General features: G+C 35.2%; 36 protein-coding genes, 1 tRNA gene and 2 pseudogenes. 19 read left to right on the top strand and 20 right to left on the bottom strand.

The window, feature by feature from the left end; all coding sequences use genetic code 11:
• Positions 1-363: 363 nt before the first annotated feature.
• The 7 genes from kdpA to H6F32_RS20915 all read left to right on the top strand — a co-directional run bounded on the left by kdpA (position 364) and on the right by H6F32_RS20915 (position 8,317).
• Positions 364-2,043, top strand: coding sequence for a potassium-transporting ATPase subunit KdpA (kdpA, locus tag H6F32_RS09745; protein WP_190369132.1), 1,680 nt, complete (start codon positions 364-366; stop codon positions 2,041-2,043).
• Positions 2,044-2,162: 119 nt separating this feature from the next.
• Entirely contained in the window at positions 2,163-4,268 is a 2,106-nt protein-coding gene (gene kdpB / locus H6F32_RS09740) for a potassium-transporting ATPase subunit KdpB (RefSeq protein WP_190369131.1), read from the top strand.
• Between the two features lie 390 nt (positions 4,269-4,658).
• Positions 4,659-4,814: a potassium-transporting ATPase subunit F gene (locus H6F32_RS09735; RefSeq protein WP_190369130.1), complete on the top strand. Its 156-nt coding sequence runs from the start codon at positions 4,659-4,661 to the stop codon at positions 4,812-4,814.
• Between the two features lie 294 nt (positions 4,815-5,108).
• Positions 5,109-5,702, top strand: coding sequence for a K(+)-transporting ATPase subunit C (kdpC, locus tag H6F32_RS09730; protein WP_190369129.1), 594 nt, complete (start codon positions 5,109-5,111; stop codon positions 5,700-5,702).
• Between the two features lie 41 nt (positions 5,703-5,743).
• A complete protein-coding gene (locus H6F32_RS09725; protein WP_190369128.1) occupies positions 5,744-6,847 on the top strand; it encodes a universal stress protein in 1,104 nt (367 codons plus the stop codon).
• Positions 6,848-6,981: 134 nt separating this feature from the next.
• Entirely contained in the window at positions 6,982-8,160 is a 1,179-nt protein-coding gene (locus H6F32_RS09720; RefSeq protein WP_190369127.1) for an anhydro-N-acetylmuramic acid kinase, read from the top strand.
• Positions 8,161-8,194: 34 nt separating this feature from the next.
• Complete coding sequence (locus tag H6F32_RS20915) at positions 8,195-8,317, top strand: hypothetical protein (RefSeq protein WP_277875062.1); 123 nt, start codon at positions 8,195-8,197, stop codon at positions 8,315-8,317.
• On the opposite strand, the gene H6F32_RS09715 is transcribed toward H6F32_RS20915, so the two are convergent.
• Positions 8,314-9,621 (bottom strand): hemolysin family protein, encoded by a 1,308-nt coding sequence (locus tag H6F32_RS09715; RefSeq protein WP_190369126.1) that lies wholly within the window; start codon positions 9,619-9,621, stop codon positions 8,314-8,316. The genes H6F32_RS20915 and H6F32_RS09715 overlap by 4 nt on opposite strands.
• Positions 9,622-9,776: 155 nt before the next feature.
• Here H6F32_RS09715 and mfd point away from each other — a divergent pair, with 155 nt between their 5' ends.
• Entirely contained in the window at positions 9,777-13,244 is a 3,468-nt protein-coding gene (gene mfd, locus H6F32_RS09710; protein ID WP_190369125.1) for a transcription-repair coupling factor, read from the top strand.
• A gap of 406 nt (positions 13,245-13,650) precedes the next feature.
• On the opposite strand, the gene H6F32_RS09705 is transcribed toward mfd, so the two are convergent.
• Together H6F32_RS09705 and glpX are read right to left on the bottom strand one after the other, a co-directional pair.
• Complete coding sequence (locus tag H6F32_RS09705; RefSeq protein ID WP_190369124.1) at positions 13,651-14,937, bottom strand: glutamyl-tRNA reductase; 1,287 nt, start codon at positions 14,935-14,937, stop codon at positions 13,651-13,653.
• A 243-nt stretch (positions 14,938-15,180) separates the two neighbouring features.
• Positions 15,181-16,218, bottom strand: coding sequence for a class II fructose-bisphosphatase (gene glpX, locus H6F32_RS09700; RefSeq protein WP_190369123.1), 1,038 nt, complete (start codon positions 16,216-16,218; stop codon positions 15,181-15,183).
• Positions 16,219-16,530: 312 nt separating this feature from the next.
• Here glpX and H6F32_RS09695 point away from each other — a divergent pair, with 312 nt between their 5' ends.
• Positions 16,531-17,115 (top strand): DUF924 family protein, encoded by a 585-nt coding sequence (locus tag H6F32_RS09695; RefSeq protein ID WP_190369122.1) that lies wholly within the window; start codon positions 16,531-16,533, stop codon positions 17,113-17,115.
• Positions 17,116-17,187: 72 nt separating this feature from the next.
• Here H6F32_RS09695 and H6F32_RS09690 read toward each other — a convergent pair whose 3' ends face one another.
• Positions 17,188-19,650, bottom strand: a complete 2,463-nt coding sequence (locus H6F32_RS09690; protein ID WP_190369121.1) for a substrate-binding domain-containing protein — start codon at positions 19,648-19,650, stop codon at positions 17,188-17,190.
• 591 nt (positions 19,651-20,241) lie between these two features.
• The gene (gene trmFO / locus H6F32_RS09685; protein WP_190369120.1) at positions 20,242-21,600 is read right to left on the bottom strand and encodes an FADH(2)-oxidizing methylenetetrahydrofolate--tRNA-(uracil(54)-C(5))-methyltransferase TrmFO; all 1,359 of its coding nucleotides are present in this window, start codon (positions 21,598-21,600) and stop codon (positions 20,242-20,244) included.
• Between the two features lie 210 nt (positions 21,601-21,810).
• Between trmFO and H6F32_RS09680 the strand changes: the two genes are divergently transcribed.
• The gene (locus H6F32_RS09680; protein WP_190369119.1) at positions 21,811-21,969 is read left to right on the top strand and encodes a type II toxin-antitoxin system RelE/ParE family toxin; all 159 of its coding nucleotides are present in this window, start codon (positions 21,811-21,813) and stop codon (positions 21,967-21,969) included.
• A gap of 158 nt (positions 21,970-22,127) precedes the next feature.
• On the opposite strand, the gene H6F32_RS09675 is transcribed toward H6F32_RS09680, so the two are convergent.
• The 5 genes and pseudogenes from H6F32_RS09675 to H6F32_RS09655 all read right to left on the bottom strand — a co-directional run bounded on the left by H6F32_RS09675 (position 22,128) and on the right by H6F32_RS09655 (position 26,377).
• Positions 22,128-22,823, bottom strand: coding sequence for a retron system putative HNH endonuclease (locus tag H6F32_RS09675; protein WP_190369118.1), 696 nt, complete (start codon positions 22,821-22,823; stop codon positions 22,128-22,130).
• A complete protein-coding gene (locus H6F32_RS09670) occupies positions 22,820-24,076 on the bottom strand; it encodes an AAA family ATPase (RefSeq protein WP_190369117.1) in 1,257 nt (418 codons plus the stop codon). Before H6F32_RS09670 ends, H6F32_RS09675 begins: the two co-directional genes overlap by 4 nt.
• Positions 24,077-24,174: 98 nt before the next feature.
• A pseudogene (locus tag H6F32_RS09665) lies at positions 24,175-24,264 on the bottom strand (Uma2 family endonuclease); the annotation flags it as partial.
• A 46-nt stretch (positions 24,265-24,310) separates the two neighbouring features.
• The gene (locus H6F32_RS09660; protein ID WP_190369116.1) at positions 24,311-24,802 is read right to left on the bottom strand and encodes an SH3 domain-containing protein; all 492 of its coding nucleotides are present in this window, start codon (positions 24,800-24,802) and stop codon (positions 24,311-24,313) included.
• A 60-nt stretch (positions 24,803-24,862) separates the two neighbouring features.
• Complete coding sequence (locus H6F32_RS09655) at positions 24,863-26,377, bottom strand: AAA family ATPase (protein WP_190369115.1); 1,515 nt, start codon at positions 26,375-26,377, stop codon at positions 24,863-24,865.
• Between the two features lie 262 nt (positions 26,378-26,639).
• On the opposite strand from H6F32_RS09655, the pseudogene tnpA reads away from it, so the two are divergent.
• The 3 genes and pseudogenes from tnpA to H6F32_RS20910 all read left to right on the top strand — a co-directional run bounded on the left by tnpA (position 26,640) and on the right by H6F32_RS20910 (position 27,408).
• Positions 26,640-26,985: pseudogene (gene tnpA / locus H6F32_RS09650) on the top strand (IS200/IS605 family transposase).
• Between the two features lie 59 nt (positions 26,986-27,044).
• Entirely contained in the window at positions 27,045-27,197 is a 153-nt protein-coding gene (locus tag H6F32_RS09645; RefSeq protein ID WP_190369114.1) for a hypothetical protein, read from the top strand.
• Positions 27,198-27,276: 79 nt separating this feature from the next.
• Entirely contained in the window at positions 27,277-27,408 is a 132-nt protein-coding gene (locus H6F32_RS20910; protein ID WP_277875061.1) for a hypothetical protein, read from the top strand.
• 82 nt (positions 27,409-27,490) lie between these two features.
• On the opposite strand, the gene H6F32_RS09640 is transcribed toward H6F32_RS20910, so the two are convergent.
• Positions 27,491-27,736 carry a UPF0175 family protein gene (locus H6F32_RS09640; protein WP_190369113.1) on the bottom strand — a complete coding sequence of 82 codons (246 nt, stop codon included), beginning with the start codon at positions 27,734-27,736 and terminating at the stop codon, positions 27,491-27,493.
• 268 nt (positions 27,737-28,004) lie between these two features.
• Between H6F32_RS09640 and H6F32_RS09635 the strand changes: the two genes are divergently transcribed.
• The 3 genes from H6F32_RS09635 (at position 28,005) to H6F32_RS09625 (ending at position 30,848) form a co-directional block, all read left to right on the top strand.
• The gene (locus H6F32_RS09635; RefSeq protein ID WP_190369112.1) at positions 28,005-28,313 is read left to right on the top strand and encodes a hypothetical protein; all 309 of its coding nucleotides are present in this window, start codon (positions 28,005-28,007) and stop codon (positions 28,311-28,313) included.
• A gap of 149 nt (positions 28,314-28,462) precedes the next feature.
• The gene (gene glcD, locus H6F32_RS09630) at positions 28,463-29,941 is read left to right on the top strand and encodes a glycolate oxidase subunit GlcD (RefSeq protein WP_190369111.1); all 1,479 of its coding nucleotides are present in this window, start codon (positions 28,463-28,465) and stop codon (positions 29,939-29,941) included.
• A gap of 202 nt (positions 29,942-30,143) precedes the next feature.
• A complete protein-coding gene (locus H6F32_RS09625; protein WP_190369110.1) occupies positions 30,144-30,848 on the top strand; it encodes a CAP domain-containing protein in 705 nt (234 codons plus the stop codon).
• A gap of 316 nt (positions 30,849-31,164) precedes the next feature.
• Here the strand turns inward: H6F32_RS09625 and H6F32_RS09620 are convergent.
• From H6F32_RS09620 to H6F32_RS09590, 7 genes are all read right to left on the bottom strand, one after another.
• Positions 31,165-31,241: transfer RNA gene (locus H6F32_RS09620), tRNA-Met, on the bottom strand.
• Between the two features lie 52 nt (positions 31,242-31,293).
• The gene (locus H6F32_RS09615; protein ID WP_190369109.1) at positions 31,294-32,247 is read right to left on the bottom strand and encodes an asparaginase; all 954 of its coding nucleotides are present in this window, start codon (positions 32,245-32,247) and stop codon (positions 31,294-31,296) included.
• 70 nt (positions 32,248-32,317) lie between these two features.
• Entirely contained in the window at positions 32,318-32,818 is a 501-nt protein-coding gene (locus H6F32_RS09610; protein WP_190369108.1) for a CGLD27 family protein, read from the bottom strand.
• Between the two features lie 8 nt (positions 32,819-32,826).
• Positions 32,827-33,234, bottom strand: coding sequence for a ribosome silencing factor (gene rsfS / locus H6F32_RS09605; protein WP_190369107.1), 408 nt, complete (start codon positions 33,232-33,234; stop codon positions 32,827-32,829).
• 144 nt (positions 33,235-33,378) lie between these two features.
• A complete protein-coding gene (locus H6F32_RS09600; protein ID WP_190369106.1) occupies positions 33,379-33,849 on the bottom strand; it encodes an ArsC/Spx/MgsR family protein in 471 nt (156 codons plus the stop codon).
• Between the two features lie 131 nt (positions 33,850-33,980).
• Positions 33,981-34,592, bottom strand: coding sequence for a cupin (locus H6F32_RS09595; RefSeq protein ID WP_190369105.1), 612 nt, complete (start codon positions 34,590-34,592; stop codon positions 33,981-33,983).
• A gap of 12 nt (positions 34,593-34,604) precedes the next feature.
• Positions 34,605-35,111: a hypothetical protein gene (locus H6F32_RS09590; RefSeq protein ID WP_190369104.1), complete on the bottom strand. Its 507-nt coding sequence runs from the start codon at positions 35,109-35,111 to the stop codon at positions 34,605-34,607.
• A gap of 500 nt (positions 35,112-35,611) precedes the next feature.
• Between H6F32_RS09590 and H6F32_RS09585 the strand changes: the two genes are divergently transcribed.
• The 3 genes from H6F32_RS09585 (at position 35,612) to H6F32_RS09575 (ending at position 39,213) form a co-directional block, all read left to right on the top strand.
• Positions 35,612-35,929: a DUF2605 domain-containing protein gene (locus H6F32_RS09585; RefSeq protein ID WP_190369138.1), complete on the top strand. Its 318-nt coding sequence runs from the start codon at positions 35,612-35,614 to the stop codon at positions 35,927-35,929.
• 207 nt (positions 35,930-36,136) lie between these two features.
• A complete protein-coding gene (locus H6F32_RS09580; protein WP_190369103.1) occupies positions 36,137-36,463 on the top strand; it encodes a DUF2973 domain-containing protein in 327 nt (108 codons plus the stop codon).
• Positions 36,464-37,500: 1,037 nt separating this feature from the next.
• Positions 37,501-39,213, top strand: coding sequence for a TrkA family potassium uptake protein (locus tag H6F32_RS09575; RefSeq protein WP_190369102.1), 1,713 nt, complete (start codon positions 37,501-37,503; stop codon positions 39,211-39,213).
• 129 nt (positions 39,214-39,342) lie between these two features.
• Here H6F32_RS09575 and H6F32_RS09570 read toward each other — a convergent pair whose 3' ends face one another.
• Complete coding sequence (locus tag H6F32_RS09570) at positions 39,343-40,839, bottom strand: DNA cytosine methyltransferase (protein ID WP_190369101.1); 1,497 nt, start codon at positions 40,837-40,839, stop codon at positions 39,343-39,345.
• Positions 40,840-41,304: 465 nt separating this feature from the next.
• Positions 41,305-42,273 (bottom strand): ROK family protein, encoded by a 969-nt coding sequence (locus H6F32_RS09565; RefSeq protein WP_190369100.1) that lies wholly within the window; start codon positions 42,271-42,273, stop codon positions 41,305-41,307.
• Positions 42,274-42,550: the final 277 nt, after the last annotated feature.

Here is a 42,550-nt window from a genome sequence, read left to right as displayed (position 1 = left end):
GTTTCCTCTCATTTTTAATGCTATTTATTCTCATTAAGCCTCTTAATTTTTGAGTGACCTTTAGTTATTATGTACTACTTCAATGGCTTTTTTGATCTGTGACAGTTGAGGGTGCGGAATGTGGGTTACATCGCAAATAAATTTATAGACATTTCCCTTAATAAATAGGCATTTTCAATCAAATTAAATGATTCTTAAAAGCAATAAAATAAAACTTACTACACATAAACATAAACAATCTTCCTCAATTCGCGTTAATCCGCATTTAATAAAACTATCATTGATCTAGCAGATAAAGAAAATTTGCCAATTAGCAATCATCAACTACAATAAATTAATTTAAAAGCAAGAGTCAGAAAATATATGGGATTTGGTTTTATAGAAATTATACTAACACTATGTATTGTTATAATTATCGCTCCAAGACTAGGAAAATACATAGCTAACATCTTTCTACAAGAAAACACAATTCTTGATCCTATTCTCAACCCTGTAGAAAAGATTATTTATGCCCTAATTGGTGTAGGTAAACATACTGAAATGACAGGAGGGCAATATCTCAGGGCTTTATTATCTACAAATCTGGTCATGGGTATAACAGTTTATAGCATACTTTATTACCAGACATCCTTACCCTGGAATCCAAACAGATTAAGTAGTAACAACTGGGACTTAGTATTACACACAACCATCTCATTTTTAACCAATACAGATCAACAACATTACAACCCAGAAAATACCTTTAGTTACTTTAGTCAAACCACAGCATTAGGATTTTTAATGTTTACATCTGCTGCTACAGGTTTAGTAGTAGGAATAGCATTTATTCGCGGTTTAAGTGGTCGAAAACTAGGCAACTTTTATGTAGACTTTACTCGCAGTATCACCAGAATATTATTACCTATATCCATAATTGGAGCGATCGCTCTTGTAATATTAGGCGTACCCCAAACCCTACAAGGAACATTACTAGTAGAAACTCTAGAAGGAAGAAGTCAATATCTAGCCAGAGGACCAGTAGCATCCTGGGAAATGATCAAAGTATTGGGAGAAAACGGAGGTGGATTTTTTACAGCCAATTCCGCCCATCCTTATGAAAACCCCAACCCAGCATCAAACCTGCTAGAAATTATTGCTATGTTAGCCATACCCACATCCTTAATTCATACCTACGGCATATTTATTAACAATCGCAAACAAACATGGTTACTATTTAGTATGGTGTTGATCATTTTTGTAACGCTGATTAGCATTACATCTATAGCTGAACTACAAGGAAACCCCTTAGTCAATAACATCCTAGAACTACAAATACCCAATTTAGAAGGAAAAGAATTAAGATTTGGTTGGGCTGAAACCGTATTATGGTCTGTTACTACCACATCAACCATGACAGGTGCAGTTAATGGCTCACAAGATTCTCTCATGCCCCAAAGTATATTTACCAGTCTATTTGGCCTATTTTTGCAAATAATTTGGGGAGGACAAGGAACAGGTACAGCATATCTCTTTATTTATCTTATTCTCACCATTTTTATCACTGGTTTAATGGTAGGTAGAACTCCCGAAATATTTGGCCGTAAAATTGAAAAAAGAGAAATAGTTTTAGCCAGTGTCATCTTGCTTATCCATCCCATGATGGTTTTAATACCCACAGCTTTAACTTTAGCTTATCCCATCAGTCTTTCAGGAATTAGTAACCCCGGTTTTCATGGTATATCTCAAGTTGTGTATGAATACGCATCTGCCGCAGCTAACAACGGATCCGGTTTAGAAGGATTAAACGATCATACATTATGGTGGAATTTAACCACTAGTTTGAGCATATTACTAGGACGATATATACCCATAATGTGTATTATCCTTCTAGCTGATAGTATGTCAAAAAAATTAGTCAGTCCAGAAAATAGAGGAACCTTGAAAACCGACACCTTGGTATTTACCACTATTACCGCCGGAATCACTATTATTTTAGGAGTATTAACATTTTTCCCTGTTCTGGCTTTAGGTCCTATTGCTGAAAGTTTTAAACTGGGAGGGTAATTGGTAATTGACAATTGACAATTGATAACTAGTAATTGGTAATTGGTGATTGGATAAAATGTAATTCTCGTGACTCCCAACTCCCAACTCCCCCACTCCGCACCTCGCACCCTATTAATATGATAGACTCAACCGCAACTGCCACAAATACAAAAAGTTATCCTCCTCGCTATAGTCGTCGTAAACGAAAGAAAACTATATTAAGAAATCAAAGTCTTTATATTCGAGCGATCGCTGATGCTTTCATCAAGTTTAATCCTAAATATGCGGTAAAAAACCCCGTCATGTTTATAGTTTGGCTAGGGACAATAATTACCTTTATCCTTACCATTGATCCGGAATTATTTGGAACTGTCACCCAGAAAAACCCGCAAATTTTCAACGGTTTCCTCACATTAATCTTATTTTTCACCGTTTTCTTCAGTAACCTAGCCGAAGCAATAGCCGAAGGTAGAGGAAAAGCCAAAGCTAACAGTTTACGTTCTACCCAAACAGCCACCACAGCCAAAATTATCACCTCCAACGGTACAACCACAGAAGTTCCCGCCTCTAGCCTTAAACGTGGTGATAATATCCATGTAATTGCAGGTGATATCATTCCCGCCGATGGAGAAGTCATTATGGGTATTGCCTCCGTTGATGAATCAGCTATTACAGGCGAATCTGCACCAGTTTTAAAAGAATCAGTATCAGATGTATCCAGTTCCGTAACAGGTGGTACACGCATTATTTCCGATGAATTAATTATTAGAATTACCGCAGATCCAGGTAAAGGCTTTATTGATCGTATGATTGCCTTAGTAGAAGGTGCAGAACGTACTAAAACACCTAACGAAATCGCCTTAACCGTATTATTAGCAGTTCTGAGTTTAATCTTCCTCTTTGTCGTGGCTACCCTTCCCGCCCTAGCTTACTACATCAATAGCCCCGTCAGCGTTTCCATACTCATCGCCCTGTTAGTCGCCCTCATTCCCACCACCATCGGCGCTTTATTAAGTACAATAGCGATCGCTGGTATGGATAGAGTAGCTCAATTTAACGTCATAGCCACCTCTGGAAGAGCCGTAGAAGCCTGTGGAGATGTTAATACCCTCATTTTAGACAAAACTGGCACAATCACCCTGGGAAACCGTTTAGCCGAGGAATTTATTCCCATTAACGGACACTCCATGATAGAAATTGCCAATGTAGCCTTAGCAGCCAGTATTTTTGACGACACACCAGAAGGTAAATCTATAGCTAGATTAGCAGAACAACTGGGGGCAGATTTTGACCTAGACAAAAAACAAACCCAAGCCGTAGAATTTTCTGCCAAAACCCGCATGAGTGGAACTAACCTCCCTGGAGGGCGAGAAGTGCGAAAAGGTTCAGTAGGGGCTATTAAAGGTTTTGTACTTTCTCGTAATGGTAAAGACAGTCCACAACTAGATGAAGCATATCAAAATGTTTCTCGACTTGGTGGTACACCTTTAGCCGTATGTTTAGATAATGAAATCTATGGTGTAATTTATCTGAAAGATATTGTTAAACCAGGTATCCGTGAGCGTTTTGACCAACTAAGACGCATAGGAGTACACACCATCATGCTCACAGGTGATAATCATATTACAGCTTCAGTAATTGCCACAGAAGCAGGAGTAGATGAATTTATCGCCGAAGCCACACCAGAAGATAAAATTAGTGTGATTAAAAGGGAACAGGCACAGGGTAAAATTGTCGCCATGACAGGAGATGGTACTAATGACGCTCCCGCCTTAGCCCAAGCTAATGTAGGTGTAGCCATGAATACAGGGACACAGGCGGCCAAAGAAGCGGCTAATATGGTAGATTTAGATTCTGATCCCACTAAATTAATTGATCTGATTGGTATTGGTAAACAACTGTTAATTACTCGTGGAGCATTAACAACATTTTCCATTGCCAATGATATCGCTAAATATTTTGCCATACTACCGATTTTATTCACTTCTGCTAATTTAGGAAGTTTGAATATTATGGGTTTAACTAGTCCTAACTCTGCTATAATTTCGGCATTAATTTACAATGCTTTAATTATTCCGGCTTTAATTCCTTTAGCATTAAAAGGGGTGAAATTTCGGCCGATGAATGCTAATCAACTACTACAAAGGAACATTTTAATGTATGGTGTAGGAGGTATAATATCTCCATTTATTGCCATTAGAATCATAGATATGATGATTACTTTTGTAGTGCGCTTATCCTAACTTACGGCAGTTTCCGTTATTATGAGGTACAGATATTAATAATAAAACCCTTGTAACACGGGCATCTTGCTGTGTTCCTAGTGGACCTCATGTAGATGGAATGTGCTGTATTTCTAGGAAAATTGATTTAATAAAAAAATCATTCCATAATGACGGTATGAATTTTGTTTCGCGCATCAGCAAAGCACTTTGCGTTAGACGCAAAGTTTCAAATTTTGAATTTCTCAATTTCATACCTGAGTTCAGCAATACCATAAAAAAATATCAGTTGTAGGGTGCGTCAAATACCAAGAGTATGTTTATTTACCAAATTAAATTTATGCACTATGACGCACCTTACCAATGTACTAGGATTAATTACACCATTACCAATTACCCATAACATAAATTATGGTTTTCAAAGTCTCGATTTTTCCGTTAATTTATGGTAATACTACTAACAATTTAGATAGTGTTTCACGCTGGGCTGTGGGTTTATTAGTTTTTACTGCTTTAATGTTAGTAGTTTACTTATTGACAGTAATTTTTACGCCAGAACGTTTTTAAGGCTACAAACATTAATAATTGAACGCAAAAAATGCCTATTTGTTTAGCTGATAAACCCCCTGGAAATAAATTTCCACAGCTAATAACCAAAGTTTGCTTTAGTAAACTAAAAAACTTACAGCAGTTTGCGTTATTATGAGGTACAGATGTTAATGATAAAACCCTTGTAACACATGCATCTTGCTGTGTTCATAGTGTACCTCATGTAGATGGAATGCGCTGTAAAAAAACCTCCTGGTTATTCAGTCATCTTTAGATGACTTTCGCACTACCAATTCCCAACTCCCGACTCCTATGAAAGAATTTATTAAAGCAATTAGACTAACTTTAGTTTTTTGGTTATTAACAGGTATCCTTTATCCTCTGTTAATATTGGGCATTGCTCAATCAATATTTCCAATTACAGCTAATGGTAGCATTATGTTAAATATTAATGATCAACCTATTGGTTCTACTTTAATAGGCCAAGGTTTTACCACAGAACGTTATTTTCAGAGCCGCCCTAGCGCTGTAAAATATAGTCAAGGACAAAAAGCTCAACCTTATGGTATATCTGGAGCTACTAATCTTGCTCCTGGTAATTTGCAACTTATTAATCGTGTTAAAGAAGATTTTGAAAAGCTAAAGGAAGATAATAAAAAACCTTTAGCTGAGTTAATTTATGCTTCTGGTTCTGGGTTGGATCCGCATATTTCTTTAAAAGCGATTAGAGAACAATTACCAAGAGTCCTACAAGCAAGAGGTATTAAAGAAGACGATGTTATCCCCTTAATTAAACAATATACTGATGGCAGGTTTTTAGGCATTTTCGGTGAACCAGGTGTAAATATTCTCCGCTTAAATTATGCTTTAGATTTACAAGATATTAACCGTCGTGCTAATAATTGATAATTGACAATTGATATTTAATTATAAATTACTAACGAGGAATGAATAATAAAAGAGGAAAGCATAAAATATTTATTGGTATGGCTCCTGGTGTGGGTAAAACCTACAAAATGCTAGAAGAAGGCCATGCTTTAAAACAAGAAGGTTTAGATGTTTTTATTGGTTTATTGGAAACTCATGACCGCAAGGAAACATCCGAAAAAGCTGAAGGTTTAGAAATTATTCCTCCTCTACAAATTAAACGAGGAGATTTAATTTTACCAGAAATGGATACAGATGCGATTATTGGCCGTTGTCTAGGTTCTGATGATATTATTTCTACTCCTCATTTGGTTTTAATTGATGAATTGGCACATACTAATGTCCCCGGTTCTGCCAGAGAAAAACGTTATGAAGATGTGGAAGTAATTTTATCAGCAGGTATTGATGTTTTTTCGACAATGAATGTTCAACATTTGGAAAGTTTAAATGATGTGGTGGCTAGAATTACAGGAATAGTAGTTAGAGAAAGAGTACCCGATCGCATTTTAGAAGCTGCTGATGAAGTGGTAGTCATTGATGTCACTCCAGAAACTTTACAAGAAAGGTTATTAGAGGGAAAAATTTACGCACCAGAAAAAATTCAACAGTCTTTAAAGAATTTCTTTCAACGTCGTAATTTAATTGCTTTACGAGAGTTGGCTTTAAGAGAAGTTGCTGATAATGTGGAAGATGAAGCCTTTGCTACTACTCCTAATGATCTCTTATGTAGTATTCATGAACGGGTTTTAGTTTGTGTTTCTACTTATCCTAATTCTGTACAACTTTTACGCCGAGGTGCAAGGTTAGCTAGTTATATGAGTGCTCCTTTGTATGTTCTTTTTGTGGCAGATACGGATCGGTTTTTAAATAAAGAGGAAAGTTTACATTTACATAATTGTGAAAAATTATGTCAGGAATTTATGGGGACTTTTATTAGAATTAATAATAGTAATATTGCCCAAGGAATTGCGGAAATTGCGGCTAAATATCGCATTACACAAATAGTTATTGGTGAAAGTCAACGTTCTCGTTGGCAAATTCTTTTTAAGGGTTCTTTAACTCAAAAGTTAGTGAGATTATTAAAAAATGTAGATATACATATTATTGCTACTACTAAATCTTAATATAAGGAGTCAGCACATTAGTAAGGTGCCTCAGATAGCATAAGTAATGTAAATAAACAAATTTTTGATATCTGACGCACCCTACACTTTATTATCAATTATCAATTATCAATTATCAATTATCAATTATTTCTATGCAACCAACTCGCGTTATTGGCTTAATGAGTGGTACTTCTGTAGATGGAATAGATACTGCTTTAGTGGAAATTTCTGGTCAAGATGTGAACCTTCAAGTTAAATTAATAGCTGGAGAAACCTATCCCTATCCAGCAAAATTACAAGAGCGTATTTTGTCTATCTGTGCTGGTGCTAGTATTTCTATGGCAGAATTAGCTACCATAGATGATGCGATCGCTGTCTCTTTTGCTACCGCAGCAAAACATATTCAACAATATATTTCCCCTGGTGATCCTCCTGTATCTTTAATTGGTTCCCATGGACAAACTGTATATCATCGTCCTATAGGCGATCGTGAACTAGGTACAGATCATCAAGCAATAGGTTATAGTCTACAATTAGGACGTGGTGCTTTAATTGCCCATATCACTGGTATTACCACTGTCAGTAATTTCCGAGTTGGCGATATTGCGGTAGGTGGTCATGGAGCACCTCTTGTGCCTAGAGTTGACGCTTTTTTACTCAGTCACGCTCAGGAAAGTAGATGTATTCAAAATATTGGTGGTATTGGTAATGTTACTTTTATTCCTCCTCGTGGTGATGACTGGTTAAGTAAAATTCGCGGCTGGGATACAGGTCCTGGTAATAGTCTTTTAGATTTGACGGTACAGTATTTTACTAATGGTACTAAAAAATATGATGAAAATGGTAATTGGGCTGCCAGTGGTACACCCTGTTATAGCTTAGTGGAAAAATGGCTTAATCAAGACTATTTTCATTTACCACCACCTAAATCTACAGGACGTGAACTATTTGGTGTAAATTATTTACAGGATTGTTTACAAGATGCGGAAGTGTATAATCTTTCTCAAGCAGATTTTTTGGCAACTATGACAGAACTTACAGCCGCTAGTATTGTCCATAGTTACCAGAACTTCTTACCAAAAATGCCAGAAAAAGTCTTGTTATGTGGTGGGGGTAGTCGAAATATTTACTTAAGAAATCGCTTAGAGTTATTATTAGGAGGAGTGTCAGTTGCTAACACTGATACGGTGGGCTTGAGTGCGGCATTTAAAGAAGCGATCGCTTTTGCTATCCTAGCATATTGGCGGACTATCTCCCTACCTGGTAACTTACCCGCAGCCACGGGAGCATCCCAAGAAGTGTTGTTAGGTGAAGTCTACAGCAAGTCCTGAGGATAGATAGGCAACTAAGTAGGGTGCAGGGTGTATGAAGCTTAACGAAAGAATTTTTCAGCAAACCTTAGCTAATTTACAATGTATTGGGTTAAGCGAAAGCGAAACCCAACCTACAATGACAGATTTTAAGTTATTATCAATTATCCATTGTTAATTATTTATTGCCTTAGGTACAACTAAAACTTTATCTACGCGATGTCCATCCATATCCATAACTTCAATTCGCATCCCTTCCCATTCAAAATGGTCTGCTGCGGTAGGAATACGTCCTAAATGGGTAATGACTAAACCTCCTAAAGTTTGATAATTTCCTTTTTGTTCATTGTGCAATTCTTCAATATTAAATAATTCCAAAAACTCTTCTACCGGTAACATCCCATCCACTAACCAAGAACCATCTTCTCGCTGTATAGCTTGTGGTTCTTCTTGTCCAGGTCCGGCGGGAACATCTCCAACTATTTCACTCATGATATCATTGAGAGTGACTAATCCCTGAATTACTCCATATTCATCTACTACTAAGGCAGTATGAGTAACATTTTGTTTAAATAGCTCTAAAACTTTTAAACCTTTGGTGCTTTCTGGTACAAATACTGGTTGTCTTAATCCCAATGTTAAATCAAAGGGTTCATTTGCTAAACTTCTAACTAGTAAATCAGTGACGGGAATAATCCCTAAAACATTATCTAATCCTTCTTGACATACGGGATAACGAGAATAAACATTATTGGCCATTTTTTGGCGATTTTCTTCTGGAGAGTCTTCCAAGTCTAACCAGACTATATCAGGTCTGGGTGTCATCAAAGAACTAACTGGGCGATCGCCTAATCTAAAGACTCTTTCTACCATATCCTGTTCTGCTTCTTCAAATGTCCCCGCTTCTGTACCTTGTTCTATTAGTATTTTAATTTCCTCCTCTGTCACTTGTGGTTCTTCCGATGCTTCTATTCCTAAAATTCTCATTACTCCTTCTGTAGAAGCACTCAAAAGATATACAATGGGTAAAGCTAATCTGGCTAAAGTTCCCATAGGTATAGCTACATTAGATGCTATTTGTTCAGGATTGTTTAATGCTAAACGTTTGGGTACAAGTTCACCAACTATCAAAGAAAGATAGGTAATGACTAAAACCACTACTCCAAAAGATATGGGTTGACTATAATTAGCTAATGCTGGTATAAGTTTGACATATTCTTCTAATCTTTGGGCTATGGTAGCACCCCCAAAGACACCATTGAGAATATTAATTAGGGTAATCCCTACTTGCACAATGGACAAGAAATGATTAGGAGAATCTGCTAATTTTAATGCAGCCCTAGCATTGATGTTACCCTGATTAGCTAACTGTTGCAGTCGTGTTTTTCGTGCCGAAACTATTGCCATCTCGGACATAGAAAATACACCGTTGGCAAAAATTAGCAAGAGGATGATGAAAATTTCAAACGTGATGGAAGACATTTTCGATAATTGCCGCTATCAAGAGCAAACTTGGCTTAATATTTAATATCTAATGTACAGGTGATTGGTGATTGCGAATAAATACGCTATCAAAACTTTTCTTTCCTGTGACTTTTTCCTGACATATTGTAGCTTTTGGATCTTTTTTCATTATTATGCCTTTTTCTGCCATTGTTCGCGCTTTAATGCGATCGCCTTTGAATTCAGAATTAATTACTAAACTCCATAAATATCAGGAGTTAACTTTAACTGGTATTTCCCGACTACCTAAAGGTTTAATTGCTTCTGCTTTAGCTAACTCCGAGGATCGAGATTTATGTGTGATCTGTGCTACTCTGGAGGAAGCTGGTCGCGTTTATGCCCAAATGGAGGCTATGGGTTGGAAAAATGTCTATTTTTACCCTACTTCAGAAGCCGCACCTTATCAACCCTTTGACCCAGAAAATGAGTTAAGCTGGGGTCAAATGCAAGTTTTGGCTGATTTAGTCAATGGTCAAGTTGATCAGCCTAAAATGGCTATTGTGGCCACTGTAACGGCCTTACAACCCCATCTCCCTCCCCAGAAAATATTCCAATCTTTTTGTTTAACTTTAACTAAGGGGATGGTATGTGATTTAGAAGAATTTAGTCACAAAGTAACTAGTCTAGGTTATGAGCGTGTATCCTTAGTAGAAACAGAAGCCCAATGGAGTAGAAGAGGGGATATAGTGGATATATTTCCTGTATCTTCTGAGTTGCCAGTGCGTTTAGAATGGTTTGGAGATGAGATTACGCAAATTAGAGAATTTGATCCGAGTACGCAACGTTCAGCATTAGATAAAGTTAATCAAATTATATTAACTCCTACAAGTTTTTCTCCCATAGTTTTGGCAGCTTTAAAAGATAAGAATTATCTGGAAATATTGAGTCAAGAATTAAATACAGATGCTGAAAATTTAGAAAATTCAGGAATAGAAGGAAGTCGGAGATTTTTAGGTGTAGCATTTGATAAACCTGCCTGTATTTTAGACTATTTACCCCATAATACTATTATTGCTATTGATGAAATAGAACAATGTCAAGCCCATGGCGATCGCTGGGTAGAAAATGCCGCAGAACAATGGCAATTAGTAGATCAACAATTATCAATAAATTTACCAAAAATTCATCATTCTTTAGATCAATGTTTAGAAAAAACTAATAATTTTGAAAAACTGTATCTTTCGGAAATTGCTGAAGAAAATAAGGGAATAAATTTAGGAAGTCGGCCAGTTCCTGTAACTCCCCATCAATTTGCCAAATTAGCAGAAAATATTCGCCAAGAAAGAGAAAGGAAATTTTCAGTATGGTTAGTTTCTGCTCAACCTTCGCGATCTGTGTCATTATTACAAGAACATGATTGTCCTGCCCAGTTTATCCCCAATCCTAAAGATTATCAAGCCATTGATAAATTACAAATAAATCGTACTCCTGTAGCTTTAAAATATTCCGGTTTAGCCGAATTAGAAGGTTTCATTTTACCGTCTTTTCGCTTAGTTGTCATCACAGATAAAGAATTTTATGGACAACATTCCTTAGCTAATTTTGGTTATGTCCGTAAACGTCGTCAAGCAGTTTCTAAACAAGTAGATCCCAATAAATTACGTCCAGGAGATTTTGTAGTTCATCGTAGTCATGGTATTGGTAAATTTATCAAATTAGAAAGTTTGACAATTAATGAAGAAACCCGTGATTATTTAGTAGTACAATATGCCGATGGTTTATTAAGAGTTGCCGTAGATAGACTCAGTTCTTTATCTAGGTTTAGAACTAGTGCAGATAAACCTCCAGAGTTACATAAAATGTCTGGTAAAGCCTGGGAAAATACTAAAAATAAAGTCCAGAAATCTATTAAAAAATTAGCTGTAGATTTGTTAAAATTATATGCAGCAAGAAATCAACAGGAAGGGTTTTCTTATCCTGAAGATATGCCTTGGCAACAGGAAATGGAAGATTCTTTTCCCTATCAACCTACTACTGATCAATTGAAAGCAGTACAAGATGTAAAACGAGATATGGAAAGTTCCAGACCGATGGATAGGTTAGTATGTGGAGATGTGGGTTTTGGCAAAACAGAAGTGGCAATTAGGGCAATTTTTAAGGCTGTTACTGCAGGAAAGCAAGTGGCACTTTTAGCCCCAACTACAATTTTAACGCAACAACATTATCACACAATTAAAGAGCGTTTTGCACCTTATCCCATTAATGTGGGTTTATTAAATCGTTTTCGCAGTTCTGAAGAAAAACGTGCGATTCAAAAACGTTTAGAAACGGGAGAATTGGATATAGTGGTGGGAACACATCAATTATTAGGGAAAACTGTACAATTTAAAGATTTAGGACTATTAGTAATTGATGAAGAACAGAGATTTGGAGTGAACCAAAAGGAGAAAATTAAGAGTTTAAAAACTCAAGTAGATGTGTTAACTTTATCTGCTACTCCTATTCCCAGAACCTTATATATGTCCTTATCTGGTATTAGAGAAATGAGTTTAATTACCACTCCTCCTCCTACAAGAAGACCAATACAAACCCATCTTGCACCATTAAAACCGGAAATTGTCAGAAGTGCTATTAGACAAGAATTAGATCGGGGAGGACAGGTTTTTTATGTAGTTCCCAGAGTGGAAGGAATTGAAGAAATAACTACTAATTTAAGACAGATGATCCCAGGGGCAAGATTTGCGATCGCTCATGGACAAATGGCAGAAAATGAGTTAGAATCAACCATGCTAACTTTCAGTAATCATGATGCAGATATTTTAGTTTGTACTACAATTATTGAATCTGGTTTAGATATTCCGCGAGTGAATACTATTTTAATAGAAGATGCCCACAAGTTTGGATTATCACAATTATATCAATTACGAGGACGAGTAGGAAGAGCAGGAATACAAGCACACGCTTGGTTATTTTATCCTAAACAAAGCATATTATCTGATGCAGCTAGACAAAGATTAAGGGCAATTCAAGAATTTACACAACTGGGTTCAGGATATCAATTAGCAATGCGAGATATGGAAATTAGAGGAGTGGGAAATTTATTAGGTGCGGAACAATCTGGACAAATGGATGTGATAGGATTTGATTTGTATATGGAGATGTTAGAATCAGCAATTAAGGAAATTAGAGGACAAGAAATACCCCAAGTTGATGATACCCAAATTGATTTAAATTTAACAGCATTTATTCCATCGGATTATATTACAGATATAGATCAAAAGATGAGTGCTTATCGTGCAGTGGCCACGGCAAAATCAAAAGTAGAATTAAAATTAATAGTAGGAGAATGGAGCGATCGCTATGGTAATATACCTACTGCTGCTAATCAATTATTAAAGGTGATGGAATTAAAGCTACTAGCCAAAAATATAGGATTTAGTAGGATTAAACCAGAGAATAAACAGCATATAGTATTAGAAACACCAATGGCTGAACCTGCATGGAATTTATTAGCGGAAAAGTTGCCCAGTAATTTAAAATCTCGGTTTGTATATTCTCCAGGAAAAGTCACTGTCAGAGGTTTAGGAGTGTTGAAAGCTGAACAGCAATTGAAAACATTAATTGATGCTTTTGACAAAATGCAAGGAGCTATTTCTGATTAATATATAGTAGGACAGGCATCTTGCCTGTTGTATACAAAACACAACGAAAGTAGGAGTAATTCATGAATTACCCCCACACAAAAAACAGGGTTTTACTCAAATCTTGCCTAAGTTCTAATATAGGGCTTGCTGAAAAAGTCAAACTTATATGAACTAAAAATTAAAAATATATAACCTTTTACTGGTGTGTCTTGTTGTTTCTCTTTTCTATACATCTTTCTGTGCCTTTTTGCACGGGTTTTTACTTATTTTACCGTTTCTTTTTACTTGCACTTTTTTCCCTTTTCTAACTCTCAAACTGTTTATTTATCTGGCTTTTGACTTTACTCAGCAAGCCCTAATTAATTTAAGATACCGCTCAAATACTAGGTTGGGTTAAGCATAAAAGCACAACCCAAACTACATATTAAATAACCTGTTTCTCCCCATGCAAATTAAACAACATTTCCAATGTGTGCATACATCGTCTTCTAGCTTCCACATCCTGTTGAGAGCGTAATTGTACCATAGGATCATGTAATATTTTATTCACAATTCCTCTAGTTAAAGCCTCAATAATTTCTTGATGTTTTTCGCCAAATTCTGAACCTAAGCGAGATAGAGCTTTTTCTAGTTCTTGTTCCCTGATGGTTTCAATTTTATTCCGCAGCGAACTAATGGTAGAAACTGTTTCTAAAGAACGCCACCAAACGTCAAAAGACTCCACCTCTTCGTCTAAGATTTTTTCAGCCTCTTGTGCCATTTTACGACGACTTTCGTAATTTTGGGCAACTACGGCTTTTAAGTCATCAACATTAAAAGCGTGAACATTAGCTAATTCATTGACATTTGCATCCACGTTGCGGGGAACAGAAATATCAAATAACATTAATTGATGATGAGGAGGTAATATTGGTTCTAAATTATGGCGATCTAGAATAGGTTCAGTGGCGGATGTACTGGTAAAGACAATATCGCTATTAGCCACTACTTTCATCATTTCAGGAACTAGATAAATCTGTAAAGGTTGATCTGGAAAGAGTTTAGCTAATTCTTCCGCACTACCACGAGAACGGTTAACAATATTAATCTGGCTTGCACCCTTAGAAATGAGATGTTGTACTAATAAACGAGACATTTTACCTGCACCAATAATAGTGATGCGATATGGTGCAAGATTTTCTACTTTTATCTGTGCTAATTCTACCGCAGCAGAACTAATAGACACTGCACCAGTACCAATACTAGTTTCTGTGCGGACTCGTTTACCAGTGGTTAATGCTTGTTTAAATAGACGGTTTAAAATGGTTTTAATACCATTAAATTGTTGTCCTAGTCTGTGGGTATTTTTCACTTGGGCAAGAATTTGTCCTTCACCCAGTACTAAACTATCTAATCCAGCAGCTACACGCATGATATGGTTAATAGCATCATGATGTAATAAAATAAACAGGTGTTGACGAAGAGAGATCACGGGTAGTTTACTATGTTCTGAAAGAAACTGAGTAACTTCGTGAATACCCTGAGTAGTTTCATTGCTAACGATATAAATTTCCAGACGGTTACAAGTACTGAGAACTGCAACTTCATGAATGTGAGGATAGTTCATGAGGTGAGCGATCGCACTTTCGGTTTGGGGTTCTGGAATACTGAGCTTTTCTCTAACTTCAACGGGGGCTGTTTTGTGGCTTAACCCCACCACTGCAATATTCATTTCTTAAATTAATTGGTAATGGATCATAGATCACAATTGACAATTGACAATTGACAATTGACAATTATCAATTGTCAACTATCAATTCTTCAGGACTTACGCAACTGGCACATTGGGAGGGTGTGGTTCGACAAGCTCACCAACCACGTCAGACAGTATAAATCATGTAAATAACCAAATTGTTCATATCTGACGCACCCACTCAACAGATTTTTTAGTGTGACACTTGCTTAAGTCGTATTCTTAGTGAAGTTGTACAACCTTGGGTTGATCTTTCATGTGGATAGTATCCACGAAACGAGCGGTTTGAGACTGGCTAGAAATAACCAAACTTTGAGTTCTGCAACCACCATGGAAGAAACGTACACCTTGTATTAAGTTACCACTAGTAATACCACAAGCTGCAAAAAGAACTGTTTCCCCTGATGCCAGTTCATGAGCATCATACACCTTATCTATGTCAGTGATACCCATAGAATTCAGACGCTCAATATTAGCTTCTTTACTTTCACCAATTAAACCAGTTTTCACGATCGCTGGATCATAAATAAGTTGTCCTTGGAAGTGACCACCTAAAGCCCGCATAGCCGCAGCAGAAATTACACCTTCGGGAGCAGCGCCAATACCCATCAGTGCATGAACATTAGTACCAGCAAAACCGCAGGATAAAGCAGCGCCCACATCACCATCAGAAATTAATTGTACTCTCGCGCCAGCTTCACGAATTTCTTTAATTAAATCATTGTGGCGCTCACGCTTCATGACAATAATTACTAATTCATCAATAGAGCGATCTAAACACTCAGCCAAAATTTTCAGGTTTTCTGTAGCTGACTTGTTAATATCTACTTTACCCTTAGCAGCTGGAGGAGCAGCTAATTTCTTCATATAGAAGTCAGGAGCCGCAAATAAACCACCTTTTTCAGAAATTGCTAAAACAGCCATAGAACCAGGTTGTCCATAGGCCACCAGGTTTGTACCTTCACAGGGGTCAACCGCGATATCAATTTCTATTAATTCATCTGGATGGCAGGATATTTCAGCGTTTCCACTAGCACAGATACCCACTTCTTCACCAATGTATAGCATGGGTGCGTCATCGCGTTCACCTTCACCAATAACAATGCGTCCACGCATATAAATCTTATTCATACGTTCGCGCATAGCTTCTACTGCTACTTGGTCAGCAATATTTTTTTCGCCTTTACCCATCCATTTTGCAGAAGCGATCGCCGCTTGTTCTACAACTTCAATGATCTCTAAACCAATAGTATTTTCCACAGATTCTACCCTCTAACCTAGTTAGGTTGCTCTTATTGTATAGTTGGTTTCAGTCTCTAAGTCTACCAAAGTGCGGTACGTTCCACACCAAAGACTTTGCCAATTAGATAATTAATTATTTAATAATTATCCAATTAGATTTTTTCCAGAGCTTATCACACATCTTGATTGAGCTAGTATAAGTTGTAAATATTACTTTCATGTTATCCAAGTATCTTATGATAAATAGTATAAATACTTAAAAGGTACTTTACATAATAAGTAATACTCCATACAATACCTCAAATGCTTTGTAATCATTCAGTAATAGAAATGCCTCAGTCCACCGCTATTTTACATTTTTGGTTTGGTTCACCTGATCAGCCAGACTATGGTAAACCTCAATTATATTGGTTTGATCAAAAACCAGATTTTGATGATAAAGTTAATACTTTATTTCTAGAATACTACGAAAAAGCTGCGGGAGGATTTTTAGACCATTGGAGAAATCAACCACATAGCTGTCTAGCTTTAATTTTATTACTGGATCAATTTCCTCGGTATATGTTTCGTGGTACACCTCAAGCCTTTGCTACAGACTGGGAAGCATTATCTATAGCCCAAGAAGCGATTTCTAAAGGTTTTGATCGTCAGTTAATTACCGTACAACGTTGGTTTCTGTATATACCTTTTAAACACAGTGAAAATCTAGCACATCAGCGTAAGTGTGTCAAATTATTTCAACAATTGAGTCATGATCCTGAAAGTAGTCAAGCTATAGAGGCCGCATTTAAGGATAAAGAAATAATTGCTCGTTTTGGGCGGTTTCCCCATAGAAATGAGATATTAGGGCGGGTATCTACTCCTGAAGAGGAGGAGTTTTTAGAAGAAATGAAAACAGCATGTTATAGCAGGTGACAGCGAGCCGGGAGCCGGGAGCCGGGAGAAAATTGTTTATTCTCATCCGGTAACTCCTGGAACTCCTAACTCCTAACTTTCCTTCTGTTCTTGTAAAAACTTCTTCTGGATCCTTTTACTTTTATCTCCTGTGACTGTAGTGGCAGTGATCTGATAGTCTACTAGATTATCTACGAAAGGTACTGTTAACTTAAATGTACCATCATCATTCAGTATTACTTCCTGTCCATCTACAGTCACATTTGCACCTTTTTCAGTAGCGCCATGTATAACTAGTTCTGTATCCACAAATAACCAAAAATCTGTATCAGGACGATTAAAAAAACGCACTATTCCAGAACGCGCTAAACATAACCAATCTTTATTATTTACTACATAACCTAGTTCTGTTACATAGTCTTTTTCGCCTTGGGGAATGAATACATAACAGTTATAAACCGCATCTTCACAATTATATTGTTGCACTAACGGAGCTTTTTGATAACTCAAATCTAAATCAGTCACATCATACAGTCGAATAGCTAGGTTTTTAATTCCCTTATTCAATAATGCTTGTTGATGATCTTTGTCTATGTACCATGATACATAAGCCCATTTGGGAGTGCGTGGTGTGAAAATGATTTTACTATTACTACTAAAATTAAACTCTGTCACATCTGTAAAGTCTGTCTGAATTTGATTTTCTGGTTGACTTTTTGGCTGTTCTGTGCTGAGGATAGTTTCTGTTTGTACTAATGTACTAAAATCATTACTAGCATCATTATTTACATCTGTTGGATTTACATTAATTGGTAAATCTATAATTTCTGTATTTTCTGTAGTTATTGGTGGTTCAACGATGTTCTTGAATGCTGTATTTAGGGGTTGAGGACAGTCGGATGCTGATGTTGGTTTAATTCCCAATAATTGTGAGAAGGAAAGATGTCCATTTTGGTTAACTACTATGGGTTTAATATTCAGTAATTCTGCAAGATTATTAACTCTTTGTTCTTCTTTATACTCTTGTTTATTTTCTGGTTGGGAAGATGTTTCTGGAGTGATTAATTCATCTTGAGAAATATTGAGGTGATCACCATTTTTTCCTATATTAGTAAATTGGGAATAATGATTATTAACTACGACAACTGGTGCTTCTATATCCCATAGCTCTGAGGTATTTTCCTCTACAACAGGCTGATGATCAGATAGAGTAGTTGCCGGATCAATTAGTGCTATATTACTATTATTGTGGTTTTGATTAAATGATATTTTTTCCTCTAAAATATCAACGGTAATTTTGGTGTTATCTTGATGATTTGTGTCATTAATATTGGTATGATTATCAGTCAGATTAAGTTCTAATTCGGAATTTGATTCCAGACTAGTTATGTTTTCTATCGCTGGTGTTTCACTTTTAGCTTCTGTAGCAGCTTTTTTCTTTTTTGTTAACCATAAATATGTTAAACTTCCCAGTCCAGGAACTAAAATCATCAGTAGCAAAAACACTAATTTAGCGTTTTCTTTTTGTAGTATGCCAGGTGTAGTTAATGGTTGATTGAAGGGTTGTTGTTCAACTACTGGTGGTGTATCATTACTTGTGGTGGTATTTGTGTTTGAGGTTGTGTTAGTATTTTGTAAAGTACTAGTGGCGATCGCTAAACTTTCTGCTTGTCTACCTGCTGCTATAGCTTCTTGTCCTGCTTTGCTGGCAACAAAACGCAAAAAACCTGCTATTTTAGGTTGAGGATTTTTCTGGTAAACATAAACAAAACTCTGGGAAAAGGGATAATCTTCTTGTTCTGGTGTAAAATCTTGAATTTTGATACTTTTGACATCTGGTAATTTATCTATTTGATTAACTAATACATAACTAATACCATCATCACCTAATTGTTTAACTATTTCGACTGTGCTATCATCAGTAATTTGAGTCGTATTAGCACCAGTTTTAAATTCGCTTTTTTTGAAGATATCATATTCCTGAAAAGAGTTGCGAGTATCACTATTTGATGGTCTATCTATAAATCTAAGAGGTTTATTTATTCCCCCTAATTCTGACCAATTTGTAATTTCTCCTCGGAATATTTTAGCAAACTGTTCTGTAGTTAATTTCCCATTAAAGGGATTTTTTGCAGCGACTATAATAGCGATTTTTTCCCGACGCACAAACAACTGTTCTAAACCCTGTGCTTGTTCTTCTGGTGTTAATTTTCTGCCTAATGCTGCTAAATCTACTGTACCATTAATCACAGATTTTACTGCATCTTCGTTGCCATTTATACCAATTTTTACCTGAGATCCTGAAAACATTTTTTCAAAGTTCTCTTTTAAGTTTTGGTTAACTATTGCAAAGTTTAGAGAACCATCTATATTAATTACTGTACCTTGTGCCATTGTTTTTGGCACGGTAAAATTAGACTTAGTATTTTCCGTGTTTTCCAGTTCTGCGTAACTAGGAAGGTTAAATAACAGATTTACTACTATTGGACTAGTAGCTATGACTAGAGATAATGCTAGATTGATAATGCTATGATTTGGGTCTTGTTTGCGACGCATATAGTTTAACCAGGTAAAATAAAGAAGTAGCAGTGTTTAATGATACATTAATGATGTGGGAATTTTGTTAAATATACAACTTTAGTTATTAACATATTTAGTTGCAGAAGTTACAAAAATCTTCAGTAACAAAATCCAGATCACAGAGAAAAGCAGAAACAAATATAAAAATCAGGGGTTGCTGAATTGGGGTATGATAAGTAGTCGTGCATCAGCTAAGGGAAGCACTGGCGTTAGACGCAAAGTTTCAAATTTTGAATTTCTCAATTTCATACCTGAGTTCAGCAACGCCAAAAATCAAGTCAATTTTAGCTTTATTATTACTTTTTTGGCAATTAGTTGTCAGCAGTGAGTAGTCAGTAGGGGTTTAACATTCCTCATTGGTGTTAGCTTATGGTAAAACCCATAGCCCGACTGGGAACTTATTCCCAGTCTCATAGCAGAAGTAAGCTAAAAAACTTTTATAGCGTTTTCTAGTCTAATGAATTACAACCTTGGCTGGGTTTATATGTATCTATTATTACTGCTTGTACCTCAATTGAATGGGAATAGCTATATCTTTTCTCCTGGCTGACTACTTACTCAACTTACTCAATTTTCATCAAGTTTGTTCTCGACTTTTTCAGCAAGCCGTATATATGCGGTTTGTTTCCAAGTTTCTAAATCCGTTAAAGAGCGATCGCGGTATCTACCATATTTTTCCGGTTTACTCTTAATTCTCACACCTAAATCGGGAACAATCCCAAAATTAGGTGCCATTGGTTGAAAATGTTTAGGTTCTGCTGAACTAATAAACTCAAATAACGCCCCCATCATTGTGGTATTTGGTAATATTAAAGGTGTTTTTCCTAAAGCTATGCGTGCTGCATTTGTTCCCGCTAACCAACCTCCCGCAGAAGCCGCAGTATAACCTTCTGTTCCTATTAATTGTCCCGCAGCGAGTAAATTTTCCCGTTGTTTAAATTGCAAAGTTGGTAACATTAATTGGGGTGCATTTAAAAATGTATTGCGGTGCATTACTCCTAATCTGACAAATTCCGCTTTTTCCAAACCTGGTATCATTTGAAAAACTCGTTTTTGTTCTCCCCAACGTAAATTAGTTTGAAAACCTACCATGTTCCAAAGTTGGCCAGCTTTATCTTCTTGACGTAATTGTACCACTGCATAGTTACGATCTCCCGTGCGCGGATCAGATAAACCCACAGGTTTTAAAGGTCCATATCTCATGGTATCTTCTCCCCGTCGCGCCATTTCTTCTATTGGTAAACAGGCTTCAAAAAATTTCGCGGTTTCCTTTTCAAAGTCTTTTAATTCTGTTTGTTCAGCTTGACAAAGTGCTGCATAAAATTGTAAATATTGCTCTTTATTCATGGGACAATTGAGATAAGCTGCTTCACCTTTGTCATAACGAGAAGCCATAAAAGCAATATCTTTATTAATAGAATCTCCTAAAATAATTGGACTAGCAGCATCAAAAAAGTTAAGATATTCTAAGCCTGTAAAACGTTGTAAATCTGCCGATAACTCAGGACTTGTTAATGGTCCAGAAGCTAAAACAACGATACCTTGAGGAATATTATGGACTTCTCCACGACGAAAATCAATTAAGGGATGATTTGCTAAAGTGCAGGTTAAGTCTTCCCCAAATTTTCCTCTATCCACGGCTAAAGCACCTCCGGCGGGTACTGCGTGTTCATCGGCTTTAGAGATGATTATAGAACCGAGTTGGCGGAGTTCTTCGTGTAATAGTCCGGCTGCGCGATCGCTCGCCATAGCCCCGAAGGAGTTACTACAGACCAATTCAGCCAAATTTTCAGTATGATGGGCTGGGCTGAAGCGTTTAGGGCGCATCTCGTGAAGAATTACGGGTACTCCGGCCTGGGCTATTTGCCATGCTGCTTCTGTACCTGCAAGTCCGCCGCCAATTACTTGTATGGGTTGTTGTGTCATAGTTGTTTTTTTCTGCTTTTTTATTATTGCTTTGGTTATAATAACAATTAATAATAGGTTACAATGATTAATGCTCAATCCTCAAGTTATTAAATTTATCAATTTTGGTATTTATGACTATGAATATTAGCCTTCAACCGGAACAGGAACAGTTAATTCAAGCGAAATTACATTGAACAAAAATGTCAAGTGTTAGCATAATTTCTTAACATGGGGCGTAGTTATGCTGAATTATCACCAGAATTGCGAGGAATATCTGTAAATCCTTATATTATTTTCTATCGGTTGATAAAAGATGATGTAGAAATTATCCGGGTTGTTAATAGATATCGTAATCTTGAATCTTTGTTTTCTGAATCTGAAATTTAAGGATTTGGTAGACTATATCCACGCCAACTAAGTAAAATAATACCATGTGACACCCCAGGGTGCGGAATGTGGGATAAAATATCGCAAACATTGGCAATAGTAATTTAGTTTATCCATAATTTTATTATATCCATAATTTTATTACCTCCGTTACTTCATCATTTTATGTTTTGATCTGTGTTATTAAAGTAAGTTTTAAGAATATAAATAATTGCAGCACAAAATGGTGTTAATTGTTCATTGGAATCAAATTCTTGATAACCTTGAATTAGTAATTCAATTTCTTCCTGAGAACATCCATCAATTAGTGGTAGTAATTTTTTAATTTCTTTACTTCTTGATTTTTTTAATATATATTGATTAAGTCCCAACTTATTAATTGTTTCCCTTCCAGCATCTATCATTGTAGGATTATTGCTGGGTAAAATTTCTCCATCACCCGTATATCTAAAATATTCAGCACAGTTTTCTGATAACGGAGAAACTGTCAAATTAGGATCATACCAATTATCTTTCTTCGGTCCACAGTGTTTTTGTTCTGGAGGTATTTTTTGGGGATTTCTCCAGTCTGGTTCGTCACCTTCTCCCGGACAAGAAGCTAAAAAATTAGAGTATTCTAGTTTTAGATTTTGGTAGTGTTTACGCGGTTGAAAATGTTCAATATGACTAACTTCTATTGTAATACGAACTCCACAGTAGCAACATATATAACCTTGTTCTTTTAGTAATTCCTTATGTACATCACTTTTTTCAGGTTTCTGAAAGTTTTCCCAAGTGGGTTTCCAATCATCATTTTCTTGAGCTTTCCACTCAGAAAAACTCAATGGTTCTAAATTCTTTTTAATATACTTCATCTACCCAAAATCTCCCTTCTTCTAACTAGAACATCTGCACTTGCAAAATCTGGATCATTATATCCAATATCTTGTTCAAGACTTTGTTTTAATTTACGAGCTTCAGGAATATTACCATCATCGATTAATCTAAACAACTTTAGGAAGCGATCTTTAATTTCCTGTGGACGTTCGGGAACATCCATTAAATCCTCTAATATTTGATTACTATCTCTACCATAGGAACTTTGAGGACGTTTGGCAATTATACCATCATTTGTTTTTTCTAAAATGTAAATTCCTTGGGGTTTAACTTGACTGATCACTTGTGGAGAATGGGTAGTAACTATAAATTGACAATGGGGAAAAGTTCTAGTTAAAGCTGGAATAATTTCTCTTTGCCATTTTGGATGTAAATGTAGTTCAATTTCATCAATTAAAACTACTCCATATCCATGTAGAGGATTTTCTAAACCAGGGTTTGCAATAGCTAATCTTCTTGCTAAATCTCCCACCATTGCTAACAAACATTTTTCACCATCAGATAATTGATTAACTATTAATTCTTCACCATCTTTTTGTAATGTCATTCTTAAAGGAGAACGACGTACACGCAATTTAGTAAAATTCGGAATTAAGGAAGATATTGCTTGTCTTACTGCTTCTAATTCTTTATCTCGATAATTAAGATTATTTTCTAGACGTAATTCATGTTCTAAATCTTCTTGTTTTCTAAACCATTCAAAGAAAATTCTAAACTCACTGCCTTGACCAGTAAGCGCATTTTCATAAGTATCTATTTGTGTAAATGAATGTTGTTTTCTTATCTTTAATGGAATATCAAGAACTGCACGATTAGTTGAGTAATAAAGGATAACAGGGAGATTATATTCTTCGGATGAGGATAATTGATGTTTAATATTTTCAGCAATCTTGTTTATTTCAGATAGATTGGTACTTGTATCTTTAATACGTCCTTTTTTAACCTTAGTCAAAGACCAAGTAAATTTCTGGGATTCACAATCAGTTATTATCTCATTATGAGTTTCATGTTTGTCATTTTTTATGTCTTCTTCTGTAAACAATCTTCCTGAAGCTATCGAGTGTTGAATCGCACTAGAAAAGCGCGATAATAAAATGGCTAAACAATCAAGAATACTTGATTTACCTACTCCATTAATCCCAATAAATACGGTTGGTTCTTTTTCATCAAAATCTATTATTAAATCACCAATTCCGCGAAAAGATTGCATTTTTAGCTGCTTAACTCGCATAATATAAAACCTCAATTAGCTTTTTCATGTAATATTAAATTTCTGAAGTTCACTCTAATAACCACCCAAACAACTCTCCAAATGTCAATTTTAAATCACTGACCATCAATATATTCACTAGCAGGTTTTGTTTCTGGTAGTTGTAAAAATTCCTCTAATGTCAGAGTTTTTTGTATTGTTTGTAGCATTTTTACTGACTCCTAAAATATAGGAAATTTACCAATAATCACCAAATTATTCATCCGATTTTTTAAGATTAGCTGATTTTACCCAACCTTCTTGATTAGAATCACCAACACGGATTTTTTTCCATTTACCATCGGAACTTTCTTCTAATACAATTATCTCTTTATTATAAGCTACTCCTCCCACACTTTCTGCTTCTTGTTCTGGTTTAGATCGTAATCTTAAACCACTAGACCAGGTAACAGTGGCTTTATAGGCATTAGGTGGTAATTCTGTAGGTGTGGGGCTAGGTGTAGGACTTTCTGTAGGTATTTCTGTAGGTATTTCTGTAGGCGTTGGTTTAGGTGCTGTTTTTGATTTAGATTTTACGGTATTTTTAGTATTTTTGGGTTTTTGGGGATAGTCATTAGCAAACATTGGTTTTTCTGGTGCTACACCTGTACGATTTACAAAGTATAAGGCAATGGTTATACCAGTACCTAATAAAACAGCGATCGCTAACACAAATCCTAATATTAATTTTGCTAAACTCGCTAACATTTTAAAACCTCTTTTTCCTATTTTATATTAATCACTAATCATCAAGTAATTACCAATTACCTACTCAATTTGTCTTTGAATACGTTTACTTAATGGACTATATTTAGAAGCTAAACGCGCCCTACCAGCAGTAGCCCATTCTTGTAGTTGTTGAATTTGTTCTACCGCAGTTCTCGCTAAAGGAATAATTTGACTTGCTGCTTCTAAAATATCATCCGTCGTAAAATCTCGATTTTGACTAAATCCAATGTGCATCGCTTCAATTAATGTTTGTTCAATTTCTGCACCAGAAAAATCTGGAGTTTCGTAAGCTAACCGATCAATTTCATAATTATTACAATTATGGGGACGTAATCGAGATAAATGTACATTAAATATTGCTTTTCTTTCTTCTTGACTGGGTAAACCGACAAAAAATATTTCATCAAATCGCCCTTTTCTTAACATTTCTGGCGGCAAAGATTGAATATCATTTGCTGTGGACACCACAAATACTGGAGAAGTTTTTTCTGCTAACCAATTGATAAAAGTTCCAAATACTCTGCTAGTTGTCCCTCCATCTCCTTTGCTACCTAAACCTGAAAAAGCCTTATCAATTTCATCAATCCATAATATACAGGGTGCGAGAGCTTCCGCAACTTGAATCATTTGTCGGGTACGAGATTCTGATTCTCCCACTAAACCGCCAAATAATCTCCCCACATCTAAGCGCAATAACGGTAAATGCCAATGATGAGCGATCGCTTTTGCTGTTAATGATTTACCTGTACCTTGGATCCCCACTAACATTAGACCTCGTGGATATGGCAATCCATATTGACGCGCTTTATCTGTAAATGAACCACCTCGACGAATTAACCAATCTTTCAAATTGTCTAAGCCACCAATATCATCAATTTCTTCTGTCGCTGGGTAAAAGTCCAAAATCTGAGTTTGGCGAATAGTTTGGCGTTTTTCCGCTAATACTAAATCTACATCCTCCGGTTCTAATTGTCCGTGAGAAGCGATCGCCCGCGCCAAAACCTTCCTAATGCGCTCCATAGACAACCCTTGACAGGATCGCACCAAATCATCCACAAACCTGCCAGAAACGCGATTTCCAGTGGCTAACAATAGCTTTTCTACCTCCGTCTTAATCTCTGATGCAGTGGGTAACGCAAACTCTACCACAGTCAACACTTCCATCAAATCATCAGGAATAGCCACACGGGGGGATAATAACACAATATTTTTAGGTTGTGATTTTAATAACCTGGACAAATTCCGTAACTTGCGAGAAATGGCCACATCCTCCAAAAATCTATGATAATCTCGTAAAATCAACACCGCCGACGCTTGGGGATTTAATTTTTCCACAAATTCTAAGGCTTGTAAAGGGTTACGTTTACCAAAACCCACATCATTGGGGCTACCTTGATAACCATCCACAAAATCCCAAGTATAAACCGGACGATTGCCTTCATTTATTGCTTCTTCCCGAATAGCAGCTTCTACCCTTTCTTCTTCATAAGTGGGAATATACATCACTGGATAACGGGCGCGAAGTAATAATTTAAACTCATCACGAAAATTCATAGAAGTAATGTTTAAAGTAATGTGTGTAAAGTTTTTTAATTGGAAAATTGAGGATTGGGGAAAATCTAATTTATCATGCAGTATGTGCTTTCTAGTTACTTTCTTGACCCTCAAACACAGTTTAAACGATAAATTCCATCGCCGACGAGATGTAGTCCATATTTGGTTAGTAAGTTAATTGTATATATTATATATTGGTTTGGGTAAAATGACAAGGATTTTTACGCTGTAAAGACATGGCGTTACGGACTTAAAGGTTCATTTGGTCTGTGTTACTAAATATCGTCTGTCTGTATTTACCGGAGAAAGTATTGATTTGATTGAAAAATCATTTCGGGAAGTTGCTGAAAAAATGAATTTTCAACTGCTTGAGTTTAATGGTGAACATAATCACGTTCATGCACTTATTGAGTATCCGCCCAAACTATCTATTTCCCAGATAGTAAATGCTTTAAAAGGCGTATCTAGTCGTAGGTATGGGCGGCTATAAAAAACCCCGTAAAGAAGCATTATGGAGTCTAAGCTATTTTGCCATTTCTGTAGGTGGTGCGCCATTAGAAATATTAAAGGTAAAGGAGTATATTAAAAATCAAGAAAAGCCATCCTAGAAGGACGGGGCTTGTATCCCAGATTTTTGGTCATCTTTCATCAACTTTATCTAAAATATATGCACTACGCAATCTTTGAATCATTTGATCCCCTTGAAGCTAAAACCGAAGCCGATAATGAAATTAAACATGGTGTTACCCATAAAATGTCTAATTTCGATACATCTGGAGATGAAATGGAAATAAATAATTGTTTTATAAGAATTAATTGAATATCTTAATGATCCTGAATCTACTCAAGAGAAACAGTTAAAAAAAAATACAAAGATTATGAAGATTAAATAATAGATTTTGTTGTTTTGTGTAGGAAGTGGTGCGATCGCTATTTTGATGGTAATTGAGAAGCGATCGCTTTTGTTATATCATAAGAAATTACTAATAGGCGAAGTATTAAGCTGTTGTGCCTTTAACTTGAATAATTAATACAAGCAAGATGCTTGTGCTACTGTAACTTCAGGTTTTTTAATTATACAGTGAGTGCTGCACATTAGCTTACTAACAATAATCATAGCCAGTTATTAGCCTCTAAACTATTAACATCTTCTCTCAACTCTGCTAGATCGTAGTGAGGAGAAATTTGACGACTACCTAAGATTTTTTGAAATTGTAATTGATTCATTTTCGCAAAATTACTGGCTTGTCCCAAAGTAAATTTTTCTTGTTGAAATAACATGATTGCTATTTCTGTTAGTAATTCATCTTCAGACATAGAAATTGTTTTTAATGTGTCTTCTGTGATTACAATACTCATCTGTTTTTCTGAATTGTTGTTAATGATTCTGCTATTTTTATTATACACAAAACTAGAAAAAATATCTCACTAATAAATAATGTATGACTTACGCAACTTGCACATTGTTAGGTTGCGTCAGATATCAACAACCCGCTTATTTTCAGGATTTATGCGGTCTGTCGTACTCTATAACTAAATTAGAGATAGTTTTGGTATAGTATAATGATTAGTGTGAGTTTTCATCACTGGGCTGAATCCCAATTTAAACTACTCAAGGTAAATAATCATGAATAATTCTCAAATTAAATCAATAAAAGAATGCCTTGATTTACTATCAGAAATTGAACAAACATCTGAAGAATATATACCAGAATTGTTAAGAATAGTGCGTTTATTGCGTCAAAGTATGATAGCAAAACAAACATCTATAACTGCTTGGGATCATGCTATTAATCAACTTAATAATAGTAATCTAAATCAAGAAAAACAAGAAAGATTTCACGAATTGTTTCAATCTTGGTCAGAATTAGATGATGAAAATGAACAAAAAGCAACTTTAAAAATTATTGAATCTCTTGAGGTTGTTTCCATTTGATGAGTAAAGTTAACTTGAAAATGATAATTTATTTTATACTCTTATCTCAATTATTTAACATCTAATCGCTTTTGTGATATAATAAACAATTAAATCAATTTTGTGCTATCATCGAAACTCAAAATCTACCAACAATAAAAAGAAAATCTATGCTTACCCAAAATCAAGAGACAACAAAATCAATTAATTGGCAACCTATCATCAAAGAATTTATTAAAGTTCTCGGAGAAAAAGGTGTAGTACAACGTAAAGAGGAACTAATTACTTATGAATGTGATGGTTTAACCAGCTATAAACAACGTCCTCCTGTAGCAGTTTTACCACGCACCACAGAACAAGTATCACAAATAGTAAAAATCTGTAACAAATATCAAGTACCCTTCATTGCTAGAGGTTCAGGAACAGGTTTATCTGGAGGTGCTTTACCTACAGATAATTCGGTTTTAATAGTAACTTCTTTAATGCGACAAATATTAAAAATAGACTTAGAAAATCAACAAGCAATTGTACAACCAGGAGTAATTAATAGTTGGGTAACACAAGCAGTAAGCGGTGCAGGTTTTTATTTTGCACCAGATCCTTCTAGTCAAATAATATGTTCTATTGGAGGTAATATAGCCGAAAATTCTGGGGGAGTTCATTGTTTAAAATATGGAGTGACAACTAACCATGTTTTAGGTTTAAAAATTGTCCTTCCTGATGGGGAAATTATAGATATTGGTGGACAAATTCCCGAAATGCCAGGTTATGATTTAACTGGGGTATTTGTAGGTTCAGAAGGTACTTTAGGAATTGCCACAGAAATAACTTTAAAAATCCTCAAAGCTGCCGAATCAATTTGTGTATTATTAGCAGATTTTACTAGTGTTGAAGCCGCAGCAGCTAGTGTTTCTGATATTATTAGTGCGGGCATTATTCCTGGTGGTATGGAAATGATGGATAATATTAGTATTAATGCTGTAGAAGACGTTGTAGCTACTAATTGTTATCCCCGTGATGCAGCAGCAATTTTATTAGTAGAAGTTGATGGTTTAGATGTGGAAGTTACAGTTAATAAACAAAAAGTTAGTGAAGTTTGTCTGAAAAATGGCGCGAGAAATATTACTGTAGCTAGTGATCCAGAAACTAGATTAAAATTATGGAAAGGTAGAAAAGCTGCTTTTGCTGCTGCTGGCCATGTCAGTCCAGATTATTATGTACAAGATGGTGTAATTCCTAGAACTCAATTACCTTATGTCTTGAAAGAAATTGCAGCATTAAGTAATAAATTTGGTTATCAAATTGCTAATGTATTTCATGCAGGAGATGGTAATTTACATCCTTTAATTTTATTTGATAATGCCATTCCTGGAGAATTGGAAAAAGTGGAAGAAGTAGGTGGAGAAATTCTTAAACTTTGCGTTAAAGTTGGTGGTAGTATATCAGGAGAACATGGTATAGGGGCAGATAAAAAATGTTATATGCCTGATATGTTTAGTGATACTGATTTAGAAACAATGCAATGGGTAAAACAGGTATTTAATCCTGACAATTTAGCTAACCCTGGCAAAATATTTCCCACACCTCGTACCTGTGGAGAAGCTGCAAAAGCAAGTTTACAAAATTTTCCCAATGTAGAAAGATTTTAAGCACAAATATAGATTATAGATCCCGGACTTCTTGAAGAAGTCCGGGATCTAAAATAAAGTCCGGGATCTAAAATAGACATCTCCAAAAAAGAATGTAGAGACGTTCCATGTAACATCTCTACAAAGGTTATAGAAAATGCATATTTAATTTTCACCAGATGTCTATTAAAATACAGAAATTTACTTACAGATGAGGTGGTTAATGCGTTATTTCAAATTGTCAGTATTGTTACCCATAACTTTACTATTTGGCCTATATCCATCCTTAGTAGTGTCTAAAAACTCAATGGTGGAAGCAAAACTAGCTACTCAAAATCCTACTCTGTTATCACAAACTCCCTATTTGTCTAGTTTAGAAGCGCAAGTTATTGCAGAAACTAATAAAATTAGAACTAACCCTAAGTCGTATATTCCCATATTGGAAAACTATAAAAACAGATTTCAAGGTAAACGGGTCAAAATTAATAGTAATACCTATCTGCTAACTCAAGAAGGTGTTAAACCAGTAAATGAGGCGATCACTTTTTTAAAATCTGTGCGTCCAAGTGGCGCATTAACACCATCAAAAGGAATGTCTTTAGCTGCAAGAGATCACATTACGGATCAAGGTCCAAAAGGTACAACTGGACATAATGGTAGTGATGGTAGCACTCCTTTTGTCCGCATGAATCGTTATGGCAAATGGCAAGTTACCGCAGGTGAAAATATTAGTTATGGTCCGAATACTGCCCAAGAGATTATCATGCAATTGGTCATTGATGATGGTGTACCGGATAGAGGACATCGTAAGAATATCTTTAACCCTAAGTTTAAAGTCTCTGGTGTTGCTTATGGTACTCATAAGGTCTATAGAACTATTTGTGTGATTACCTATGCTGGAGGTTATACTGAAAAAGTAGGTAATTAATAATTGACAATTGATACAGCACATTCTATCTACATGAGGTACACTATGAACACGGCAAGATGCCTGTGTTACAAGGGGTTTATCATTAACATCTGTACCTCATAATAACGGAAACTGCTGTAATTAGACATAGGAGTGAAAATTAAATGTGGGTTGTTTAAAACCCTTGTAGATGAATTACCACCAGTTAGGGAGTACGGAGGAGAAAATTCTTTATTCTCACTCCTGGGCGAACAACCATTCGACCCTACAAGCAATAAAACCCCTTAGTACGCTGTACTAAAGGGTTTTATTAACACAAGCATAGCTTGTTATTTGGTGGCGGGAAGTGGATTTGAACCACTGGCCTTCGGGTTATGAGCCCGACGAGCTACCAGGCTGCTCTATCCCGCGTCGCTCTTGTCCTCTACTCTTCTAATATAACTCAAGGTCAAGAGTTTGTCAACTATAAAAATGATAATTCTCCAATTATTTCCAAACGCTTGTATTTCCCCAGGTTCATAAATTTCTCGCCTAGATTTTCGGCTATGCTTGGACTGATCCAACCCATTTGTTGCAATAAATGAATCGCTACAGCATATTTGGCTCTACTACTACCATCTATAGCTTTAATTGCTAATCCCATACCTTCGCCTAATCGTCCTATACATTGTACTCCCTCTGCGCCAGATTTACTAACCAATTGATTAGGAACTAGCTGCATTAATTCCGTGTCAAATGCACCAATACCAGCTACCATCTGGGGATGATGGTTCATGGCTCTGACGATTCGTTCCATATCCAAATTACTACTAGATGCTAAAATAGCATACAAAGACGCTATATGTCCTAATTGTAGTAAATAGGTAGGTGCACCACAGTCATCATGGGCACTGATAAATTCTACGGCAGGCATTCGCAGTAATTCGGCAATTTTAGTTAAAATTAATTGTTGTACTGGATGTTTCCGATCTAAATAGTCGTGGATAGGCCAATGTCTTTGTTGGCATACTGCTAACATTCCGGCGTGTTTTCCAGAACAATTGTATTCTAAGGTACTGCTTTTTCCTTGAGGTATGGGACAATGGAGAGCAGAAGGGTCAAGATCAGCCCGCCAAAGAATGTTAAATACCTGTCTTACTTGTTCTATGCGTCCCTGATGGGAACTGGTGATAATTGCCAGATCCTTATCTGTTAAATCAAAGCGTTCTAGGGTACCTGTTGTTGTGACAGCTAGGGCTTGAAATGGTTTTAAGGCAGAACGAATAAATGTAGCAGTTTCGGCGTTACCTGCTACAGAAAGCACTCGTCCTCTTTCGTCGCTAACAACGGCTTGGACTATATGCCGAGATTCAATAATTCCTTCCCGCAGCAACCGGACTTCCAGTGTTTGGGCTTGTGTTCTTTTTCCCATTGTCATGGGTTTATATCTACTTTGTGAGTTTTCAGTGGTTAGTAATCAATTTTTTTACTACTGATGACTATTTATTTTATAACAAATGCCAGGTTATTGTACCAATAAGATACATAACAATAAGGACGGCAAAGGTAAATTGCAGGCGTTGTAGGATGGGTTTAATGTTATAGCTGACGATCAGTCGATCGCGCATTAATACTTCTGGTGGTTTAGTCCAAGTTTGACCATCATACCATCCAGACTCTTCATAAAATACTCTTTCATTGTATAGGCGATCGCGGATATAATGCCAGCCTAAATACAATCTCACTAAAATCAATACTAGAGGAACAGTAGCCGAAGCTGATGTACAAATGATAAATTCCCATAGTTGTTTTTGGGGCGGAAAACTTGCTGCTGCCACAGGTCCTGCTACTAGCCATGACCAAACCCAGATCCAGAGAATTTTCTGGGTATAATCGGGTAGCTTGAGAGTTGTATCTTTAAATAACCAGGCATTTTTGAGTTCTTCATACTCATTGAGTGGTTGTTGTTCTGTGGGCACTGGGCAATTATCAACAGATGATCGCATCATATTGGGTTTTACCTATCATCGCTATTGGGTAATAAAATGCGTTCTGCGTGACCCCAAAACGCTTCTAAGTTGTAAAATTCCCTTTCTTTAGGCATCATAATATGTACTATTACATCACCATAATCTTGTAAAACCCATGTTCCTTCTACTTTCCCTTCAGTCCGCAAAGGCTTTCTGTGCCATTTTTCTTCTACTTCTGTTTCGATAGCATCAGCGATCGCTCTTACCTGTACTTTAGAATAACCTGTCATCATCACAAAGTAATCTGAAAGGTAAGATACCTCTGCTACTTTTAACAATAAAATTTCCCCAGCCTTGCGGTCAGATGCCGCCTCTGCTATGGTAAAGGCTAATTCCTCCGTTGATTTTATCGGATCAGTTTTTACGGTATTCAATGTACCCTTTGTTAATGTCATAGATTATTTTTACAATTACACTTTTATTTTACTTAAAATTATTTATTATAGCACAATTTGGAAGGAGTCAGGAGATTCAAGAGTCAGAACAAAGAACAAACAATAAAGAATTTGCACTCTGTACCCGACTCCTGACTCCCAATTCTATTGATGTTTACAAGTACCATCACTATGATGATGATCATGTTTATGACCATTAGCACAGCCTTGAAGGTCTTGTTTCATAAGATTTTGACTCATTTCCTCAAAAGACTCATCAACGGCCTTTAACCCTATCCAGGCATCTATTTTTTCCACATCAAAACCCACTTCTCTTTTATCACCTATTTCTAATAAAGGACGACGAATAAGTAAAGGATCTTTAAGCATCATCATTAACGCCGTATTAGCATCAATGCTTTCAGGATTGACTTCACCAGATTTGACTCTAGGTGCAGCTTTATTAAACCATTCTATCACAGGGCGATCGCCAAAAAAAGAGCGCAATCTTTCCACAGTCCAAGGTTCAGTTAACAAACTATAAGCAATCACTTCATGACCTGCGGCTGTTAATAAAACCTTTTGTCTGGTATTATTTTTACAACCTGGTTTTTCATAGAAAATTACTCTAGCCATTGTTATTTCTCCTCATAATTAAGTTATCAGTAATCAGTCATCAGTAGGGGTTGAGCAATGCTAAACCCTTACAGGGAGTCAGTAGTCATAATTTTTACTTCGCACTCCGAACTCAAGACATAGAGTTTACTTTAAAAATTCCTAGAAGTGTGATTTTGTATATCAAATTCCCATCGTTTTTTCGGATCTGTTTCTCCATAGAGATTAAATGTTAATGTGGGAGTATTACCTACCACTTCAACACTATGAATAGAATCGGATCTTAAACTAATAATATCACCTTTTTGCAGAATTACTTCATCTGTATATTCAATTTTATCAGCAAATTCTGATGTGGAATTTTTGCGCCAAAATGTATGTTTTTCCTCACCTTTTAATACAGCCACCATTCCCCATGTTCCATGAGTGTGAATATTAGACTTACTTCCAGGTGCAAAAATAACAGTTTGTACAGTTAAAGGAAAACCTAACTCATCATATAACAATAATACAGAGTTTTCTGTTGTTATATCATGTTCTACAAACTGCGTTTGTATCCAATAACAATTCAGAATTAATTTCCTTACCAAATTTTGGATTTTTGGTAAAAATATCAACTCGTCATCTACAGCATTTAACACATCTTCCACATCAGTTAAAAAGCGATAAAAACGATAATTATCATGTAATAAATTCCATATTCTTGGAGATGGACAACATTGATAATTACCATCTTTATGTAGTATATAATCTTTACCATCCATAGTTATTAATAGTTAATCATTATCATCTTCAGGAGTACGGGTTAAAATTTGCAAAAGAATACCAGCACCAAAATCATTTTTATCATTAGTATCGGGAATTGTGATACTCATAATTTGGTTGCTAATTTCCTGCGCTTTTTCCATATTTCCTAACTTAGCTAAAACTAAACCATAAGCAGTATAAGCATTAAGATATAACCTAATATTTGGGTTTTGATGATATTGCATCAAAATAGGTTTAATTGCTTCCCAATTATCTGGAAGATTTTCCAACTCTCTAATTTTAGCAATTATCTTTTCTGCTGTTATCAGTGCAAGATGATAATTATTTTTGTAATAAAAATATCTGTAAGCTGCTACTAGAACATCTGTATTTTCTCGCGTTTTAGCTAAAGCTGCTAACATATATTTTTCTGATTCTTGGGTATTTTCCCATGTTTGAGTTGCTAAGATTAATAATTCTTTGACATCATCACTTACATCAAACCAGGAAAATTTATTTTGAGTATTTTCTAGCATAATATTACATTATAGGTAATTTTCATTATCGGATCGATTTCCCATCTCTTCCCTTGCTATTCTCTGATCATTATCTCATAATTCATCTTATAAAAATATTACTCTCTATCATTTACTGTACTAAAATCACAACTTTTTCTCTTTGCAAAAAATCTTTACCTACTGCATAAACATTAATATTTTCCATCAATACAAGCAATACAATAGTTTTGTCATGGATACAAAACAATATACTTAAACAATTAAATGTTGTATTGAATAATATAAAATATTGCTTGTATCTGAATCATAAGATTTTATTTTGATAAAAACTTTCTTGTCTTTAGATATAGGTGGATTTTTCAAAAAAGATTATAATGTTCCGTATATCACAATACAGATTTTATGCTTTAAATCTGATATCCACATATCCTTCCTATTCCTGAAAAATTAGATCATTGTTAAGAATCGTAAATAACGTTAATATTAGGAAGATATTTAGAAATATGCTGATGATATATATGGGAGACTCCTACTTACCCAGTCCTGAATTACTCAAGTCCGTATTAGAACCACTTTTGGACGATTTTCAATATTGGTTTGAGCGATCGCTTATTTTATTGGAAAATGAGAGAATCTCATTTATGAGTGAAGATGAGCAATCAAATTTACTCAACCAAGTTAAACAAGCACAATCTGAACTCAACACAGTCAAGATGCTATTTTCAGCAACTGGCCACCAAGTGGGAATTGATATGGCAATTTTCATACCTTGGCATCAACTTGTTAGGCAGTGTTGGCAAGTCAGTATGCAGTTACGTCAGTCAAAGGAAATTTAAGAAAATATTGCCTAAATTATGAAGATAATTGAATATTCTTAATATTATTTTCATAAATGGCTCATAATTTTTATGTTACTTTTGTCTGAATCAAGACCTGTACCAAAAATCATAATAAGTGATTGATTTGACATTTTGTTTTAAGTAATTTCCGGCGTACGAGAAAAAATTTTAACTTTAACTACTGCGACTTTGGAGGAATAGTCAATGTTACACCTAGTCTATATTTTAGCTTTCACCATCCTTGCGTTTATTGCTGTGGGTAATTTAATTCGTAATTTGATTATGTTTAGTTTTGACAGAGAACGCAATTACCCAGTACAGTCAGGACTAGGAAATAAAGGTAGTTTTGGTTATTATCCCGCAAAACGACAATCAGTACCTCATCCTGAATTGTTAGATAATGCGGGTAATGTGATTAAAGAACCTTTGTTGGTTATGCGTTCTATTAATGTTGATGATGCTAGACAACAGTTAGATGCTCTTTATGAGTCTTCCCCTGGACAAAAAATTGAACGCTCTGAAGATGCTTAATTTGTCTATTCAACATCTAACCAAATTTCAATAATTTAGAGACGTTCTATGGAGCGTCTTTATTTTTTGCGATTAATCTAGCTTATGCGTTGTGGATAGTTCTTCCTCATCAAAATCAGTGTAACAGGTTTTTTCGATAATGTCAAGGGATGAAAAAACTTTTCCCGCTCATTTTAAGCGCACCAAAACAGATACCGGAATTCTTGAAGAATTCCGGTATCGTAATTTCCATTATTATAGATTGTCTATTTTGTCAATTCCCCTAAAAAGGGGTTAAAAAGTGTGTTATGGAACTTTGACAAAATTGGCTGAAAAAGAGCGATAAATAGCGGTAAATTTCGTTAAGTCTTGTATTTTTTTTGGATGTAGTTTTCTGGAAGTATTGTATATCAAGGGTTTAACAATGATCTATTTTACCAATTTGAAAAATGCAAATAAAACCCCACTTTGAGCTTCATTAGAAATTCTACCAAATCGCTGAAAGTATTGCAAGATCGTTGATAAATAGAAATAATTCTCAATTAAGTGTTAAAAAAATGTAAAGACAAATTTTTAGATGTTAGAAATTTTAAAAGTATTAACTAATATTAATAATTATAACTTATTAATTGAGGCAATTTTTGGTAATTTTGTACTATTAAGATAAAGATTGGTTGTTTATATTTAAAACGGGTTAATTAATTATAAGACAGTTGAAGTATAGCTATTAAATAGCTAGATTAAAATATTTTGGATTTAGAGATGATGGTGTGTTCAGCTACAGTAAGATTTGTAGTAATCAGAAAGAATAGAGAATGGAAATGAGTAATTGGTAAATAATTGATAATTACAAATTACTAATAATGAAGGGATTATTTATCATTGATTTATCATTTATTAGTTAATAATTAATTTAACAGTATCAAGAAAGAGACAAGAAAAATACAACTTAATAGAATCTAAACAATGATAATTAATTCCGTAAGCAGTATCAATATTTTGATATTGATTAACCGCTAATTACTGACTAATGATTACTGATAGCTAATTACTGATTCATGAAACCTAAAATTATTATCTGTGGCTTAGGCCGTACTGGATATAAAATTTTTCGCTTATTAAAACAACATGGGGCTGAGGTGGTAGGTATTAATCGCAAACCTATAGCTATTGAAAAAATAAGTGAAAATAGAAGTGAAAAAACAAAAGACATAATTATTATTGGTGAATTACACGCAGTTTCCACTTTAGAAACAGCAGGAATTAGAGATGCACAAACTTTAGTAATTACTACTGGAGATGATGCGGTAAATTTATCAATTATGATGCAAGCGAGAATATTAAACCCAGAAATTAGAATTATTAATCGTTTTTATAATACCAATTTAGGTGAACGTTTAGATCAAACCTTGCCAGATCATTTAAGTATGAGTGTGGTAGGTTTAGCAGCACCTGTATTTACATTTGCAGCATTAGGAAATAAAGCTATTGGCCAAATTCAATTACTCCAACAAACTTGGCCAATTCAGGAGGAATATATTGATGAAAATCATATTTGGCAGGGTAAAAAATTAAGTGATTTGTGGGAAGATCCTACAAGAATGCTAATTTATTATTTACCAATGAAGGGAAAAATGAATTTAGTATCTGGTGTGTTATTGGGGCAGGAATTAAAAGTTGGCGATCGCTTAATTGTCGGTACACAACCTCAGATTAAACAACCGCGTAAATCCCTAGTCAGAAAATTCCTGAAGGTGATTACAAATATTCGCCAATTTCAAAAACACGCGCAATCAGTGGTAGGGATGGCCATTGCTTTATTGGTAATAATATTATTAGCAACATTTACCTATGCAACTACTAAATTAAACATCTCGTTTGTGGATGCTTTGTATTTTGCTGTGGGGATGATTACCGGTGCAGGAGGAAATGATAAAGTTATAGAATTTGCTCCTGATAGTATTAAATTATTTACTGTGGTAATGATGTTAGTAGGAGCAGTGGTATTTGGTGTTTGGTATGCGATGTTTACAGATTTTGTGTTAGGAACTCGTCTTAAACAATTTTGGGATGAAGCGAGAATACCCCAAAGAAATCATTATATTGTTTGTGGTTTAAGTGGTTTGGGTATTAAGATTGTGCAACAACTTCATATTAGTGGCCATGAAGTAGTAGTGATTGAAACAGATAGTAATAATAGATTTGTAAATACTGCAAGAAATATGGGCATTCCTGTAGTTATTGCTGATGCTAGTTTTCGCACTACTCTGTTATCTAGTAATATTAATACTGCTAATGCAGTGTTAGCAGTTAGTAATAATGATGCGACTAATTTAGAAGTTGCTTTGAAAGCAAAAGCATTAAGGCCAAATATTCCAGTCATAGTGAATTATACAGATCCAGATTTTGCCGGTATGGCACAACAAATTTTTGATTTTGAAGCTGTTTTTAGTCCAGCAGAATTAGCCGCGCCTGCTTTTGCTGCTGCTGCTTTAGGTGGTAAAGTGATTGGTAATGGTATTATTGCTAATACTTTGTGGGTGGCTTTTGCCACTGTGATTACTCCTATACATCCTTTTTGTGGTCATTGTGTGAAAGATGTGGCTATGTATGGTGATTTTGTACCTTTATATGTGGAAATAAATCACGAAACTTTACAGGGTTGGGATGTTTTAGAAACTATTCTCAGTTCTGGAGATATTTTGTATTTAACTATGCCAGCAAATAGATTGAATCAATTATGGCGTGAAGATGTTGGAGGTATGGTTTAATTCATAATAATTATGACTATCACCCCTATTTTGATATTTCCCTATTTTTATCAGGACTTACGCAACTGGCACATTGGTAGGGTTGTTATGTTGTTAATTTACATAATGAATGCAAGCAAGATGCTTGCACTACTGTAATTTTAGGTTTTCAAATACACCAGTCTCAATAATGGCTTTACACAATTTATCAATTACGGGAACTGAAACACTGTTTCCAATTAGTTTCATCCATTTTACTCTTGACTCTGGTAATTTAAAATCTTCAGGAAATCCCTGAATTAAACAAGCCTCCCTTTTAGTGATTTTTCTAAATTCTCTTGACTCATAAACTTCTTTAATGAATTTGCTTTTAAATTCATGATGATTCATGGCTGAAATTGTTTTTAAAGTGATAAAGTCATTAGTATCGCTGGCCACTAAAGTTGGGAAAATATCAGAAGTTGGTAAAAAGATACGACTAACACCAAATATTCCTGTACTCATTTTCGTATTTTTAAAATCATAGCGAATTTCGGTACATTCAATAATATCCTTTTGTTTGAGAGACTCAATTGTTTTTTGAATTGATATTTTTTGTAATTTCAACAGTTTTTGAATTTTTAAACTGTCAACTATTAGTTCTCCATTATTGCTAAATGACAGTAGTGTTGCTTCATCTTTTGTCAAGTCCTGAATATCATACTGTTTGATAATAAAACGATATTCTTCTGGTTTGAAAATTTCTAATTGTACCAGTTCACCAATTTCTGCCTGTGTAATTGATGAGTCTAGGTTTTGAAAATGTTTTAATGATAATGGGTTTCCATCTAATGCACCATAATTACTTTTCCGTCTGTTTTTCAGTAATAATAAACAAATATCTTTCTGTCGTTGAGTAGTTTGAATAATATCCCATGAGTGTATTGTGGTATGACCATTTCTCAAGTCGTTAAATAAAAAGTAATCGTTGAATCCGTTGGTACTGGAAAGACTCATGTTTTTAGATGCAATAATATTACCAAATATGTCTCTTTGAATCATCTGATTATCTATTTTTTGCTGCGATGAAATACCTAATATATCCCCAAGTTTGAGTTTTTTATCTGTTGGTTTCGGTAATCTGAATTTTTGTAAATACTCTTTTTCCCGAAATCCAATTATATATACACGAATCCTATTTTGTGGTACACCATAATCAAAGGAGTTAATGATAAAATATTTGGCATAATATCCTGCTTGCGTAATTCTTTCTAAGATATATGCTAAGGCTTTTTGATTGCGAGTATCAACTAATCCTTTGACATTTTCAAAAATAAATGCTTTTGGTTGAGATTGTTGAAGTAAATAAATTGTATCGTTCCATAATTGTCCTCTATCATCGTCAAAACCGAGATTTTTACCTGCAATTGACCAGCTTTGACAAGGAACTCCAGCAGTTAATAAATCATGGGATGGTAATTCTTTGATTTTGGTAATATCTCCTAAGTTATAACTAGGTTCAATTTCAAAGTTATCACAATATGTATTTATGGCATCCTGTCCGATTTCACTAAAGCCTAAACAATGACCACCATTATTGCTTAATGCCATTTTAAACCCACCAATTCCAGCAAAAAGGTCAATAAAAGTAAATCGTATATTCTGCATTTTATGTCTCTTATTGTCAATCAATTATTTTAAAAATCCTTCTTCAAAATCTTGAGGAGGTTCAATTCCTAAAAATTCTCGATAAATTCTTTCTTTGTAATCCTTACCTAATACATTAATTTCTTTTCAGATATGACATCTTTTATGGCTTTTGAAATTCTCTGCTGTTTATTCATTGCCAATCTCATTTCTATGACACATAACTACTTATTATACCGGAAATTTCGTTCTAATCAACTACTAGGTTACAAATAGTCTAAAGTTAATTAAATTTAAGAAGTTAGTTTTTCTGATGAAATTACAACTATGAGCCGTAAAGTTCTGATAGAACAGACCAACAGTAGAACTGGCTGGTTTTTTATGAGCGATCGCTTTTCTGGTATTGCATAATTACGCTATGAATTGTACTTTGTTTCACACAAAGCCGAAAATTTTGTACAGTTTCATAATTCTACAGTTTCATACTTATCTTAAAACATCTAATCCTAAAGCTACAGCCCCCCATAATGGTGCATCATCACCTAATAATGCCCGCACTACTTCAAAATTAACCTCTGGTAATGCAGTTTCTCTGGCCACTTTCCGCACTATAGCCCAAAAATTATCACCTGCTTTAGTCACACCTCCACCTAAAACAAAGCGTTGTGGGTTCATTAAATTGGCTGCATTACCGATTCCTACACCTAAAGCCCACGCTCCCTGATATAATACCTGTTGGGCTAATTCGTCGCCATATCCAGCTGCATCACTGACTATTTTACCTGTAATCAGGTTTAAATCATTGTTCACGAGATATTTGAGTATGTCCCCTCGGACTTTATTTCCAGAATTACGTGGTTCTTTTTCTAGCAATTCTCTGGCATTTTGCGCCATATATGGTCCAGATGCAAACCTTTCTACACATCCCCTTTTCCCACATAAACATATTGGTCCTCTAGGATCTACCACTGTGTGACCTATTTCTCCTGCAAGTCCTAATGCTCCCCGCCAAGGTTTACCATTAATTATCCAACCTCCACCAACTCCTGTACTAATTGTTATATATAAAAATGTGTCGTATCCTCTACCCGCACCAAAACGATATTCTCCTATTGCTGCTACATTTGCATCATTATCTATACTCACTGGTGCATAATAATTTTCTTCTAATATTTGTTTGAGAGGAACATTTTCCCATCCAGGAACATGATGAGATAGTCTTACTAGTCCTGTGGTAGCATCTACAGGTCCGCCAAAACTTACTCCAATAGCATCCGGTTTTTTATCATCTAACACTTTTTCGATGAGCCATCGCATAATTTCTAAGTCTGTCAAAGCATCTCCCGGATCAGGAGAAAGCTCGCTTTCATGTTTCAGCCATTCTTTACCATCTGCTTCCACTGTGGATGCTGCTAATTTTGTACCACCAAAATCCAAAGCTAAAATTAATGTCATATATTTTAAAAATAGGTAGAATAGGTAATAAGTGACTATTGCTATCCTCAATAATTAAGAAAATACATTTAATCAAATTCATGAAAATTGTTTCATTCTCAAAATTCAAGATAAATGTAATTTCTGAATCATTATTTAGGAATGCAATACTAGCTATATCATATTATTAGGTCAATAAATTTTTATTGTCGTTTCATAAGTGACTATCTACTATTTATTTATGGCAAATTTTCTTAATTGACCATATTTTTACTCAATTAGATGTAATATAATTGGT

This window comes from Anabaena sp. FACHB-1237 (assembly GCF_014696225.1).
Lineage (GTDB): Bacteria > Cyanobacteriota > Cyanobacteriia > Cyanobacteriales > Nostocaceae > FACHB-1237.
This window is presented reverse-complemented; position numbering and strand designations above follow the sequence as displayed.

What these genes read in the sequence shown, in the direction of transcription:
- kdpA (WP_190369132.1), top strand. Translation starts at nt 364, where the DNA reads ATGGGATTTGGTTTTATAGAAATTATACTAACACTATGTATTGTTATA.
- kdpB (WP_190369131.1), top strand. Translation starts at nt 2,163, where the DNA reads ATGATAGACTCAACCGCAACTGCCACAAATACAAAAAGTTATCCTCCT.
- H6F32_RS09735 (WP_190369130.1), top strand. Translation starts at nt 4,659, where the DNA reads ATGGTTTTCAAAGTCTCGATTTTTCCGTTAATTTATGGTAATACTACT.
- kdpC (WP_190369129.1), top strand. Translation starts at nt 5,109, where the DNA reads ATGAAAGAATTTATTAAAGCAATTAGACTAACTTTAGTTTTTTGGTTA.
- H6F32_RS09725 (WP_190369128.1), top strand. Translation starts at nt 5,744, where the DNA reads ATGAATAATAAAAGAGGAAAGCATAAAATATTTATTGGTATGGCTCCT.
- H6F32_RS09720 (WP_190369127.1), top strand. Translation starts at nt 6,982, where the DNA reads ATGCAACCAACTCGCGTTATTGGCTTAATGAGTGGTACTTCTGTAGAT.
- H6F32_RS20915 (WP_277875062.1), top strand. Translation starts at nt 8,195, where the DNA reads ATGAAGCTTAACGAAAGAATTTTTCAGCAAACCTTAGCTAATTTACAA.
- H6F32_RS09715 (WP_190369126.1), bottom strand. Translation starts at nt 9,621, where the DNA reads ATGTCTTCCATCACGTTTGAAATTTTCATCATCCTCTTGCTAATTTTT.
- mfd (WP_190369125.1), top strand. Translation starts at nt 9,777, where the DNA reads ATGCCTTTTTCTGCCATTGTTCGCGCTTTAATGCGATCGCCTTTGAAT.
- H6F32_RS09705 (WP_190369124.1), bottom strand. Translation starts at nt 14,937, where the DNA reads ATGAATATTGCAGTGGTGGGGTTAAGCCACAAAACAGCCCCCGTTGAA.
- H6F32_RS09695 (WP_190369122.1), top strand. Translation starts at nt 16,531, where the DNA reads ATGCCTCAGTCCACCGCTATTTTACATTTTTGGTTTGGTTCACCTGAT.
- H6F32_RS09690 (WP_190369121.1), bottom strand. Translation starts at nt 19,650, where the DNA reads ATGCGTCGCAAACAAGACCCAAATCATAGCATTATCAATCTAGCATTA.
- trmFO (WP_190369120.1), bottom strand. Translation starts at nt 21,600, where the DNA reads ATGACACAACAACCCATACAAGTAATTGGCGGCGGACTTGCAGGTACA.
- H6F32_RS09680 (WP_190369119.1), top strand. Translation starts at nt 21,811, where the DNA reads ATGGGGCGTAGTTATGCTGAATTATCACCAGAATTGCGAGGAATATCT.
- H6F32_RS09675 (WP_190369118.1), bottom strand. Translation starts at nt 22,823, where the DNA reads ATGAAGTATATTAAAAAGAATTTAGAACCATTGAGTTTTTCTGAGTGG.
- H6F32_RS09670 (WP_190369117.1), bottom strand. Translation starts at nt 24,076, where the DNA reads ATGCGAGTTAAGCAGCTAAAAATGCAATCTTTTCGCGGAATTGGTGAT.
- H6F32_RS09660 (WP_190369116.1), bottom strand. Translation starts at nt 24,802, where the DNA reads ATGTTAGCGAGTTTAGCAAAATTAATATTAGGATTTGTGTTAGCGATC.
- H6F32_RS09655 (WP_190369115.1), bottom strand. Translation starts at nt 26,377, where the DNA reads ATGAATTTTCGTGATGAGTTTAAATTATTACTTCGCGCCCGTTATCCA.
- H6F32_RS09645 (WP_190369114.1), top strand. Translation starts at nt 27,045, where the DNA reads ATGCACTACGCAATCTTTGAATCATTTGATCCCCTTGAAGCTAAAACC.
- H6F32_RS09640 (WP_190369113.1), bottom strand. Translation starts at nt 27,736, where the DNA reads ATGAGTATTGTAATCACAGAAGACACATTAAAAACAATTTCTATGTCT.
- H6F32_RS09635 (WP_190369112.1), top strand. Translation starts at nt 28,005, where the DNA reads ATGAATAATTCTCAAATTAAATCAATAAAAGAATGCCTTGATTTACTA.
- glcD (WP_190369111.1), top strand. Translation starts at nt 28,463, where the DNA reads ATGCTTACCCAAAATCAAGAGACAACAAAATCAATTAATTGGCAACCT.
- H6F32_RS09625 (WP_190369110.1), top strand. Translation starts at nt 30,144, where the DNA reads ATGCGTTATTTCAAATTGTCAGTATTGTTACCCATAACTTTACTATTT.
- H6F32_RS09615 (WP_190369109.1), bottom strand. Translation starts at nt 32,247, where the DNA reads ATGACAATGGGAAAAAGAACACAAGCCCAAACACTGGAAGTCCGGTTG.
- H6F32_RS09610 (WP_190369108.1), bottom strand. Translation starts at nt 32,818, where the DNA reads ATGATGCGATCATCTGTTGATAATTGCCCAGTGCCCACAGAACAACAA.
- rsfS (WP_190369107.1), bottom strand. Translation starts at nt 33,234, where the DNA reads ATGACATTAACAAAGGGTACATTGAATACCGTAAAAACTGATCCGATA.
- H6F32_RS09600 (WP_190369106.1), bottom strand. Translation starts at nt 33,849, where the DNA reads ATGGCTAGAGTAATTTTCTATGAAAAACCAGGTTGTAAAAATAATACC.
- H6F32_RS09595 (WP_190369105.1), bottom strand. Translation starts at nt 34,592, where the DNA reads ATGGATGGTAAAGATTATATACTACATAAAGATGGTAATTATCAATGT.
- H6F32_RS09590 (WP_190369104.1), bottom strand. Translation starts at nt 35,111, where the DNA reads ATGCTAGAAAATACTCAAAATAAATTTTCCTGGTTTGATGTAAGTGAT.
- H6F32_RS09585 (WP_190369138.1), top strand. Translation starts at nt 35,612, where the DNA reads ATGGGAGACTCCTACTTACCCAGTCCTGAATTACTCAAGTCCGTATTA.
- H6F32_RS09580 (WP_190369103.1), top strand. Translation starts at nt 36,137, where the DNA reads ATGTTACACCTAGTCTATATTTTAGCTTTCACCATCCTTGCGTTTATT.
- H6F32_RS09575 (WP_190369102.1), top strand. Translation starts at nt 37,501, where the DNA reads ATGAAACCTAAAATTATTATCTGTGGCTTAGGCCGTACTGGATATAAA.
- H6F32_RS09570 (WP_190369101.1), bottom strand. Translation starts at nt 40,839, where the DNA reads ATGCAGAATATACGATTTACTTTTATTGACCTTTTTGCTGGAATTGGT.
- H6F32_RS09565 (WP_190369100.1), bottom strand. Translation starts at nt 42,273, where the DNA reads ATGACATTAATTTTAGCTTTGGATTTTGGTGGTACAAAATTAGCAGCA.